The organism is Paractinoplanes aksuensis (assembly GCF_024137025.1).
Classification (GTDB): domain Bacteria; phylum Actinomycetota; class Actinomycetes; order Mycobacteriales; family Micromonosporaceae; genus Actinoplanes; species Actinoplanes aksuensis.
Map to the genome: position 1 here is coordinate 57,672 of NZ_JAMYJR010000018.1, position 57,039 is coordinate 114,710.

54 protein-coding genes and 1 tRNA gene (2 of these 55 running past the window's edge) are annotated in these 57,039 nt (G+C 70.1%); 9 read left to right on the top strand and 46 right to left on the bottom strand.

Going from position 1 to position 57,039, the window contains the following annotated elements; genetic code table 11:
• The 6 genes from M1L60_RS17725 to M1L60_RS17750 form a co-directional block, all read right to left on the bottom strand.
• On the bottom strand, window positions 1–846 hold the 5' portion of the coding sequence (locus tag M1L60_RS17725) for a protein kinase family protein (RefSeq protein WP_253238539.1). The gene continues 87 nt to the left of window position 1, outside the view; 846 of the gene's 933 nt are visible here — the first part of the coding sequence; it begins with the start codon at window positions 844–846; its stop codon lies beyond the left edge, outside the window.
• Between the two features lie 106 nt (window positions 847–952).
• Window positions 953–1,540, bottom strand: coding sequence for a GTP-binding protein (locus M1L60_RS17730; protein WP_250028343.1), 588 nt, complete (start codon window positions 1,538–1,540; stop codon window positions 953–955).
• A 1-nt stretch (window position 1,541) separates the two neighbouring features.
• Window positions 1,542–1,922 (bottom strand): DUF742 domain-containing protein, encoded by a 381-nt coding sequence (locus tag M1L60_RS17735; protein WP_127499324.1) that lies wholly within the window; start codon window positions 1,920–1,922, stop codon window positions 1,542–1,544.
• A 106-nt stretch (window positions 1,923–2,028) separates the two neighbouring features.
• Window positions 2,029–2,433, bottom strand: a complete 405-nt coding sequence (locus tag M1L60_RS17740; RefSeq protein ID WP_014447580.1) for a roadblock/LC7 domain-containing protein — start codon at window positions 2,431–2,433, stop codon at window positions 2,029–2,031.
• Window positions 2,430–6,014 carry a sensor histidine kinase gene (locus M1L60_RS17745; RefSeq protein WP_253238540.1) on the bottom strand — a complete coding sequence of 1,195 codons (3,585 nt, stop codon included), beginning with the start codon at window positions 6,012–6,014 and terminating at the stop codon, window positions 2,430–2,432. Before M1L60_RS17745 ends, M1L60_RS17740 begins: the two co-directional genes overlap by 4 nt.
• Before the next feature lie 433 nt (window positions 6,015–6,447).
• Window positions 6,448–7,533: an adenosine deaminase gene (locus M1L60_RS17750; RefSeq protein ID WP_253238541.1), complete on the bottom strand. Its 1,086-nt coding sequence runs from the start codon at window positions 7,531–7,533 to the stop codon at window positions 6,448–6,450.
• Window positions 7,534–7,559: 26 nt separating this feature from the next.
• Here M1L60_RS17750 and M1L60_RS17755 point away from each other — a divergent pair, with 26 nt between their 5' ends.
• Window positions 7,560–8,348: a putative RNA methyltransferase gene (locus M1L60_RS17755; RefSeq protein WP_253238542.1), complete on the top strand. Its 789-nt coding sequence runs from the start codon at window positions 7,560–7,562 to the stop codon at window positions 8,346–8,348.
• Between the two features lie 107 nt (window positions 8,349–8,455).
• Here M1L60_RS17755 and M1L60_RS17760 read toward each other — a convergent pair whose 3' ends face one another.
• From M1L60_RS17760 to M1L60_RS17800, 9 genes are all read right to left on the bottom strand, one after another.
• A complete protein-coding gene (locus M1L60_RS17760; protein ID WP_253238543.1) occupies window positions 8,456–9,136 on the bottom strand; it encodes a DUF4272 domain-containing protein in 681 nt (226 codons plus the stop codon).
• A gap of 6 nt (window positions 9,137–9,142) precedes the next feature.
• A complete protein-coding gene (locus tag M1L60_RS17765) occupies window positions 9,143–10,420 on the bottom strand; it encodes a thymidine phosphorylase (RefSeq protein WP_253238544.1) in 1,278 nt (425 codons plus the stop codon).
• Window positions 10,413–11,126 carry a cytidine deaminase gene (locus tag M1L60_RS17770; protein ID WP_253238545.1) on the bottom strand — a complete coding sequence of 238 codons (714 nt, stop codon included), beginning with the start codon at window positions 11,124–11,126 and terminating at the stop codon, window positions 10,413–10,415. Before M1L60_RS17770 ends, M1L60_RS17765 begins: the two co-directional genes overlap by 8 nt.
• A gap of 5 nt (window positions 11,127–11,131) precedes the next feature.
• Window positions 11,132–12,400 (bottom strand): ABC transporter permease, encoded by a 1,269-nt coding sequence (locus tag M1L60_RS17775; protein ID WP_253238546.1) that lies wholly within the window; start codon window positions 12,398–12,400, stop codon window positions 11,132–11,134.
• Window positions 12,401–12,405: 5 nt separating this feature from the next.
• The gene (locus tag M1L60_RS17780) at window positions 12,406–13,662 is read right to left on the bottom strand and encodes an ABC transporter permease (RefSeq protein ID WP_253238547.1); all 1,257 of its coding nucleotides are present in this window, start codon (window positions 13,660–13,662) and stop codon (window positions 12,406–12,408) included.
• Window positions 13,659–15,182, bottom strand: coding sequence for an ABC transporter ATP-binding protein (locus tag M1L60_RS17785; protein WP_308208503.1), 1,524 nt, complete (start codon window positions 15,180–15,182; stop codon window positions 13,659–13,661). Before M1L60_RS17785 ends, M1L60_RS17780 begins: the two co-directional genes overlap by 4 nt.
• Window positions 15,183–15,340: 158 nt before the next feature.
• Window positions 15,341–16,438, bottom strand: coding sequence for a BMP family lipoprotein (locus M1L60_RS17790; protein WP_253238548.1), 1,098 nt, complete (start codon window positions 16,436–16,438; stop codon window positions 15,341–15,343).
• 212 nt (window positions 16,439–16,650) lie between these two features.
• Window positions 16,651–16,872, bottom strand: a complete 222-nt coding sequence (locus tag M1L60_RS17795) for an SCO4848 family membrane protein (protein WP_253238549.1) — start codon at window positions 16,870–16,872, stop codon at window positions 16,651–16,653.
• 51 nt (window positions 16,873–16,923) lie between these two features.
• Window positions 16,924–17,904, bottom strand: a complete 981-nt coding sequence (locus M1L60_RS17800; RefSeq protein ID WP_253238550.1) for a hypothetical protein — start codon at window positions 17,902–17,904, stop codon at window positions 16,924–16,926.
• A gap of 98 nt (window positions 17,905–18,002) precedes the next feature.
• Here M1L60_RS17800 and M1L60_RS17805 point away from each other — a divergent pair, with 98 nt between their 5' ends.
• Window positions 18,003–18,596 carry a TetR/AcrR family transcriptional regulator gene (locus tag M1L60_RS17805; RefSeq protein ID WP_253238551.1) on the top strand — a complete coding sequence of 198 codons (594 nt, stop codon included), beginning with the start codon at window positions 18,003–18,005 and terminating at the stop codon, window positions 18,594–18,596.
• Between the two features lie 180 nt (window positions 18,597–18,776).
• Here M1L60_RS17805 and M1L60_RS17810 read toward each other — a convergent pair whose 3' ends face one another.
• Genes M1L60_RS17810 through trpS form a run of 4 tightly spaced genes read right to left on the bottom strand, consistent with a single transcriptional unit; the run spans window position 18,777 to window position 21,695 of the window.
• Window positions 18,777–19,163 carry a hypothetical protein gene (locus tag M1L60_RS17810; protein ID WP_253238552.1) on the bottom strand — a complete coding sequence of 129 codons (387 nt, stop codon included), beginning with the start codon at window positions 19,161–19,163 and terminating at the stop codon, window positions 18,777–18,779.
• A 7-nt stretch (window positions 19,164–19,170) separates the two neighbouring features.
• Window positions 19,171–20,082, bottom strand: a complete 912-nt coding sequence (locus tag M1L60_RS17815) for a YihY/virulence factor BrkB family protein (RefSeq protein WP_253238553.1) — start codon at window positions 20,080–20,082, stop codon at window positions 19,171–19,173.
• 19 nt (window positions 20,083–20,101) lie between these two features.
• Window positions 20,102–20,620, bottom strand: coding sequence for a 2'-5' RNA ligase family protein (locus M1L60_RS17820; RefSeq protein WP_253238554.1), 519 nt, complete (start codon window positions 20,618–20,620; stop codon window positions 20,102–20,104).
• A 52-nt stretch (window positions 20,621–20,672) separates the two neighbouring features.
• Entirely contained in the window at window positions 20,673–21,695 is a 1,023-nt protein-coding gene (trpS, locus tag M1L60_RS17825; protein WP_253238555.1) for a tryptophan--tRNA ligase, read from the bottom strand.
• A 131-nt stretch (window positions 21,696–21,826) separates the two neighbouring features.
• Here trpS and galE point away from each other — a divergent pair, with 131 nt between their 5' ends.
• From galE to M1L60_RS17840, 3 genes are read left to right on the top strand one after another with little or no spacing between them, the layout of a single operon-like run.
• Window positions 21,827–22,801 (top strand): UDP-glucose 4-epimerase GalE, encoded by a 975-nt coding sequence (galE, locus tag M1L60_RS17830; RefSeq protein ID WP_253238556.1) that lies wholly within the window; start codon window positions 21,827–21,829, stop codon window positions 22,799–22,801.
• Entirely contained in the window at window positions 22,798–23,937 is a 1,140-nt protein-coding gene (galK, locus tag M1L60_RS17835) for a galactokinase (RefSeq protein ID WP_253238557.1), read from the top strand. Before galE ends, galK begins: the two co-directional genes overlap by 4 nt.
• 28 nt (window positions 23,938–23,965) lie before the next feature.
• Window positions 23,966–24,154, top strand: a complete 189-nt coding sequence (locus tag M1L60_RS17840) for a hypothetical protein (protein WP_253238558.1) — start codon at window positions 23,966–23,968, stop codon at window positions 24,152–24,154.
• Here the strand turns inward: M1L60_RS17840 and M1L60_RS17845 are convergent.
• The 7 genes from M1L60_RS17845 to M1L60_RS17875 all read right to left on the bottom strand — a co-directional run bounded on the left by M1L60_RS17845 (window position 24,151) and on the right by M1L60_RS17875 (window position 32,520).
• A complete protein-coding gene (locus M1L60_RS17845; RefSeq protein WP_253238559.1) occupies window positions 24,151–25,182 on the bottom strand; it encodes a glycoside hydrolase family 43 protein in 1,032 nt (343 codons plus the stop codon). The genes M1L60_RS17840 and M1L60_RS17845 overlap by 4 nt on opposite strands.
• Entirely contained in the window at window positions 25,176–26,837 is a 1,662-nt protein-coding gene (locus tag M1L60_RS17850) for a glycoside hydrolase family 43 protein (protein ID WP_253238560.1), read from the bottom strand. The genes M1L60_RS17845 and M1L60_RS17850 overlap by 7 nt, the downstream gene beginning before the upstream one ends.
• Window positions 26,838–26,841: 4 nt before the next feature.
• A complete protein-coding gene (locus M1L60_RS17855; RefSeq protein ID WP_253238561.1) occupies window positions 26,842–27,666 on the bottom strand; it encodes a carbohydrate ABC transporter permease in 825 nt (274 codons plus the stop codon).
• Complete coding sequence (locus tag M1L60_RS17860; RefSeq protein ID WP_253238562.1) at window positions 27,663–28,616, bottom strand: carbohydrate ABC transporter permease; 954 nt, start codon at window positions 28,614–28,616, stop codon at window positions 27,663–27,665. The genes M1L60_RS17855 and M1L60_RS17860 overlap by 4 nt, the downstream gene beginning before the upstream one ends.
• Complete coding sequence (locus tag M1L60_RS17865) at window positions 28,606–29,979, bottom strand: ABC transporter substrate-binding protein (RefSeq protein ID WP_253238563.1); 1,374 nt, start codon at window positions 29,977–29,979, stop codon at window positions 28,606–28,608. The genes M1L60_RS17860 and M1L60_RS17865 overlap by 11 nt, the downstream gene beginning before the upstream one ends.
• Window positions 29,976–31,433, bottom strand: a complete 1,458-nt coding sequence (gene arfA / locus M1L60_RS17870) for an arabinosylfuranosidase ArfA (protein WP_253238564.1) — start codon at window positions 31,431–31,433, stop codon at window positions 29,976–29,978. The genes M1L60_RS17865 and arfA overlap by 4 nt, the downstream gene beginning before the upstream one ends.
• Window positions 31,434–31,509: 76 nt before the next feature.
• Window positions 31,510–32,520 carry a LacI family DNA-binding transcriptional regulator gene (locus M1L60_RS17875; protein ID WP_253238565.1) on the bottom strand — a complete coding sequence of 337 codons (1,011 nt, stop codon included), beginning with the start codon at window positions 32,518–32,520 and terminating at the stop codon, window positions 31,510–31,512.
• Between the two features lie 96 nt (window positions 32,521–32,616).
• On the opposite strand from M1L60_RS17875, the gene M1L60_RS17880 reads away from it, so the two are divergent.
• Window positions 32,617–33,477, top strand: coding sequence for an ATP-binding protein (locus M1L60_RS17880; RefSeq protein WP_253238566.1), 861 nt, complete (start codon window positions 32,617–32,619; stop codon window positions 33,475–33,477).
• Here M1L60_RS17880 and cysN read toward each other — a convergent pair.
• The 10 genes from cysN to M1L60_RS17930 all read right to left on the bottom strand — a co-directional run bounded on the left by cysN (window position 33,461) and on the right by M1L60_RS17930 (window position 43,575).
• Entirely contained in the window at window positions 33,461–34,762 is a 1,302-nt protein-coding gene (gene cysN, locus M1L60_RS17885; protein WP_253238567.1) for a sulfate adenylyltransferase subunit CysN, read from the bottom strand. The two genes, M1L60_RS17880 and cysN, sit on opposite strands and share 17 nt — an antisense overlap.
• Window positions 34,762–35,703 carry a sulfate adenylyltransferase subunit CysD gene (cysD, locus tag M1L60_RS17890; RefSeq protein WP_308208508.1) on the bottom strand — a complete coding sequence of 314 codons (942 nt, stop codon included), beginning with the start codon at window positions 35,701–35,703 and terminating at the stop codon, window positions 34,762–34,764. Before cysD ends, cysN begins: the two co-directional genes overlap by 1 nt.
• A 27-nt stretch (window positions 35,704–35,730) precedes the next feature.
• Window positions 35,731–36,618, bottom strand: coding sequence for a 3'(2'),5'-bisphosphate nucleotidase CysQ (locus tag M1L60_RS17895; RefSeq protein ID WP_253238569.1), 888 nt, complete (start codon window positions 36,616–36,618; stop codon window positions 35,731–35,733).
• Window positions 36,619–36,639: 21 nt separating this feature from the next.
• Window positions 36,640–38,343 (bottom strand): sugar transferase, encoded by a 1,704-nt coding sequence (locus M1L60_RS17900; RefSeq protein ID WP_253238679.1) that lies wholly within the window; start codon window positions 38,341–38,343, stop codon window positions 36,640–36,642.
• 282 nt (window positions 38,344–38,625) lie between these two features.
• Window positions 38,626–39,228 (bottom strand): aminoacyl-tRNA hydrolase, encoded by a 603-nt coding sequence (gene pth / locus M1L60_RS17905; RefSeq protein WP_253238570.1) that lies wholly within the window; start codon window positions 39,226–39,228, stop codon window positions 38,626–38,628.
• Between the two features lie 133 nt (window positions 39,229–39,361).
• Entirely contained in the window at window positions 39,362–39,994 is a 633-nt protein-coding gene (locus M1L60_RS17910) for a 50S ribosomal protein L25/general stress protein Ctc (protein ID WP_253238571.1), read from the bottom strand.
• Window positions 39,995–40,436: 442 nt separating this feature from the next.
• Window positions 40,437–41,417, bottom strand: a complete 981-nt coding sequence (locus M1L60_RS17915; RefSeq protein WP_253238572.1) for a ribose-phosphate diphosphokinase — start codon at window positions 41,415–41,417, stop codon at window positions 40,437–40,439.
• A gap of 181 nt (window positions 41,418–41,598) precedes the next feature.
• A complete protein-coding gene (gene glmU / locus M1L60_RS17920; protein WP_253238573.1) occupies window positions 41,599–43,056 on the bottom strand; it encodes a bifunctional UDP-N-acetylglucosamine diphosphorylase/glucosamine-1-phosphate N-acetyltransferase GlmU in 1,458 nt (485 codons plus the stop codon).
• Between the two features lie 67 nt (window positions 43,057–43,123).
• A tRNA-Gln gene (locus M1L60_RS17925) sits at window positions 43,124–43,194 on the bottom strand.
• A 147-nt stretch (window positions 43,195–43,341) separates the two neighbouring features.
• Window positions 43,342–43,575, bottom strand: coding sequence for a hypothetical protein (locus M1L60_RS17930; protein ID WP_253238574.1), 234 nt, complete (start codon window positions 43,573–43,575; stop codon window positions 43,342–43,344).
• A 328-nt stretch (window positions 43,576–43,903) separates the two neighbouring features.
• On the opposite strand from M1L60_RS17930, the gene M1L60_RS17935 reads away from it, so the two are divergent.
• On the top strand, window positions 43,904–44,608 hold the full coding sequence (locus M1L60_RS17935) for a TetR family transcriptional regulator (protein ID WP_438862124.1): 705 nt from the start codon (window positions 43,904–43,906) through the stop codon (window positions 44,606–44,608).
• Here the strand turns inward: M1L60_RS17935 and M1L60_RS17940 are convergent.
• The 7 genes from M1L60_RS17940 to M1L60_RS17970 form a co-directional block, all read right to left on the bottom strand.
• Window positions 44,605–44,823, bottom strand: a complete 219-nt coding sequence (locus tag M1L60_RS17940; protein ID WP_253238575.1) for a hypothetical protein — start codon at window positions 44,821–44,823, stop codon at window positions 44,605–44,607. The two genes, M1L60_RS17935 and M1L60_RS17940, sit on opposite strands and share 4 nt — an antisense overlap.
• 48 nt (window positions 44,824–44,871) lie before the next feature.
• Window positions 44,872–45,348, bottom strand: coding sequence for a DUF4383 domain-containing protein (locus tag M1L60_RS17945; RefSeq protein WP_253238576.1), 477 nt, complete (start codon window positions 45,346–45,348; stop codon window positions 44,872–44,874).
• A complete protein-coding gene (locus M1L60_RS17950; protein ID WP_438862125.1) occupies window positions 45,348–45,824 on the bottom strand; it encodes a DUF4383 domain-containing protein in 477 nt (158 codons plus the stop codon). Before M1L60_RS17950 ends, M1L60_RS17945 begins: the two co-directional genes overlap by 1 nt.
• A 64-nt stretch (window positions 45,825–45,888) precedes the next feature.
• Entirely contained in the window at window positions 45,889–47,685 is a 1,797-nt protein-coding gene (locus tag M1L60_RS17955; protein WP_253238577.1) for an ABC-F family ATP-binding cassette domain-containing protein, read from the bottom strand.
• Window positions 47,686–47,693: 8 nt separating this feature from the next.
• The gene (locus M1L60_RS17960; protein WP_253238578.1) at window positions 47,694–48,641 is read right to left on the bottom strand and encodes a 4-(cytidine 5'-diphospho)-2-C-methyl-D-erythritol kinase; all 948 of its coding nucleotides are present in this window, start codon (window positions 48,639–48,641) and stop codon (window positions 47,694–47,696) included.
• A gap of 70 nt (window positions 48,642–48,711) precedes the next feature.
• Window positions 48,712–49,599 (bottom strand): 16S rRNA (adenine(1518)-N(6)/adenine(1519)-N(6))-dimethyltransferase RsmA, encoded by an 888-nt coding sequence (rsmA, locus tag M1L60_RS17965; protein WP_253238579.1) that lies wholly within the window; start codon window positions 49,597–49,599, stop codon window positions 48,712–48,714.
• Between the two features lie 43 nt (window positions 49,600–49,642).
• On the bottom strand, window positions 49,643–50,542 hold the full coding sequence (locus M1L60_RS17970; RefSeq protein WP_253238580.1) for a TatD family hydrolase: 900 nt from the start codon (window positions 50,540–50,542) through the stop codon (window positions 49,643–49,645).
• Window positions 50,543–50,611: 69 nt separating this feature from the next.
• Here M1L60_RS17970 and M1L60_RS17975 point away from each other — a divergent pair, with 69 nt between their 5' ends.
• Window positions 50,612–51,646, top strand: coding sequence for a hypothetical protein (locus tag M1L60_RS17975; protein ID WP_253238581.1), 1,035 nt, complete (start codon window positions 50,612–50,614; stop codon window positions 51,644–51,646).
• A gap of 66 nt (window positions 51,647–51,712) precedes the next feature.
• Here the strand turns inward: M1L60_RS17975 and M1L60_RS17980 are convergent, their stop codons facing one another.
• Together M1L60_RS17980 and metG are read right to left on the bottom strand one after the other, a co-directional pair.
• Entirely contained in the window at window positions 51,713–52,990 is a 1,278-nt protein-coding gene (locus tag M1L60_RS17980) for a PKD domain-containing protein (RefSeq protein ID WP_253238582.1), read from the bottom strand.
• Between the two features lie 207 nt (window positions 52,991–53,197).
• Window positions 53,198–54,994, bottom strand: a complete 1,797-nt coding sequence (metG, locus tag M1L60_RS17985) for a methionine--tRNA ligase (protein WP_253238583.1) — start codon at window positions 54,992–54,994, stop codon at window positions 53,198–53,200.
• Window positions 54,995–55,126: 132 nt separating this feature from the next.
• Here metG and M1L60_RS17990 point away from each other — a divergent pair, with 132 nt between their 5' ends.
• Window positions 55,127–56,596 carry a hypothetical protein gene (locus M1L60_RS17990; protein WP_253238584.1) on the top strand — a complete coding sequence of 490 codons (1,470 nt, stop codon included), beginning with the start codon at window positions 55,127–55,129 and terminating at the stop codon, window positions 56,594–56,596.
• Here M1L60_RS17990 and rsmI read toward each other — a convergent pair.
• Window positions 56,590–57,039: the 3' portion of a 16S rRNA (cytidine(1402)-2'-O)-methyltransferase gene (rsmI, locus tag M1L60_RS17995; protein WP_253238585.1), read on the bottom strand. Its footprint extends 399 nt past the window's final position; only the last 450 of its 849 coding nucleotides appear in the window; its start codon lies off the right edge, out of view — the gene reads right to left on this strand; the stop codon is at window positions 56,590–56,592. The two genes, M1L60_RS17990 and rsmI, sit on opposite strands and share 7 nt — an antisense overlap.

The following is a 57,039-nucleotide window of genomic DNA, read 5'->3' on the forward strand; positions in this document are numbered from 1 at the left end:
CCGCAGCGGCCCCTCGATCAGGGCAATCACCTGAGCGACCCGGTAGAGCTCGAGCCGCGCCGGGTCAAGATCGACGGGCCCCAGTTCCGCGTACGCCTCCTGGAAGCGCAACTGCAGGAACGCGTGCTCCCACTCGACGTCGAAATACGTGACTCCCTCGATGTCGATCATCACCGGCTCCCCCGCGGCCGACATGAACACGTGGTCGGGCCCCAGCTCCCCGTGGACCAGCACGTACTCCCGGCGCGCCTCGACCCGACCGCGCAACCCGCGCAGGTGGTCCTCGATCCGCGGGCCGGCCGCCGCCATCCGCTCGTCCTGCCCGACCACGGCCCTCAGGTGGGCCAGGGCCCGGTCCAGAACAACCTCTTCCGGCGTACGGGCCTGCGGGTTCAACGAGGCCGGCCGCCCCCACTCGGGCCCGAGGGTGGTGTGCATCCGCCGCAGTGTCCGCCCGAGCTCGCGCAGCGGCGCGCGGTCGTACTCCATCCGCGCTTCCAGCGTCTCGCTGCCCACGTCCTCGACGAGCACCCGGTCGCCGTCGGCGAACAACACCTCGGGCACCCGCACCCCGGCCCCGGCCAGCAGCGCCTGGTTGGTGAGGAACAGGTGAGCCCCGGAGGCATCGGTGAACGGATCGTCGGGCACGGTCACCGAGGGCGGCCAGTAGTCCTCGGCCGCGGCCCACACGTAGAGGACCACCGAGCTGTCGTCGTCGAGCCGGATCCGGTAGACGCCCTTCTTGGTGCCGCCGGTGAGCCGCTCGAGATGCGTCACCCGCCGGCCCCGGCCCAGTTGCTCGGCCACCAGGCCCGTTACGTCGTCGACGGTCAGAAAGGCACGCATGGCGAGCGATCCTGCCCACCCCGGCCGGCCGTCCACAACCGAATAATCGGCTGGAGACACGACGAAACCCCGCTCCGGCCTAGCGGAGCGGGGTTTCGACGGACTGTCAGGCGGGCGCTACGGCGCGAGTACGACGCATCGTCAGCACATACTCGACCAGCGAGATGAGGACGTTCTTCGTCGACTCACGGTTACGCGCGTCGCAGCTCACCACGGGCACGTCGCTCGAGATCGCCAGAGCGTCCCGAACGTCCTGCGCGTTGTGATACTGCATCCCGTCGAAGCAGTTGATCGCGATCAGGTAGGGAAGGCGACGGTGCTCGAAGAAGTCGATCGCGGCGAAACAGTCGGCGAGACGCCGAGTGTCCACCATCACGACGGCACCGATCGCGCCCCGCACCAGCTCGTCCCACATGAACCAGAAACGCGTCTGGCCCGGTGTTCCGAACAGATACAGGATCAGGTCGCGATCGATACTGATCCGGCCGAAGTCCATGGCGACGGTGGTCGTCATCTTCCCCGGAACCTGCCGGTTGTCGTCGACACCCACACCCGCCGAGGTCATGATGGCCTCGGTGGTCAGCGGGGTGATCTCCGAGACCGACCCGACCAGCGTCGTCTTACCGACGCCGAACCCGCCGGCGATAACAATCTTCGCCGACGTCACGCGCCCCGCAGAGGGACGGTGCGACATGTCAGAGCCTGCGAAGTCCACTCAGCACCCTTTCCAGCAGTTCCGTGCCTACCGCGTCGGTCTCGTCGTCCAGCGAGGTGGGCTCGTACACCGCGACAAGGCCATCAGAGGCCATGTCGGCGACGATCACTCGAGCCACACCGAGCGGCAGTTGCATGCGTGCGGCGATTTCCGCCAGCGACTGAACTCGGCCGCCGTCGCACATCTCCGCGATGTACTGATGCTCGCTTCCACCCTGTCCGCCGCGCATCATGCCAGATCGGCCGCGAACGGTTGTCTCGACCAGCGCTTCCAGCGCTATCTCAAGTTTTGGTCGGGTCCGACCACGGGTCACGGCGTACGGCCTGACCAGCGCGCCGGTCGGCTCATCGCGTTCGGGCATCGTCACCGCTCACCCCTTCCTCGGACCCTAGAAGTGTCTCTTGTTGTCAACTTTTTGAACAGCGGCCGAAGTAACCAGCCGGCTGCCCGTTCAGCCGAGGACTCACTCAGCCGAGAACGCCGGCCGCGGAACGCGGAGCCGGAGTGAGCGCCTCGCCGACCCGGTCGACCAGGAGGGCCATTTCGTAGCCGACCTGTCCGACGTCGCAGCTGCGCGCAGCCAGAACCGCGAAGGACGAACCGTCCGAGATGGACATCAGGAAGAGGAACCCGTTGTCCATCTCGACCACCGTCTGCAGCACGGCGCCACCCTCGAAGCACCGCGCGGCGCCCTGAGTAAGGCTCACCAGGCCGGAAGCGATGGCCGCCAGCTGATCGGCGCGGTCCCGGGGGAGGTCTCGCGACGCCGCCAGGAGCAGACCGTCAGCGGAGACCGCGATCGCATGTGCGACGCCGGGAACGCGGTCGGCGAAGTTGGCCAGCAGCCAACCGAGATCCTGCGTAGATGTCATGCCTCATGCTCCTTGCCAGCCTGCGAGGACTGCTGCCCTCCCGGAGTCTCCTCCGGGTTGGTCGATTCTTTGGTGCGACCGCGCTGCACACCCCGGTGGTAGGCGGACAGCAGACCGCGGACACCTTCGGGGGTACGACGCTGAACGGACGTGTCGTTCCGGTCAACACCACCGGGGACGAGCTGCGCCATCGGAGTGCGCTTGGGCAGACCCGCCGTGGTCGTGGATTCGACCGCCACCTCGGACGCCGCCTGAGCGGCCTGCCAGCCCGTGTCGGCCGCGGTCTGCCACGGGTTCGTGGCCACGCTGCCGTTCGCGCTGGAGCCGTTCGCAACGGCGCCGTTGGAGGCACCGACACCAACAGTAGCCGGGTCTCGGTCACGCGACTCGGGCGAGACGGCCTGCTGCGGCACACCGACCGTTCGCGACGGCTCCCCGGTGGGGATCCGCTGCGAGCTGACCGGCTCGTCGAGTCCGTTGGTCGACGGCTTGGTCTCAGCCGGACGGCCGGTGGTGAACCAGGCCGACTCGAGCTCCCGGAAGATCGGCAGCTCCATCGTCTCGTCGGCGAACTGGCCCTGGCCGTTGTCCCGCTGGCGGGCCGCGGCCTGCGCGGCGGCGATCTGCGCGGCCGCCGTGGCCTGAGCCTCGGCTGCCTGCGCGGTCGCGGCCTCGTGAGCCGCCTTGGCCGCCGCGGCCGCCCGCTGCGACTCCGACGGCAGGCCCGAGGTGGGTGCCGCGGAGACCGGCGAGGCCGGCGGGGCGGAGGACGGGATCGGCGCGGTCTGCGGGTTGGTCGGACGCTCGACCTGCGGGCGCTGGTCACCCCGCTGCTCCGGCCGGTAACGCGGGAGCTCGGCGGTCATGTCGAGCGCGGCCGCGAGGCTTTCCGGCACGTGCGGAGCGGGGTTCTCGCGCTCGGGGGCGACCGGCGGCCAGGCCGGCGGTGCGGCGGCCGTGGGCGGCGCCGAGACCGGCGGTTCCGACCCGGGCGGCGACGAGATGGGGCGACCACCGTACGGCGGGGCCGAGGGCACCGGCGGAGCGGAGACCGGCGGCAGCGGCGGAGCCGAGACGGGCGGGACGAACGGGGTGCGGCCCTGGGTCTCGGGGTTGGCCGGGAGCTGACGCGGGATCGTGGCGCCGAAGCCGGAGGTGTCACCGTCGGGGCGGAACGAATCGCCGTTGCGGCGGGGCAACCCGTCGGGACCGGCGAAGCCCTGGGGCGACGACGGCTGACCGGTGGGGCCGGAGGGCAGCGGCGGGATGGCCTCGTTGCTGCGCGGGCCGTAGAAGCCGTTGCTGCCGTTTCCGTTGCCGTTCCCGTTGGTGCCGTTGAGCGAGCCGTTGGAGCCGAAGCCGTTGCTCGGGGCGCCGGTGAGGTCGGACCATGCCGGCACCGAGTGCCCGTTGGTGCCCAGCATGCCGCCGGTGTTCATCGGCGGGTTGGGGTCGAACGGGCGACCGGTCGGGTAGCCACCACGGCCGCTGCCGCTTTCGAGCGCGAGCGGCTCGGGCATGCCCGGGCGGCCCTGCTCGTCGTAGCCGGCGCCGACCTGGGGACGGCCACCGGCCACCGCGTTCTGGCCCTGGCCCGCGGTGAGCACCGAGAGCGGCAGGCCGACCTCGGCCACCGTGCCCCGCTCGGTGTCGGCCGGGCGGAGCTCGACCTTGACGGCGTGCCGGTTGGCCAGCCGGGCGACCACGACCAGGCCCATCATGCGGGAGACGGCCACGTCCACCATCGGCGGGTTGGCGAGCCGCTCGTTCAGCTCGCGCAACTGCTCGCGGCTGATACCGATGCCGCGGTCTTCCACCGAGAGGAGCGCACCGTCGCCCAGCCGCCGGGCCTCGACGATGACCGTCGAGTTGGGCGGGGAGAAGGCGGTGGCGTTGTCGAACAGCTCGGCGACCAGGTGGACCATGTCGTTGACGGCGTGCGCCGCCACCTCGATGTCCCGGTCGATCATGCCGAACTCGATGCGCGTGTAGTGCTCGACCTCGGACTGCGCGGCGCGAAGCACGTCGATCAGGGCGGCCGGCTCGCGCTGGACGCGGGTCGAGTCGGCACCGGCGAGAACCAGGAGGTTTTCGTCGTTACGGCGCATTCGGGTCGCCAGGTGGTCGAGCTGGAACAGCTCGGCCAGACGGTCCGGGTCTTCCTCGCCGCGTTCCAGCCGGTCGAGGTGACCGATGAGCCGGTCGACCAGGATCTGGGAACGGCGGGCCAGGTTGACGAACATCGTCGCGACGGAGGCCCGCAGGGCGGCCTGCTCGGCCGCGGTGCGCACCGCCTCGAGGTGAACCGCGTTGAACGCCTCGGTCACCTGACCGAATTCGTCGCGGCTGCGCACCGGAAGGGGCTCGGCGATCTGGTCGGCCAGCTGGGCCGGGGTGAGCGATGAGGCCAGCTGCGGGTCACGCAGCCGGCTGACCGCGTGGGGCAGGCCGAACTGGGCCACCGAGAGGGCACCCTGGCGCAGCTCACGCAGCGAGCGGGCCATCGACCGGGCGACCAGCCAGGCGAAGAGGATGGCGAGCAGGAGCATGCCGAGCAGGATGCTGGTCTCGAGGAAGACCCGCCGGTTCACGTCGTTACGGAGGTCGGTCGCCTCCGCCACGATGTCGGCGTCCATCTTGACCTCGACCTTGCGGAACTCCGCCCCGTACTCCGTCATCGCCTTTTCCCAGTTGGCGGTGTTGAACGGGATGTTGCGGGTGTTCGCGCCCTGCAGGCTCAGCAGCGGCCCGGTGTAGTTGGTGGCGGCCGTGCCGGCCGTCGATTTGTTGATCTCATCGAAAGCGGCCACGTCGGCGGGTGAACCGACCGACCGGACCGTCGTGCCGGCCAGCTCGAAGCCGGTGTCGGCGACCAGCAGTTCACGCCGGAGCGACTCGGTCAGCTGGTTGGCCGCGATGACCTCGTGGCCGACGTCGCGCTGCTGGGCGATGAACTCCTTGGCCTGGGCCACGGCGGCGACCGACCGCAGGTGGTCGCTCAGCTCGGTGTCGCTGGCCAGCTGGGCCGCCGCGTCACGCACGCCGACCAGGTCGTCGATGAGCTTGGTGTAGCTCTCTTCCACCTCGTCGGCGCCGGGGCGGTTGTTGGCGACCTGACTGCGCTGAGCCGGCAGGTCTTCCAGGTTGCGGTCGAGACGCAGGAGCAGGGTGCTGACGTTCTCGGGGATCTCGTCGAGCGCAGCCTTCTGCTGGGAGTACGGAACCTTCGCCTTGTCGACCTCGGCCGTCTCGGCGGTGTAGGACTCCCTCGCCTTGATGAACTCAGGACTCTTCTTGTCCCGGATCGTCGTGACCATCATGCCGTAGGCGCGTTCGTTCTGGAGGTGGTCGACCAGACCACCCGCTGCCTCCGACAGCACCGAAAGGGTGCGCGCACGCTCCGCGTTGTTGGCTTCCTCGATGTGGTCGACCAGGCCGCTGACGCCGACGATGATCGTCGCCAGGGTAGGCACCAACATGATCAAGCCAAGCTTCGACCAGATCGGCAGGTCTCGCAGCCGATCAGCCGGGCGACGGAGACGCGACATGACGCCGGTCGCCGTCTTGGGGCGCTTGCTCACGTCACCGTCCTCCTGTTTCGGGCCCCGGCACTCGGCTTGCCGGGCGCCGCACACGGCCGACTGCCGCGTCGGGCCCCCGAGATTCCATCACGACGAGTGTCAAAGAGAAAGGGCCGCCGGACACGGACCGGTTGTGTGACGCAATGTTGGTCCGCCGGAGCGGGGACGTCGCCGGTCAATATCACGGGATGTATGGGGTCACTCTCTCAGCGTTACTCAGAGCGATCGATCGGCGTGGGGGTTACACCGAACGAACGCGCCCGATCGTAGAGGATCGCAGCAGGAGAGACGATGGCGCGGTCGCGAACGATCGGCAAGGTGAGATGCCCGATTTTGCAATGTTTGTAGGGACCATTCTGACCGAACGGACGATCAGAGCCGCCGAACCGGCAGAGTCGGCGGCCTCCGGGCGTTCTGTACCAACTTGATACCGCTAGCCGAGCAGCTTCGCGTAGCCCGGCTTGATCACGTCATTGATGATCGCCAACCGCTCGTCGTACGGGATGAAGGCCGACTTCATCGCGTTGATGGTCAGCCACTGCAGCTCGGCCCAGCCCCAGCCGAAGGCCTCGGACAGCAGCGCCATCTCACGGGACATCGATGTCCCGCTCATCAGGCGGTTGTCGGTGTTGACGGTCACCCGGAACCGCAGATCGTGCAGCAGGCCGATCGGGTGCTCGGCGATCGACGGGGCGGCGCCGGTCTGGATGTTGGACGACGGGCACAGTTCGAGCGGGATGCGCTTGTCGCGGACGTACGCAGCCAGCCGGCCCAGCACGACGTCGCCGCCGGCCACCGTTCCGGTGATGTCGTCGACCAGTCGCACACCGTGACCGAGCCGATCGGCGCCGCACCATTGGATGGCCTGCCAGATCGACGGCAGCCCGAAGGCCTCACCCGCGTGGATGGTGAAGTGGAAATTCTCACGCTGCAGATATTCGAAGGCGTCCAGATGGCGGGTGGGCGGAAAGCCGGCCTCGGCCCCGGCGATGTCGAAGCCGACCACGCCGGCGTCGCGGTAGCGCACGGACAGCTCGGCGATCTCTTGCGAGCGAGCCGCGTGACGCATCGCGGTCAGCAGCACGCCGACCCGGATCGGGGTGCCCTGAGCAGCGGCCTCGGCGGCGCCCGCGGCGAAGCCGGCGTTGACCGCGTCAACCACCTCGTCGAGTGTCAGGCCGCGTTCCAGGTGCTGCTCGGGCGCGTAGCGGACCTCGGCGTAGACGACGCCGTCGGCGGCCAGGTCGAGCGCGCACTCCTTGGCCACCCGGTGCAGCCCCTCGACCGTCTGCATGACCGCGACGGTGTGGGCGAACGTCTCCAGGTAGCGTTCGAGCGAGCCGGAGTCGGCGGCCGCGACGAACCACTCGCCCAGGGCGGCCGGGTCGGTCGTGGGCAGCTCGTGCCCCACGGCGGCGGCGAGTTCCACGATGGTGGCGGGGCGCAGCCCGCCGTCGAGGTGGTCGTGCAGCAGCGCCTTGGGCGCCGGAACGATGTCGGTGAGAGCGATGGCGGCCATCAGCCGAGCCTAGAGGCAGGGGACCAATGATCGACGGAGCATTGCCGTACCTGCGATGCCCGGTCTGCCGGCAGCCGCTCGAGCGGGTGGACCGGGCCTTGCGCTGCCCGCTGCGGCACAGCTTCGACATGGCCAAGCAGGGTTACGCCGACCTCACGGCGGGGCGGATGCCGCACGTCGGCGACACCGCCGAGATGATCGCCGACCGGGACGCCTTCCTGACCGCCGGCCACTACGACTTCATCGCCGACGCGCTCGCCGCCGCGGCGAATTCGGGCTTCGTCGTCGACGCCGGCGTCGGAACAGGGCACTACCTGGCTCGGGTGCTGGATGACGACTCGATCGGCCTGGGACTCGATGTCTCCAAGCCGGCGCTGCGCCGGGCCGCCCGCGCCCACCCCCGCGCGGCGGCGGTGCTGACCGACCTGTGGCGTCCGCTGCCCCTCGCCGACGGCGTCGCCGACGTCATCCTCAACGTCTTCGCCCCGCGCAACGGCCCCGAGTTCCACCGCATCCTGAGCCCGGGCGGCCGGCTGCTGGTCGTGACGCCCGAGCCGGACCACCTGCGGGAACTGGTGGGCGCCCACGACATGATCCAGGTCGACCCGGACAAGGCGGCCCGCGTCCAGGAGTCGCTGGGTGAGCACTTCGAGCCGGTGGAGGCCCGGCCCCTGCGCCGGGATCTGACTCTGGGCGCGGCCGAGACGCGCACCCTGATCGGCATGACCCCCAGCGCCCACCACGCTCGGGACATCGACGCCGCACCGGCCGTGGTGACTGCTTCCGTGCTGCTGACGGCCTATCGAAGGGTTTGAGCGCAACCGCTCACGCACGTGGAGCGAAGCGACCCTCGGCGGGAGCTGCGGTCTGCAACCCACCACCCCGCTACGACATAGAACTTGATCTTGCCTTTTTTGACGTCTCAGACCGAAAGATCGACTTCCTCCCATTCGGGGGGTTTGTCGTGATACGGCCCATGAAAGACGATTGCCCATTCCAGGGCCCACCGGCGCTGGCCGATCGCGTTGGCGTCGATCTCGCCCGGCAGCGGCCGGCCCATCTCTTGCGCCTGCTGGAACGCCCAATCCAGGCAGTAGTGCAGATCGAGCAGCACGGCCGCCTCGACGGGATCGCGGGGGGACATCAGCGACCGGGACCGCCACTGCCCGAATGTCTCGCCGGCCGGCAGATCAGGCATCTGGGACATCATCCGGTCCTCGGGCGGCGACGTCGGGTCGAGGTGCCGGCTCAGCCCCAGCAGCCAGGCCAGCGCGAACACCGCGTCGTGGTGCAGCACGAACGACCGGTGATCACCCTTGGCGCCGATCACGAACTGCCATTCCGGCGGGGTGACCAGGTCGACCAGGCGCGACCCGAGCAGCCAGCTCATGGCCGCCTCGGTCGGCATGCCGAAACAGCGGGCCACCACCACGTGCAGCACCGCCGCGCGCGCCTCCAGATCGGCCGTGGGGCGCAGCTCGACCGTGTCGCCCGGCTCCCACACCAGGGGGAAGCCGGGCGGCGGCTGCGGCAGCCCGAGCCGGGCCACCTCGTCGAGGCTGGCCTCCCGGACGGCGCGCGGGTCGGGTACTGCCTTCTGCATGGTGCGTCAGGCTATGCGGTCGAGCACCAGATTGGTAAGAGTGGGCGGTTCCGTACCGATGACAACCGCTTCGGCGGCCGTGTCGCGGGCCACCGGGATGCGGGCCGGGTCGTCGGCCCGCAGCTCGAGCAGAACGTCGCCGGTGGTCACCCGGTCGCCCGGCTTGACCTTGAGGAGCACCCCGGCGCCGAAGCTGACCGGATCCTCCTTGCGGGCCCGGCCCGCGCCCAGGCGCCAGGCGGCCAGGCCGATGCCGTACGCATCCACGCTGCTCACCACGCCGTCCGCGCTCGCCCGCAGCACCTCGGTCTCGCGCGCGACCGGCAGCGGCGCCTCGGGGTCGCCGCCCTGGGCCCGGATCATCGCGCGCCACGTGTCCATGGCCGCGCCCGATTCGAGCACCCGGGCCGGGTCGGCCGTGCTCCCGGCCGCGGCCAGCATCTCGCGGGCCAGGGCCAGGGTCAGCTCGACCACGTCGGCCGGTCCCCCGCCGGCCAGCACCTCGACCGACTCGGTGACCTCGATCGCGTTGCCGACGGCCCGGCCGAGCGGGGTGCTCATGTCGGTCAGCAGGGCGATCGTGGTGACCCCGCTGTCCTGACCGAGCCGCACCATCGTGCGGGCCAGCTCGCGGGCGTTCTCGAGATCCTTCATGAAGGCGCCCGAGCCGACCTTGACGTCGAGCACCAGCGCGCCCGTACCCTCGGCGATCTTCTTGCTCATGATCGAGCTGGCGATCAGCGGGATGGCCTCGACCGTGCCGGTGACGTCGCGCAGCGCGTAGAGCTTGCGGTCGGCCGGGGCCAGGCCGTCGCCGGCCGCGCAGATGACCGCGCCGACCTCTTCCAGCTGACGCTTGAACTCGTCGTTGCTGAGTGAGGCGCGCCAGCCCGGGATCGACTCGAGCTTGTCCAGCGTGCCGCCGGTGTGCCCGAGGCCGCGGCCGGAGAGCTGGGGCACGGCGACCCCGCAGGCGGCGACGAGCGGGGTCAGGGGCAGCGTGATCTTGTCGCCGACACCGCCGGTGGAGTGCTTGTCGGCGGTGGGCCGGGTGATCGCGGAGAGGTCGAGCCGCTCCCCGCTGGCGATCATGGCGGCGGTCCAGCGGGCGATCTCGGCCGGCGTCATGCCGCGCAGCAGGATGGCCATGGCCAGGGCCGACATCTGCTCGTCGGCCACCACACCCCGGGTGTACGCGTCGACCACCCAGTCGATCTGGGCGTCGCTCAGCGGATGCCCGTCCCGCTTGGCCCGGATGACGTCGACCGCGGCGAACTCAGTCATTGCTGTCCTCTTCCCATACGGCCGGGATGCCCTCGGGCGGGGCCCCGTCACCGGCCCAGGCCAGCCCGCCCTCGGCGTCCACGACGACGATGCGCGGGGTGCGTACGCGGCCCCAGGTCACCGCCTCGGCCGCCGTACCGAAGTTCGGGCCCTCCTCGAGCACGCCCTTCTCGTCGTCCGCACTGCCGCCGGACCGCTCCCAGTAGCCCGTCCAGATGGTCTCACCGCCGGCCAGGTCAGGATGCACGAAAACGGTGCCGCGCCCGCGCCATTTGGCCAGCTCGGTCGGCACCTCGGGGGCGGTGGAAGCCGCGTTGACCCGTTCCAGGTCTTCCAGGCCGAACGCGTGCGGCAGCAGCTCGGCCATGCGCAGGGGCCCGGTGTGCCACTCGACCAGCAGCTCGGGGCCGCCGTTCTCCCACAACAGCTGGCGGCAGCGGCCGCACGGCATCAGCGGGTTGCCGGTGGCGTCGACGCACGAGAACGCGACCAGGCGCCCGCCGCCGGTCATGTGCAGCTGGCTGACCAGTCCGCACTCCGCGCACAGGCCGACGCCGTAGGACGCGTTCTCGACGTTGCACCCGACGACCACCCGGCCGTCGTCCACCAGGGCCGCCGCACCGACCGGGAAGTCGGAGTAAGGGGCGTACGCGTGCCGCATCGCTTCGGTGGCCGCGGCGCGCAGCCCGGCCCAGTCGATCTCCATGGTTTCTAGCTTTTCACGTAGGGCACACCGTCGGCCGCGGGCGCCCGCACCCGGCCGACCAGACCGGCCACCGCGATGATGGTGGCGATGTACGGCAGCATGTTGAGGAACTGGTTGGGCACCGGGCTGCCGACCGCGCTGAGGTAGTTGGCCAGCTTCTGGGCGAAACCGAAGAACAGCGCCGCGCCCAGCGCCCCGTACGGCGTCCAGCGCCCGAAGATCAGGGCCGCCAGCGCGATGAAGCCGGCGCCGGCCGTCATGTTCTTGTTGAACGCCCCGGTCGAGACCAGCGTGAAGTACGCCCCACCGGCCCCGGCGACAACGCCGCCGAGCAGCACGTTCATGTAGCGCAGGCCGCGCACCCGGATGCCGACCGTGTCGGCCGCCGTCGGGTGCTCGCCGACCGCGCGGGTCCGCAGGCCCCAGCGGGTGCGGGTGAGGCCAAGGTGGATGACCACGACCAGCGCCAGCGCGAGCCAGACGAGCAGGTTGCTCTCGAACAGCACGGGTCCGATGACCGGGATGTCGGCCAGGCCGGGGATGCGCCACTCGGGCAGCCGCGGCGGCGAGTTGTACTTCAGCGCGTCGGGCTGCATCAGCCGCTCGTACAGGAAGCCGGTGACACCGAGCGCCAGCAGGTTGAGCACGATGCCGACGACCACCTGGTCGACCAGGAAGCGGATGGCCAGCACGGCCAGCAGCGAGGCGATGATGACACCGCCCACGACCGCGCTGATCAGGCCGGCCCACACGCTGGTAGCCAGCGTGCCGACCAGGGCGGCGCCGAACGCGCCCATCAGGAACTGGCCCTCGATGGCCACGTTGACCACGCCCGAGCGCTCACAGAGCACGCCGGCCAGGGCGCCCAGGATCAGCGGCAGCGCGAGTTCGAGCGAGCCGCTGATCGTGTCGACCAGGGGCAGGAATTTGCCCGCCACCTGCCAGCACAGGAACGACAGGACGAAGGCCACGATGCCCAGGCAGAGCAGCAGCGTCTGCCAGCGCTTGGCCACGCCGGCCAGCAGCGCGCCACCGGCGGCGACGGCCACGATGCCGAACAGGATCGCGCCGAACTGGCCGTTGATCGAGAGCGCGGCGCCCTCGGCGTCCTCGCTGATGGTGAAGCGGGCCGTCGCCGACTCGGCCAGCGAGCCGAAGATCACGGCGGCGATCAGGCCGATGAGGACCAGCGCGACACCGAGCCGGCGCTGGCGGTTCCAGAACCGGTCGGGCGCGGTCGCCTCGGTCAGGTCTTCCACGGTTGCCGTCGACACGCGGCTCACCAACCCTTCGCCATGGACGCGCCGAGCCGCGCGGTGCGCGCATCGCGGAGCTGGAAGATCGTTTTGACCAGGGCCGGGGCCGCGATGAAGATCACGATGAGGGCCTGGAGCACGGTGACGAGCTCGAGCGAGACGCCCACGTCGACCTGCATCAGGTTGCCGCCCGCGCGCAGCCCGCCGTAGAGGATCGCCGCGAACAGCGTGCCCCACGGCTTGTTCCGGCCGAGCAGGGCCACCAGCAGGCCGTCGAAACCGATGTTGCCGGCCACCTGACCGGTCAGCCGGTCGGCCGTGCCGAGCACCTGGACCGCGCCGCCGAGACCGGCCAGACCACCGGCCACGACCATCAATTTGATGTACGTGCCGCCGACGCTCATACCGGCCGTCTTGGCCGCCGGCGGGTTGGCGCCGACCGCCCGCAGCTCGAAGCCGAACGACGAGCGGTTGACCAGCCAGGCCACCCCGGCCGTGACGATCACCGCGAGCACGATGCCGAGGTGCACGCGCAACGGCTGGGGCAGGGCCGGCAGCCCGGCCGTGGACTCGATCGTCTTGCTGACCGCGTCCGTGCGGTCGGGGTCCTGCACGCCGCTCTGCAGGATCAGCCAGCCCAGGAAGAGCGTGGCCGTGTAGTTGAGCATGATCGTGGTGATCACCTCGTGGGCGCCGGTGCGGGCCTTGAGCAGACCCGGCACGAAGCCCCACAGGGCGCCGCCGATCAGACCCGCGGCCAGCGCGACGACCAGGTGCAGCCCGGCCGGCAGACCGATCGCGAACCCGGCCACCCCGGCCGTGAGGCAGCCGATTACCGCCTGGCCCTGACCGCCGATGTTGAACAGGCCGCCGCGGAACGCGAGCGCCACCGACAGACCGGTGAAGACCAGCGGAGCGGCGTAGGTGAGCGTCTCGGACAGCGGGTTGAGCGCCGTCTTCCAGTCGCCGGTGCCGTTGAACCAGGCCTGCACGGCGGCCGGGTCGAAGATCGCGCCCTTGAACAGGTCGGCGTAGGCCCGGCTGATCAGGTCCCAGCTGGCGTTCAACGCGTCGCTGGGCCGCGCGGTGAAGTACGAGAACGTCGAGAGCACCGCGGAGTCGGAGACGACGATCAGGATCGCGCCGATGAGCAGCGCCAGGAAGATCGACAGGATCGTCACCGTGACGGTGTTGGCCGACCAGAGGTTGTGCACGAAGAGGCCGAGGAACGACTCCTCTTTCTTCTGCTCCTCTTTCTTTTCGGGGGCTTCCGTGGTCACTCCGTGTCCTCTGCTTCTTGCGTGACGACGCCGGCCATCAGCAGTCCGATCTCCTCGCGGGGCATGTCCGGGGAGACGATGGCCAGGATCCGGCCGCGATACATCACCGCGATGCGGTCGGCCAGGCCGACCACCTCGTCCAGCTCGCTCGAGACGACCAGCACGGCGGTGCCGACGTCCCGCTCGTGGATGATCTGGTTGTGGATGAACTCGATCGACCCGACGTCCACCCCGCGGGTCGGCTGGGCGGCGATCAGCAGCTTGAGCGGGCGCGACATCTCCCGGGCGACGACGACCTTCTGCTGGTTGCCACCGGAGAGCGTGCCGACCGTCGACTGCGATGACGGCGTACGGATGTCGAACTGACTCACCCGCTCCCGCGCCGACTCGGCGATCGCCTTGGGGTTGAGCGCGAAGCTGTTGCCGAACGGCGCCCGGTCGTACAGGTCGAGCACCAGGTTCTCGGCCACGGTGAAGTCCTTGACCACGCCGTCCAGGCTGCGGTCCTCGGGGACGTAGCCGACACCCGCCCGCAGCACCTGCTTGGTGGTGCGGCCGGTCAGGCTCTTCTCCTCGAGCTCGATCGCGCCCGCGCGGGCCTCGCGCAGCCCCATGATCGCCTCGACCAGCTCGGTCTGGCCGTTGCCCTGCACGCCCGCGATGCCCAGCACCTCACCGGAGCGGACGACCAGGTCGACGTGGTCGACGGCCCGCACCCCGCGGTCGTCGTCGACGATCAGGCCGGAGACCTTGAGCACCTCGCGTCCGGGCTCGGCCGGGGTCTTCTCGACCTCGAGGCTGACGTCGCGGCCGACCATCAGCGCGGCCAGTTCGTCGGTCGGGGTGTCGGGCGAAACAGAGCCTTTAGTCCGGTTAGGGGCGGCGGCGGGGTGGTTGGATGGGACCACGGTGCGCCCGCGGCGGATCACCGTGATGCGGTCGGCGATGGCCTTGACCTCGCGCAACTTGTGAGTGATGAAGACGATCGACTTGCCGGTGTCGGCCAGCGACCGCATGACCGCGAGCAACTCGTCTGTCTCTTGCGGGGTCAGCACGGCCGTCGGCTCGTCGAGGATTAGCAGGTCGACGTCGCGGGTCAGGGCCTTGACGATCTCGACCCGCTGCTGGGCGCCGACCGGCAGGTTCTCGACCAGGGCGTCGGGGTCGACCGGCAGGCCGTAGCGCTGCGACGTCTCGAGCACGTCGCGCTTGTTGCGGCGGCGGTCGAGCCAGCCGAGCGGGCCGCCGCGCACCTCCTCGGCCCCGAGCGCGATGTTCTCGGCCACGGTGAACACCGGGACCAGCATGAAGTGCTGGTGGACCATGCCGATGCCGGCCGCGATGGCGTCCCGGGGACTGCGGAAGACCTTGGGCTCCCCGTCGACCAGGATCTCGCCCTCGTCCGGCTGCAGCAGGCCGTAGAGCTGGTTCATGAGCGTCGACTTGCCGGCGCCGTTCTCGCCCAGCAGGGCGTGCACCTCACCGGGCTCGACCGTGATGTCGATGTGGTCGTTGGCCACCAGGTCGCCGAAGCGCTTGGTGATGCCGCGCAGTTCGAGTCTCAGCGGAATCTCCCGACTTCGGCGCCTATGTGAAGTTCACCCGACAACTGGAACCGCCGCACGACCGCGAGGGATTCTCGCGGCCGGGCGGCGGCCGAATCTTACTTAGTGAATCCTCAGGCCGGAGCGCTGGGCGATTCAACCTTGATCGTGCCGGCGATGATGTCGGCCTTCAGCTTCTCGACCTCGTCCTTGAGGGTCTGGTCGACCTTGCTGTCGAACTGGTTGTACGGCGCCAGCGAGACACCGTTGTTCTCGAGCGTGCCCAGGTAGCCCGGGCTGGCGGCCAGCGGCTGACCGGTGGCGCCGGCGACGACCGCCTTCTCGACCGCGTCGGTGATGTTCTTGACCACGGTGGTCAGGAAGACGTCGCAGTCCTGCGCGGCGCTCTTGCAACCATCCTGGTCGACCCAGACGATCGAGACCTTGCCGCTGGAACCCTTGGCCACCTCGGCCGCACCGAGGCCGGTACCGCCGGCCACCGGCATGATCACGTCGGCCCCCTGGGCGACGAACGTGCTGGCCAGCGCCTTGCCCTTGGCCGGGCTGGCGAAGTCCTCGGCGAAGCTGCCGTTCTGCGCGGCCTTGTCCCAGCCGAGGACCTTGATGTCCTTGCCCTTGGCCTTGTTGTACTGCGCCACGCCGTCGGCGAAGCCGTCCATGAAGATGGTCACCGGCGGGATCTTGAGGCCGCCGAAGGTGGCCACCTTGCCGCTCTTGGAGTAGCCCGCGGCCAGGTAGCCGGCCAGGAAGGCGGCCTCCTGCGTGGCGAACTGCATCGGGTAGACGTTCGTGGCGCCCTGGATCGAGCTGTCGACGATGCCGAACTGCTGGCTCGTGTTCTGCGCCGCGACGGCCTTGGTCGAGTCGCCCATGAGGCCACCGACGGACAGGATGAAGTTGCACTTCTGGGTGACGAAGCCGCGCAGGTTGGGCTCGTAGTCGGCCTCGGCGGTCGACGCGACGTACTTCGGGTCGACCCCGGGCGCCTCGGTCTTGGCGGCCTGGAGCCCGGCCCACGCGGACGCGTTGAAGGACTTGTCGTCGATGCCGCCGGTGTCGGTCACCATGCAGGCTTTGTAGGCAGCTGCGGCAGCGCTCGAGCTGCTGCCGCCAGGGGTCTCGTCCGGCGCGTCGCTACAGGCCGCGGCGGCGAGCGTCAGCCCACCTGCCGCGAGAAGCGCAACGAGCCGGTTCCCACGTACTGGGCGCAAGACGCCCTCCTTCCAACGCACACCGACACTTGTCGGTGAGTCTTCACCGCGGGAGCGTAGCCGCAGGCCAGAGCGGGAGTGGCACTTTGGACCGTACTGTTGGCGCACCGTTATCTGCCCGCAACCGCGGAGCGCATGAGGCGTCGCATCCGTCCGTTAGTGCGGCAAATCATCGGCCTGCGTGGTAACCGGCCTGAAACCTTGCGGCCGGATCAGGATCTACGCCAGGCTTTTACGCCCAGAACGCCGACCACGGTGCCGATCGCCAGGGAGGTGACGATCAGCACCGCGTGGATGAGCAGGAAGGCGGTCGGCCGCCCGTCGGCGAAAGAGCGGTCGTCCTTCCAGATGGCCAGGCCGAACCGGGGCCAGATGACCCACGTCCAGACCCCGACCGCCGTCAGGAAGACCGCCCATCGTCTCGAGATGACCATGCCGGCAACTATCCCACCGGCTTGCTCGACCGTGCCGAGCCGGGACGCAGCTCAGACGGCCGCGACCAGGTCCGGCTCAGCCTCCTCGCGCTGCGGGCCCGTCACACCGTCCGACGCGAGCCCGCGGCGGCCGATCAGGGTCAGGAGCAGACCCCCGATTGCGTACGCCGAGAGCACCGTCACCGCGAAGGCCGAGCCCCCGCCGTCGAAGTAGGCGACCGACCGCAGCAGCGAAGCGCCCGCCCCGATGGGCAGCCACTGACCGAGCTCACCCCACGGCTGCGGCAGCAGTTCCGGGGCGGCCGCGATGCCGGCCAGCGCGTTGCCGACCAGGAAGACGACCAGCGCCCCCAGAGCCAGGCCGCCCTTGTCGAGCACCGCGGCCAGACCGGTCATGGTGGCCGCGACGGCCAGCGCGAACAGGCCCAGCGCCGCAGCCACCGCGAAGTAGCCGCCGGGCAGGATGTCGAGCCAGCCCTGCTGCACCGCGGCCGTGCCGAGACCGGCCAGGACGGCGTAGCTCACCAGCGCGACGAACCGGGCCGCCCGCTGCCGCACGAGCAGGAAGACCAGCACCCCGGCGAGCAGGCTGGTGATCGCCAGCGGCAGGAACCCGCCGGCGAAGCCGGCGCCCCGCGGGTCACCGGCGTCGAGCGGCACGACGTCGCGCACCGGCACCTGGGGGCCGAGCTGGGCCGCGGCCTGGGTCAGCAGCGCGGCCACGGTGGGCGAGGCGGCCGAGGCGATGTGCACCTCGGGCCCGGCCGGGGAGACGAGGATCGCCCCGTACACCTCACGGTCCTTGATCGCGGCGTCGGCGGCCGCGGCATCGGCCACCGGGTGCACGTCGAAGGCGCCCGGGTGCCCGGCCTCGAGCTGGGCGGCCACGGCGGGCGGACCGGCCACCGCGACGGGCAGGTCACGCGGCGCGAGGTTGGCCGCCGGACCGGCGAAGAGAGGGACGAGAAGCGCCTGGACGGCCACCACGATCACCGCGATGAACACGCCGAGGGCGAGGGGCTTGCGCTGCATGATTTCTCCTAAAACGAATGCTCGTTCTTTTATGTTCACAGCGTGCTCCTCGCCACGAGATCGTGTCAAGAGCGAGCGTTCGTTTTATGATGTGGGGCGTGCCACGTGTCTCCGAAGACCACCTGACCGCCCGCCGCGAGCAGATCCTCGTCGCGGCCCGCGCTTGCTTCCTGCGCAAAGGCCTGCACCACACCTCGATGCAAGACCTGATCAAAGAGGCCGGCCTCTCGGTCGGCGCCGTCTACCGCTACTTCAAGTCGAAAGACGAGATCATCGCCGCCATCGCCGAGGGCGTGGTGGGCGGCATCAGCCAGCAGATCGGCGAGTCGGCCGAACGGCGACTACCCCTGATGGATTCGCTCGCCCTGCTCCTCGACGTGATCGACCGGCAGTTGGAGCCGGACGGCGCCCTGCCGATCGCATTACAGATCTGGGCCGAGTCGACGATCGACCCGGCGATCAGGGCGATCGTCCACGAGCGCTACTCGGCGCTGCGGGCCAGCGTGCGGGTGCTCGTGTCCCACGCCGTCGAGAGCGGGGAACTGCCGGCCGACGCGGACATCGATGAGATGACCGGGGCGTTCTATGCCCTTGTGCCGGGCTACGCCCTGCAACGGCTGCTGATCGGCAACCCGGAGCGCGACGCTTTCCTGCGCGGCGCGAGCGCCCTGTTCGCCCGCCCAACCAGTTGATCGAACGCAGAGCCCACCCACCCTGGGGGGACCCCCGCCTCGCATCAGTGTGACGAGTTCTGCGGATCTTCGAGCCGGACGACGCCGCGCCCTGTGGACAGACGGCGAATGTGGACAACTCCCGGTGCGGGGTCGCGCAGTAGAGGTCGTCCAGGACCAGCCGCCGCAACCAGCGATTTGCTAGACGGTGGTGAGGCGGGCGGCTATGCGGGTCCAGCCCTCGCGTACTTCGGCCTCGGTGGGTGGGCGGCCGGGGCGTACGCGCCGGGTTTCGTACTCGTCCTCGAAGTCTTCGTCGTCGGGGGTTTCGACGGCGGCGCGGGCCAGGTCGATCTCGTCACGGATCGCTTCGGCGTCGGGGCGGGGCAGCAGGGGCTCGACGACGGCCATCAGCTGCTCGTCGGCCACGACCGCCTGGGCCAGGGCCAATGCGTGCGCTCGCTCGTAGGGGCCGCAGACCACGGGCTCCCAGTCCTCCTCGTCGCCGAGGGATCCGATCGTGATGACCCAGGGAAGCTCGGCCACCGGCGAGCCGGCCGGCAGATCCAACGTCACGAGTGTGCCCACGCGCCCATCATTCCGGGCCGGTGTGCCGAATCCAGGTATTTTGCCCCACGGGGGCAGTTTTATCGTCAGCTGACAGGTCTACGACCCGGCCGTGTGGACTGGTAGCGGCCCAGGCCGCGCCGAACAGCAGCAACTGGTTGAAGACGTACAGGTAGACCAGCACGCCCACGGCCGAACCGACCAGGCCGTAGGCGGGATTGCGTTGCACCAGACCCACGAACGACTTGCCGACGGTGTTCAGCAACGTGATGCCGATGCCGACTTGAAGCACCGGCGGCGCCATCCGGCGCACGGTCATGCGCAGCCGAGGTACTGCGGCCAGCAGCGCCGCGGCCAGCAGCATGTTCACGGCCACGGTGAGCAGCAGGCCGGCCGTGGAGCGGATGATCCCGTGCGTGATCCAGTCGATCAGCAGGTTCAGGCCGTACACGGCGAGCTGGGACATCGCCAGCAGCAGCAGGATGCCGAGCAGCACCAGCAGGTCGAGCGCCTGCCGGACGCCGATGTAGCCGGGCTGCTCGTTGAGCCGCCAGATCAGCCGCTGCGACGAGCGGATGGCCTCGACCCAGGCGATACCGGTGAAGGTCAGGCCCACGATGCCGACGATCCCGACCGTACGGCCGCTGTCGAGGATCGCTCCGATGTCGAGGAAGGGCAGATTGACCCGCAGGAAGTCGCGGACGATGTCGAACAGGTCGTCGTTGTTGTTGAGCAGGATGCCGAAGATCGAGTAGCCGATGAGCAGCAGCGCGAACACCGCGAAGAAGCCGTAGTAGGCGATCGCGGCGGCCAGCCGCCCGCCCTGCACGTCGATGTAGCGCACGACGGCCCGGCTCAGATGATCAAAATGCTTCGACCGGTGGCGCAGCCACATGACTCGGGTCTCGGCCGCCGCGTAGGCCCGGTCGATCGGATTCACGCGCCGACCGTAACCGAAGTCACGTCCGGCCGAGTGGATAGTCGCGCCGACGCCGCCAGGGCCCCTCGCCACCGTGCGAGAACAGCGTGAACGCGGGCACCGGGAACTTGGCCGAGAAGGCGGCCAGGTCGTCGAACGCCGCGTCGAGGGCCGCGGCCGGCACGTCCTGGGCGATGGTGACGTGCGGGTGGTACGGGAACCGGGACCCGCGATTGATGTCGGCCGAGCTCACGATCGCCTCGGCCAGCAGTTCGCACTCGCTGATGCCGACCGCGAGCGTCACGAAGACCACCTCGGTGATCGGCCGGAACGTGCCCGTGCCGCGCAGGTGGATGGTGAACGGCTCCTGCGCGGCGGCCACGGCCTCGAGATGCTTCTCGATGCGCGGCAGCGCCTCGGTCGGCACCTCGGTCGGGCCGAGCAAGGTGACATGGGCGGGCGTGTACGCCGCCTGCGGGTCACCGGCATCGGCCCGGCGCTGGGTGAGCTGCTCGCCCCAGGGCTCCGGGATGTCGATCGCGACGCCGATGCGCGTCATGGGTAGGCCTTCAGTCATGTTCAGGGGCGGCGGCTGGGGTGGTTGGACGGGGTCAGGCACCGCGGGCCGGGCTGAGGAACCCGATGTTCTGGTAGGCCTGGGCCAGCGTCACCGAGGCCACTGCGCGGGCTTTCTCGGCGCCGATCGCGAGCACCTTGTCGAGGTGTTCCGGGTCCTCCAGGTAGGCGCGGGTGCGCTCCTGGATCGGCTTGACGAAGTCGACCACGATCTCGGCCAGGTCTTTCTTGAGGTCGCCGTAGCCGCGGCCCTCGTACTGCTCGAGCAGTTCGTCTATGGTCCGCATGGTCAGCGCCGCATAGATGGTGAGCAGGTTGCTCACGCCGGGCTTGTTCTCCTCGTCGTAGAGGATCTCGCGACCGGTGTCGGTGACCGCCGACTTGATCTTCTTGGCCGAGCGTGCGGAGTCTTCCAGCAGCTCGATGATGCCGTTGGGCGAGGAGGCTGACTTCGACATCTTCGAGGTCGGGTCCTGCAGGTCGGTGATCTTGGCCGTGTCCTTGACGATGTAGGGCGAGGGCACCGTGAACGTCCGGCCGAAGCGCGTGTTGTAGCGCTGGGCCAGGTCGCGCGTGAGCTCGAGGTGCTGCCGCTGGTCTTCCCCCACCGGCACCTGGTCGGCCTGGTAGAGCAGGATGTCGGCCGCCTGCAGGATCGGGTAGGTGAACAGGCCCACCGTCGTCGTGTCGGCCGCCTTGGCCGACTTGTCCTTGAACTGCACCATGCGGCCGGCCTCGCCGAAGCCGGTGATGCAGCTCAGCACCCAGCCCAGCTGTGCGTGCTCGGGCACGTGGGACTGGACGAACAGCGTGCAGCGCTCGGGGTCGAGCCCGAGGGCCAGCAGCTGGGCGGCCGAGACGCGGGTGCGCTGGCGCAGGGCGGCCGGGTCGTGGCCCATGGTGATCGCGTGCAGGTCGACGACGCAGTAGTAGGCGTCGTGCGTCTCCTGCATCGCCACCCAGTTGCGAACGGCGCCGAGGTAGTTGCCGAGGTGGAACGAGTCGGCGGTCGGCTGAATGCCGGAGAGCACGCGAGGGCGGCGGGCGACATCGGACATGACGACCATTGTGTCAGCCTCGCGCAGCGCTCAACGACCCACCCGCGTCCCGGCGTTGCGTGTTCGAAGATGTTGACTTTTGAGCGAAGTTGGTGGAACTATGAAGTCCTAATCTGCGGAAGGGTACTGCCGTGAAACTGCTCGTCACGGGGGGCGCCGGCTATGTCGGCAGCGTCACCAGCCGGCTCCTGCTGGATGCCGGTCATGAGGTCACCGTCCTCGACAGCCTGGTCACCGGCTTCCGCGAGGCGGTCGCGCCCGACGCCACCTTCGTCGAGGCCGACATCCGCGACGCGGCCCAGGTGCTGACGCCCGGTTCCGGGTTCGACGCCGTGCTGCACTTCGCGGGCCTGATCGCGGCGGGCGAGTCGATGGTCAAGCCCGAGCTGTACTGGCACGACAACGTGGTGAAGTCGCTGGCCTTGCTCGACGCGGTGCGCGCCGCCGGGGTGCCGCGGTTCATCTTCTCCTCCACCGCCGCCGTCTACGGCAACCCGGTCGAGCTGCCGATCACCGAGTCCGCGGTCAAGGCCCCCACCAACACGTACGGGGCCACCAAGCTCACCTTCGACCACGCGCTCACCTCCGAGGCGTTCGCGCACAACCTGGCCGCGGTCTCGCTGCGCTACTTCAACGTCGCGGGAGCCTACATCCGCGACGGCCACGAGATCGGCGAGCGGCACGACCCCGAGACCCACCTCATCCCGATCGCCCTGCAGGTGGCCGCGGGCAAGCGCGAGAAACTGCAGCTCTTCGGCGACGACTACCCCACGGTCGACGGCACGTGCGTGCGCGACTACATCCACGTCCAGGATCTGGCCCGGGCCCACCTGCTGGCGCTCGACGCGGCCACGGCCGGCGAGCACCGCATCTACAACCTGGGCAACGGCAACGGCTTCTCCAACAAGCAGGTCGTCGAGGTGGCCCGCGAGGTCACCGGGGCCGCCCTGCCGGTCGAGATCGCGCCTCGCCGCGAGGGCGACCCGGCCACGCTGGTCGCGTCGTCCGAGCGGGCCCGCGAAGAGCTGGGCTGGGTGCCGCAGAAGAACACGCTGCAGGCGATGATCGGCGACGCCTGGACCTTCTACCGCTCGCACGTCGCATGATCGCCGACGACGCCGCGGCGGTCTTCCGCAAGCAGTTCGGCGCCGAGCCGGCCGGGCTGTGGGCCGCGCCGGGCCGGGTCAACCTGATCGGCGAGCACACCGACTACAACGAGGGCTTCGTGCTGCCCTTCGCCCTGCCCCAGCGCACGATCGCGGCGGTCGGGCCGGCCCCGGCCGGCGAGTGGACCGTCACGTCGACGTTCGAGGCCGAGCCGGTCAGCTTCGGGGTGACACAGCCGGGTGAGGTCAGCGGCTGGGCCGCGTACGTGGCCGGGGTGGTCTGGGCCTTGCAGGACGCCGGCTACGAGGTGCCGGGCGCGCAGATCGCCATCGCCTCCGAGGTGCCGCTGGGCTCGGGCCTGTCGTCCTCGGCCGCCCTCGAGTCGTCGGTGCTGACCGCGCTGATCGACCTCGGTGGCCTCGACGTGCCGCTCGAGAAGCGGCCGTCGATCGCCCAGCGGGCCGAGAACGTCTACGTCGGCGCGCCGACCGGCATCCTCGACCAGTCCGCGTCCATCCGCTGTGAGGAGGGCAAGGCGCTGTTCCTGGACTGCCGGTCGTACGAGGTCGAGCAGATCCCGTTCGACCTGGCCGCCGAGGGCTTGGCCATCCTGGTCATCAACAGCAATGCCCCGCACCAGCACGTCGACGGGGAGTACGGCGCCCGCCGCAAGTCGTGCGAGGACGCGGCCCGCCTGCTCGGGGTGCCGGCGCTGCGCGACATCACCGGCGACCAGCTCGACGACGCCCTGGCCCGGCTGGACGACGAGGTCATGCGCCGCCGGGTGCGGCACATCGTGACCGAGGACGACCGGGTGCTGGCCACGGTGAAGCTGTTGCACGCGGGGCAGGTGCGCGAGATCGGCCCGTTGCTGACCGCGTCGCACGCCTCGATGCGCGACGACTTCGAGATCACGGTGGCCCAGGTCGACATCGCTGTCGAAACCGCCCTCGCGGTCGGCGCGTACGGGGCCCGGATGACCGGGGGCGGCTTCGGCGGTTGCGTGCTCGCCCTGGTCGACGCGGACAAGGCGGCCGAGGTCACCGCCGCGGTCGAGGAGGCGTACGCCAAGCAGGGTTTCACCCCGCCGACTGCATGGACCGTCACAGCGGGCCCGGGCGCCGGACGGCTTTAACGTCATGCCCACCGGGTATCCGGTGGGCATGACCTCAGCAAAAGAGCAGGAACAGGACGAGCCCAACGAGTTCGGCTTCGCCGGCGGCGCCACCGCACCAGAGCCGGTCAAGGAACCGGCCGAGGGCTACGGCGAGAACATCGCGGTGCCGGCCGGTGACCTCACCGGCGCGATCACGGAAGCCATCGAAGAGGCCACCGAGCGCGACAAGACCTAATTCGGCGCGGGCTGCGCCTCGATGGTCGGCCCCTTCACCACGGGGCGGCCGTCGACCCAGTCGACCCGGTCGAGCCAGAGCTGTCGGCCGGGTGAGACGCTGCCGACCGCGCTCGGCGGCCAGGCGTGGTAGAGCAGCCACGACTCGCCGGCCGGCGTGGTGACCAGGAAGCCGTGCCCGGGTCCGGCCGCAGCCGGCGACGTGTGCAGGATCGGGTTCTCCTCGGCCTTGACACACGGTCCGAGCGGGCTCTCGCAAGTGGCGTAACCGAGCGCGTACTCCTCCTTGTCGAAGGCGTTGGCCGAGTAGAAGAGATACAGCTTGCCGTCGTGGCGCACCATCTGCGGCGCCTCGATGACGTGGGCCTCCCAGCCGGCGTCGTTGACCAGCAGTTGCTTCGGCTCCCCGTCGATCTCGAGGCCGTCCGCGCTGAGTCGCGCGCCGTACAGGTACGTCGGTTGCCCGATCGCGTTGCCGTCGTTCTTCCAGTACAGCCAGCGCTCCCCCGACTCGTCGGTGAACGGGCTGGCGTCGATCGAGCCACCCTCGTCGGCCTGACAGATCAGCGGTTGCGCCGAGTCATCGACGAATGGCCCGCGCGGCGAGGAAGCCACGGCCACACCGATGCACTGGCGGTTGGTTGCCGTCGAGCGAGCCGTGTAATAGAGCAGGTACTTGCCGCCCGGAGCGGTGATGACCTCGGGCGCCCACGTATTGCCCCGCTCCGCCCAGGGGCCCACCTGCGGCAGGACGTCACCGGCGGGCGTCCATTCGACCAGGTCGGGCGAGGTCAACAGCGGCACGTTCTCGGTGGAGTTGTTGGTTCCGTACGCGTACCAGGTCGCATCGACGAGCAGTGCTCCCGGATCGGGGAAGTTGTCCGAGTACACCGGATTGGTGAAGGTCACACCCTGCCTCGCTTCCGACGCGTCCGATTTGTCAGCTGAAGGGGTGGCGGGCGAGTCGCCGGCCGAGCAGCCGCCCACCAGCAGCGCCGCGACCAGCAGCACCCGCCACCGCCTCACCACTTGTAGAACCGCAGGTAGTCGAACGACGCCGTGACCGCCGGCTCCGCGCCGCCGTGGGCGACGAGCCCGACCCGCGGGGTGCTGTCGGCGGGCAGCGTCCACACTCCACCCCAGGTCCAGCGCTTGCCGTCGCGGCTGACGCCGGCACGGTACTCGTGCTCGCCGTTGCGCGGGTCGACCCGGTGCGCGAGCCGCAACCACGTGGTCGTGAGCCCCGGCGTGCCGGCAATGGTTCCGCCGTACGAAAGAGCATTCGCGTACGGCATCTCCTTGCCGAACTCCACCTGCCGGGTGTTCCAGATCGCGACCGCGCTGAGCCGCGCGAACAGGTCGTCACCGGCATAGGCGATGAGCCCGGCCTGCTGATAGTTCCGGACGACGTCCTCACCCAGCGGCAAGGTCAACTTCGTCTCCGCGATCCAACTGCCTGTCGGGGGCGTGCGCAGGAAGATGCCCGCGTCGTTGCCGGTGCCCGTGAGGTCGGCCCCCTGCACCGGCCACCGCAGTTCTCCCCCGCTCACAGTGGCCGCCGGATCTTGGCGCACCCAGCTCCAGCCCGTCTTCGCCGCGGTGAACTCGTCACCGAAGATCAACCGGCCGGGCGCTGGGGTACGGGCCGGTTGCGCGTCGCGTTTGTCGGAGGCCCAGGCGCCGCTGTTCACCGTCGGCCAGCCACCGGGCCAGTCGAGCCGGTCGACCAGCATGGGCCGCTCGTTGATGCCGAACGGCTCGTCGAGGTACGGGTCGTTGCGGTCGATGGCGTGATAGACGAACCAGTCCTGGCCACGCCGGTCGGTGATCAGTCCGTTGTGGCCGGTGCCGACCCAGCGGTTGCCGTTGGGCGCGATCACCGGGGTGCCGCCGGCCCGCGAGGTGTTGAGGCTGAGGCCGTCGCGGTCAGTGAACGGGCCGAGCGGGCTACGGGAGCGGCCGACCGAGACCGAGTAGCCGGTGGTCGGGCCCGCGCAGCAGTTGGCCGACGACGCGAACAGGTAGTAGTAGCCGTTGCGGCGTACGACGTACGCGCCCTCGAACTTGTTGTCGATCGCGACCTGGGTCGGCGTACCGGTGATCTTCAGGCCGTCGGCGGTGAGTTCACTGACCCAGATGCCGCCGAAGTAGCTGCCGTAATACAGATACTTCTTGCCGTCGGCCGCGGTGAGCTGGGACGGGTCGAAGGTCCACCACCAGCCGCCACCAGGAGCCGCGCGCGGCGGCACGGCCGGTTCGGCCGCCCAGGTCCACGGCCCGGTCGGCTTGGGCGCGGTGGCCACCCCGATCGACGAGGCCCCGGGCGTGCCGGCCGTCTCGGTCACGGTCGCGTACAGCACCCAGCGGTTGCCGATCTTGCGGACGTCGGGCGCCCACAGCGAGGCGTTCGCGGCCGCGAAGGGCGGCAGGTCGCCGAACGCGTCACCGACGTACTTCCAGTTCTTGAGGTCGGTGGAGCGCGCGATCGGAATGCGGTGGGCGACCTTCTCGCCCTCACGCAGCGGGTCGGACGTGCCGAACCCGTAGTAGAACCCGTCGTCGCCGCGGACGATCACCGGATCGGCAAAAGTGTCGGCAAAACTCGCCGAGGCCGGGTTCCGCGCGCCGGCGGTGAGCGCGACCAGGGTGATGACCGCGGCCAGCACGGCTGTCAGACGTCGCATCGGTTCATCCCTTCAGACCGGAACGGGAGACACCCTCGATCACGTAGCGCTGCGCCACCACGAACAGCAGCAGCACCGGAATGCTGGCGACGAGCGCGCCCGCCATGATCACCGGGTAGTTGATCGTGTAGGCGCCCTGGAGGATCGCCAGGCCCGGCGGCAGCGTGAACTGCTCGGGGCTGAACAGCACGTAGATCGGCCAGATGAAGTCGTTCCAATTGGTCAGGAAGCTGATCACCGCCAGCGTGGCCAGGGCCGGTTTGGACAGCGGCAGCACGACGCGGGTGAAGATCTGCCACGAGTTGGCCCCCTCGAGCACGGCCGCCTCCTCCAGTTCCCTGGGCAGGCTCAGGAAGAACTGCCGCAGGAAGAAGACGCCGAACGCGCCGGCCGCCCCGGGGATGATCAGCGCCCACAGCGAGTCGAGCATGCCGAGCCGGTCGACCAGCAGGAAGTTCGGGATGATCAGCACGAAACCCGGGACGAACAGGGTCGCGATGATCATTCCGAAGATCAGCTTCTTGCCGCGGAACTCGAGCCGGGCCAGGGCGTACGCGGCCATCGACGCGATCGCCAGCACCAGCACGGCCTGACCGGTGGCGGCCAGCACGCTGTTGAGGAACCAGCGCAGCACCGGCGTCTGGTCGTTGCCCATGAGCGTGCTGAAAGCCCCCGTCGTGGGCTCGGAGGGAAAGACCGTGGGCGGCACCCGGGTCGCCTCGCTCGAGGTCTTGAACGTGGTCAGGGCCATCCACACCAGCGGCGCGACGAAGACCAGACTGAGTCCGATCAGGACGGTGTACCAGGCGATCGGCTTGACACGGCTCATGAGTCCTTCTCCCGGAACAGGCGGAACACGAGCAGGCTGATCACCAGCAGGCAGGCGGTGAGCAGGTAGCTCATCGCCGCGGCGCTGCCCATCTTGTAGTCGCTCAGGCCGACCTGGGCGATGTACATGATCGCCGTACGGGTCTCGGTGCCGGGCGCGCCCTGGGTGATCAGGTAGGACTGACCGAACATGTTGGCCGATACCAGCACCGTGTTGACCGTGACGAACAGCAGCACCGGCCGCAGCCCGGGCAGGGTCACGTGCCGGAACTCGGCCCACTTGCCGCCGCCGTCGATCCGCGCCGCCTCGTACAGCTCGCGCGGGATGTCCTGCAGGCCGGCCAGGTAGATGACCGCGTTGAAGCCGAGCGTCCACCAGACGGTCACGCCCACGAGCGTGACCCAGGCCCAGGGCAGACCCGTGGTCCACGGCGTGTCCCCGGGCAGCCCGATCGCGCCGAGCACGGAGTTGACCACGCCCAGGTTGGGGTCGAGCAGGAACCGCCAGAGCACACCGATCACGGCCACGCCGAGCACGTACGGCGCGAAATAGATCGCCCGGAACACCGTACGACCCCTGAAGTTGCGGTTGAGCAGCAGCGCGAGCATCAGCGGGATGACCAGCAGGAGCGGCACGCTGAAGGCCGTGAAGATGGCCGTCGCGGACAGGCTCTCCCACCAGAAGCTGTAGACGGCCGAGTTCGAGTCGAACAGCGCCTTGTAGTTGTCCAGCCCCACGAACGGCTTGCCGGGCAGCAGGTAGTCCCAGTCGTGCAGGCTGATCCACAGGCCGTACACCGCGGGCGCCAGCACAAAAGTGCAGAAGACCACGGCGTACGGAAGCAGGAACAGGTACGGCGTAAGCAGTGCGGTACGCCGCACCCGGCCGCCGGCGCCGGCCTCCTCGGCCTGCACCGGCGGCGTACGGGTCAGTGCGGTCTCAGCTGCCATACTTCTTGGCGTTCTGCTCCAGGAGCTGGTTGGCCTTGGCGGCGCCGTCGGCGAGCGCCTTGGCCGGCTCCTTGCGGCCGAGAACAGCCTCGTTGATCGCCGTGACCATGGTCGCCATGACGTCGGCGATGCCCGGCTTCGGCGGCAGGAAGTGCAGGTAGTCGATCTGGGTGCCGATGGCCGCCTGCTCGGGCAGGGCCTTGAACTCGGCGCCGTCGCGGATCTCGGCGCGGGCCGGCACCTGACCGCCGCGGGCCCACTCGATCGAGTGCTGGCTGATCCAGTTGATGAAGACCTTGCCCGCGGTCAGCTTGTTGTCGTCCTTGGCCTTCTGCTTGAACTGCACGAACTGGTGCGAGCCGGCCCACGCCGCCTTCTCTGTGCCGATCTGCGGCAGCGGCGCCACCCCCCACTCGAGGTTCTTGTCCTCCTTGAGCGTGTTGATGGTCCAGATGCCGTTCCAGTTGAACGCGTTCTTGCCGTTGCGCAGCGCGATGATGTCGGCGTCCTGGGCCACGTTCTTGGGGCTGAACCCGTTCTTGACGTGATCGGTCATCCAGGTCAGCGCCTTGACCCCCGGGTCCTCGGCGAACTGCGCCTTGGTCGCCTGGTCGTCGAACAGGCTGCCGCCGAACTGCCAGAGCAGCGACTGGAACTGCATGCTGCCGGTGAACTCGAACGGGGTCACCCAGTCGCCCTGGATCCCCTTGGCCTTCATCGACTCGAGGGCGGCCTGGTATTCGTCGTTGTTGGTCGGCGGCTTCTCCGGGTCGAGGCCGCCCTTCTCCATCACGGCCTTGTTGTAGAAGAAGCCGAGCGGGTGCACGTCGAGCGGGATCGCGTACCGGGTGTTGTTGTAGACGCCCGCGTTCCAGACCGGCGGCGAGAAGTCCTCGGCCTTGAAGTTGAGCGCCTTGGCCAGGTCTTCCAGCGGCAGGATGACGCCGCGGGCGGCATTGGTGGACACGTGGTCGACGTGCATGACCCCGACGTCCGGGCCGTTGCCGGTGGCGACGGCGGCCGGCGTCTTCTGGTAGTAGTCGGCCCACTGGTACGTGTTCATCGTGACCTTGATGTTCGGGTGCTCGGTGTTGAACTGGTCGACCAGCTTCTTCATGAACGGACCGTCACCGCCGGTGAAGCCGTTCCAGAAGGCCAGCGTCACGTTCGGGCCGGTGTACTCGGTCGGGGCGGCCGCGGCGTTCTGCCCGCCGCCGGTCACCTTCTCGTTGGGGCCACCGTCGCTGCACGCGCCGAGGAACACGGCGCCACCGGCGCCGGCGCCCAGAGCCATCAAATTACGGCGCGTGATACGGCCTTTAGTCGTTTTCAGGGTGGCGGGCGGGGCGGTCGGAGAGGTCATTTGGACTCCTCGGGAGTGAGGCACAGGGCGTGCCAGGAGACGGGAGGAAGGAGGATGTCTTCGTGCGGGGAAACAGTGGTCAGCTCGGGCCGGCCGGCGCTGAGCGTGAGGTGCTCGCGGAGCCGGTGGTGCGGGAACGCACGCAGATCGAGTGACAGCGGCACCGGCTCGGTGCCCCGGTTGACCAGGAAGACGGTGAGCGCGCCGGACTCCTCGTCGTGGGTGGCCACGGCGTCGACGGCCGGCACCTCACCGAAGCGGCCGGTGGTCATGTCCGGCGCGGTCAGGGCGGGGCGCAGCACGGTTCCCCGGGCCAGGCGCGCGGTATGCGCGAACGGGTGGAAAATCGTCTGCCGCCAGGCCCGGCCACCGGCCTCGGTGCGGATCGGCGCGATCACGTTGACCAGCTGGGCCTGGGCGCCGACGGTGACCCGGTCGGCGTGCCGCAGCATGCTGATCAGCAGGTTGCCGACCACCACGGCGTCCGTGCCGTTGTAGTCGTCCTCGATCAGGTGCGGCAGCTCCTCGATCGCCCGGTCCTCGGGCTCGGTGAACCGGGACTGGTACCAGACGTTCCACTCGTCGAGCGAGAGCTTGATCCGCTTCTGGCGGCGCAGCTTCGCGCGTACGTGGTCGGCCGTGGCCACGATGTTGTCGATGAATCCGTCGAGATCGACTGCCGACGCCCGGAAACTGGCCTCGTCGTACTTCTCGGGGTCGTAGTAGGTGTGCAGCGAGATGTAGTCGACCTGGTCGTAGGCGTGCTCGAGGACGGTCGACTCCCAGGCCGCGAACGTCGGCATGTCCGAGTTGGAGCTGCCGCAGGCGACCAGCTCGATGGTCGGGTCGACGCGGCGCATGGCGTGCCCGGCCCGGGCCGCGAGCCGGCCGTACTCGTCGGCGGTGAGGCTGCCGATCTGCCACGGCCCGTCCATCTCGTTGCCGAGACACCACAGCCGTACGTCATGGGGTTGCGCGACACCGTGCTTGCGGCGCAGGTCGGAAGCGGCCGTGCCCTCGGCCAGATTGCAGTACTCGACCAGCTCGGCCGCGGCCTCGACACCCCGGGTGCCCAGGTTGACGGCCATCATCGGCTCGACGCCGGCCAGTGACGACCAGCGCATGAACTCGTTGAGCCCGAACGCGTTGCTCTCGAGCGCCCGCCAGGCCAGGTCGAGCCGGCGGGGGCGGTCGCCGCGCGGGCCGACGCCGTCCTCCCAGCGGTAGTTGGAGACGAAGTTGCCGCCCGGGTAGCGAACGGTGGTCACACCGAGCTCGCGCACGAGGTCGAGCACGTCGGTGCGGAGCCCGTCGGCGTCGGCTGCCGGGTGACCTGGTTCGAAGATGCCCGTGTAGACACACCGCCCCATGTGTTCGACGAACGAGCCGAAGAGCCGCCGGTCGACGGGGGCGACCGTGAAGGCCGGATCAAGGGTGAGCTGCGCCACTACCATGCCAAGTTTTTACAACGTTGGATTCAACGTTGTAAAGAGACGACGGCCAAGATCCCGAAACAAATGCGAAACAGCGTCAGCCGGCGGTGCTCTCCCGCACCACGAGCCGGTGGTCCACACGCAGCTCCCGGGGCGCCCCGGCAGCGGCCGCCCCCTCCCCCAGCCGCTCGGCCAGCAGCTCGACCGCGAGCTGGGCGATGCGTGGCGCATCGGGCGCGACCGTGCTCAGCGTCGGCGTGGAGAACCGCCCGTCCTCGATGTCGTCGAAGCCGATCACCGCGACGTCGCCCGGCACCGACAGCCCCTGCGACAGCAACGTCCGCATCGCACCCAGCGCCAGCAGATCGTTGAAGCAGAACACCGCGTCCGGCCGCGAGTCCAGGTCGAGCAGCCGAGCCATCGCTGCCGCCCCGTCGGCCCGGTGGAAGCTCTCGGCCGGGATCTCGAGCGCCGGATCGACCGGCAGACCCGCCTCGGCCAGGGCCGCCCGATACCCGGCCAGGCGCTGGTGCGCGGTCACCGCCGACGGCCGGTTCTGCACGCCGATCGCGGCGATCCGCCGCCGGCCGAGGGCGGTCAGATGGCGCGTCGCGTCGGCCGCGGCCGCGGTGTTGTCGATCGCCACGTGGTCGGCCGGGCCGTGCCAGACCCGCTCGCCGAGCAGCACCATCGGGGTGCCGTCGCGCAGGGCCAGCTCCTCGCCGGCCAGCGCCAGCGGGCTGAAGATCAGCCCGTCGATGGCGTGCCGTCGCAGCCCCTCGACCAGGTCACGTTCGCGTTCGGCCTGGCCGTCGGTCTGGTCGATCAGCACCGTCCATGATCGACGTTCGGCGGCCTGCACGATGAGCCCGGCGATCTCGGCGAAATAGGGCGACTGGAGCTCGGGCACGGCCAGCGCGATCACGCCTGAGCGGCCGCTGCGCAGTTGCCGGGCGGCGATGTTGGGCACGTAGCCGAGCGCGTCGATCGCCGCCTGCACCCGGGCCCGGGTAGCCGGGGCGACGTGCACGTAGCCATTGACGACGTTGGAAACCGTCTTGATCGATACACCGGCCCGCGCGGCGACGTCCTTGAGCCCAGGTGGCACGGAGAAGGACTATACAACGTTGCAGGACTTAAGTCCGATCACCCGGCAGAGCTAAGGGGAGGCTAAAGGATCAGCGATCGAGATTACTGTGGCCGCATGTCCTTGAGCGCAGCGTGTCTGCCCGTGAAGGAGCCCGCCGTGCACCTCGAATCAGATGTCGACGCGTCAGTGGTCCTGCTGACAGTCGACGGCCGGTGGGACCGCGTGCTGTGGAAACTGACCACCGATCGGCTGCACAAATGCCTGGCCGAGCACCCCGAGGCGCTCATCGTGGACCTGTCCGACCTCGACGACCCGGGCGCCGAGAGCGCTACCACCTGGATGGCCGCCCAGCAGAAGGCGGCTGCGATGAACCCGTCGGTGCAGTTGGCCCTTTGCATCCCGCCCGAACTGCCGCTGGCCGACCGCATGCAGCGCCTGGGCGCCCGCCGCTACCTGCCCGTCTATGCCCGGGTGCGGCAGGCCCGGGTCGCCATCGCGGGCCGGTTGCCGCTCACCGAGCGGCTGGCGATCACCCTGCGGCCCGAACCCGACGCGCCCAGCATCGCCCGCAACCTGGTCGGCGACGCCTGCCTGTCCTGGGACAGGCACGAACTGCTGCACCCGAGCCGCGCGGTGATGTCCGAGCTGGTGAACAACGCCATCGAGCACGCCCGCACCGAGATGACGGTGGTGGTCAGCCTGCGTGGCGCCGGCATCCACCTCAGCGTGGCCGACGGTGTCGCCGCGCCGCCCCAGCTGCTCCGGATGAGCCGGGTGCTGCGGGGCCGGCCGCTCGACGAGCACGGCCGCGGTCTGCACCTGGTCAGCGTGCTCGCGACGGCCTGGGGCAGCCTGCCCACCCGCACCGGCAAGGTGGTGTGGGCGACACTTCAACCGCCCTTGCGGCAGCCGCGGAACTCCTCACCGCGGCTGCCGTCGAGCATCCAGAACGACGGGCCTACTGGGCCTCGATGATCATGCCGGCGGCCACCGTGCGGTTGGTGCTCTCGTCGATCAGGATGAAGCCGCCGGTGGTGCGGTTGCGCCGGTATTCGTCGGCCAGCAACGGCACCGTGGTGCGCAGCCGCACCCGGCCGATCTCGTTGAGCTGCAGCTGACCGGCCTGCTCGTCGCGGTGCAGCGTATTGACGTCGAGCCGGTACTGCAGACCGCGGACGACCGTGCGGGCCGTGCGGGTGGTGTGCTTGATGGCGTACTTGCCGCCGACCCGCAGCGGGGCCGTCTCGTCCATCCAGCAGACCATCGCCTCGATGTCCTGGGCGACCGCGGGCGCGTTGTGCGGGCGGCAGATCAGGTCGCCCCGCGAGATGTCGATCTCGTCGTTGAGCCGCACGGTGACCGACATGGGCGGGAACGCCTCGTCGACCGGGCCGTCGGCGGTGTCGATGGCGGCGATCGTGCTGGTCATGCCGGACGGGAGCACCAGGACCTCGTCGCCCGGCTTGAGCACGCCCGAGGCGACCTGGCCCGCGTAGCCGCGGTAGTCGGTCACGGTCGTCGACTGGGGGCGGATCACGTACTGCACCGGGAACCGAACGTCGACCAGGTTGCGGTCGCTGGCGATGTGCACGTGCTCGAGGTGGTGCAGCAGCGACGGGCCGTCGTACCACGGGCTGTTCTCGCTGCGCGAAGCGATGTTGTCGCCGTTCAGCGCGGACACCGGAATGATCGTCAGGTCGGTGATCTCGAGCTTGGCCGCGAACGAGGTGAACTCGTCGGCGATCTTGTCGTAGACCGCCTTGTCCCAGTCGACCAGGTCCATCTTGTTGATGCAGAGCACCAGGTGGGGCACCCGCAGCAGCGACGTCAGGAACGCGTGCCGGCGCGACTGCTCGACCAGGCCCTTGCGCGCGTCGACCAGGATCAGCGCCAGGTCGGCGGTCGAGGCCCCGGTGACCATGTTCCGGGTGTACTGGATGTGCCCCGGGGTGTCGGCGATGATGAACTTGCGCCGCGGGGTCGCGAAGTAGCGGTACGCCACGTCGATCGTGATGCCCTGCTCGCGCTCGGCCCGCAGGCCGTCGGTGAGCAGCGCCAGGTTGGTGTATTCGTCACCACGCGACGCGCTGGCCGCCTCGACCGCCTCGAGCTGGTCGGCGAAGATCGTCTTGGTGTCGTACAGCAGCCGGCCGATCAGCGTCGACTTGCCGTCGTCGACGCTGCCGGCGGTGGCGAACCGCAGCAGGTCCATGCGCGCTCCAGGCGCGGTCTCGGTGTCCGCAAGGACGGCCTGACTCATCAGAAGTAACCCTCTCGCTTGCGGTCTTCCATCGCGGCCTCGCTGACCTTGTCGTCCCCGCGGGTCGCGCCCCGCTCGGTGATCCGGGTCGCCGCGACCTCGTCGATCACCTTGTCCACCGTGTCGGCCTCGGAGAGCACCGCGGCGGTCTGCGACGCGTCACCGACCGTGCGGTAGCGGACCTTGCGCACCTCGGAGGTCTCGCCGTCGCGGAGCTTGATGAACTCGTTGACCGCGTAGAACATCCCGTTGCGCTCGACCACCTCGCGGTCGTGGGCGTAGTAGATGCTCGGCAGCGGCACCTGCTCCTTGGCGATGTAGTGCCAGATGTCGAGCTCGGTCCAGTTGGACAGCGGGAACACCCGGATCGACTCGCCCGGGTGGTGCTTGCCGTTGTAGAGGCCCCACAGCTCGGGCCGCTGGTTCTTCGGGTCCCACTGGCCGAACTCGTCACGGAAGCTGAACATGCGTTCCTTGGCGCGGGCCTTCTCCTCGTCGCGCCGGGCGCCGCCGAAGAGCGCGTCGAAGCGGTACTTCTCGACGGCCGCCAGCAGCACCGGGGTCTGGATCCGGTTGCGGGTGCCGTCGGGCAGCTCGCGCACGAGGCCGGTGTCGATCGCCTCCTGCACGCTGGCCACGACCAGGTTGAGCCCGAGGGTGGCGACCCGGGAGTCGCGGTATTCGAGCACCTCGGCGAAGTTGTGGCCGGTGTCGACGTGCATGACCGGGAACGGGATGCGGGCGGGGGCGAACGCCTTCTCGGCGAGCCGCAGCATCACGATCGAGTCCTTGCCGCCCGAGAAGAGCAGCACGGGACGCTCGAACTCGGCCATGACCTCGCGCATGACGAAGATGCTCTCGGCTTCGAGGGCATCCAGATGCGAGACGCGGTACGGCTTCGTCTGGCTCATCTGATGGGCTCCAGACCTCTCAAGGGGGATTGCGGCTACGTTGCCCTTAGACAACCGTCATTCTGACGGAAGGTGACGCTGCAGCGCTGCAAGCAACCGAGGAGCGAGATCCTTACGGCACACCACCAGGTCCGGCAACTTAGGGTCGGCCTCGTTGTATTTCAGCTCAGATCCGTCGATTCGGCTAGCGTGCAGCCCGGTGGCCAATGCCACAGCGACCGGCGCGGCCGAGTCCCACTCGTACTGGCCACCGGCGTGCACGTACGCGTCGGCCTCGCCGCTGATCACCGCGGCGATCTTCACGCCGGCCGATCCCATCGGCACCAGCTCGGCCCCGATGTCCTCGGCCAGGGCGGTGACGAAGGCCGGGGGCCGGGTGCGGCTGGCGGCGATCCGGATCGGGCCGGCCGTGGCGTCCAGCGGCATCGGCGGGTACGCCGGTGAGTGGTCGGTGGCGATCGTGCGGTGCTGGGCCGGCATGGCGACCGCGCCCGCGGCCAGGCAGGACGGGCTCGCGCAGTCGGCTGTCCAGAGCGCCACGTGCACAGCCCAGTCGGTGCGGCCCTCCTCGGAGAACTCGCGGGTGCCGTCGAGCGGGTCGATGATCCAGACCCGCGAGGCGCCGAGCCGTTCCGGGCGCACGGTGGCCTGCTCGCCCTCGCGCCAGGCGTCGCGGGCGTGGTCGTCCTCCTCGGAGAGCACCGCGTCGGCCGGGCGCCAGCGGGCCAGTTCGGCCCGCATCAGGTGGTGCGCGGCCTTGTCGCCGGCCGCCTTGAGAGCTTTGCCGTCGGCGTAGCCCATCTCTTCGCGTACCTGGAGCAGGGTCTGCCCCGCCCGGTCGGCCAGCCACCGGGCGAAGGCCGCGTCGATCACCGGCGGAGTGCCGCCGTCACTGCTCTCCCGCTGGGAGTTCACACGGGCCGACGTCTCTGTCCGCTCGCCCATCTGTTTGCAGCTCCTTACGAATCAGTACGCCCCGGACGAGCGCACCACTGCGGTCATGGTGCGCAAGAGGATGACCAGATCCAAACTCAGCGTCCAGTTCTCCACATAGCGCAGGTCCAACCGGACCGCTTCCTCCCACGGCAGGTCCGAACGTCCGGAAACCTGCCACAGGCCCGTCATGCCCGGCTTGACGGCGAGCCGGCGCCGCACGTCGTCCGCGTACGCCGCCACCTCAGAGGGCAGCGGCGGCCGCGGTCCGACCAGCGACATCTGCCCCAGTGCCACGTTCAGCAGCTGCGGCAGCTCGTCGAGCGAAAAGCGACGCAGATAGCGCCCGACCCGGGTCACCCGCGGATCGTCGCGCATCTTGAAGAGCACGCCGTCGTGCTCGTTGAGATGCCGCAGCTCGGCCAGCCGCGCCTCGGCATCGACATACATGCTCCGGAACTTGAAGATGCGGAACAACCGGCCGTCGCGACCCACCCGCACCTGTCGAAAGAGTACCGGCCCGCGGGAAGTGCACCGCACACAGAGTGCGAGGCCCAGCAGGAGCGGACCGAAGATCATCAATAGCGCGAGCGCGCCGATCCGGTCGAACACCTCTTTGACCAGCCTCGATCCGCCGTGCAGACGCGGGTGCTCGACGTGCAGCATGGGCAGCCCGTCGAACGGCCGGATCGTCGTCCGGGCCCCGGCCACATCGACCAGCGCGCTCGCCACGACCAGGTCGACCTCGTCGCGTTCGAGCCGCCAGGCCAGCCGCCGCAGCGCCGCGCCGTCGAGCTCGGGGCAGCTCAGCACCACCACCGTGTCCGCGTCGGCCTGCTCGACCGCGCCCGCCACGTCCTCGAACGTGCCGTAGACGGCCAGCCCCTGCGGCCCGCCCACTCCCACGCCGTCGTGCCCCGGCGGCAGGCACGCGCCCACCACCTCGAGCCCGTGGTAGCGCTCGCGCCGCAGCTGGCGGGACATGCCGATGACCGAGAGCTCGTGCCCGACCAGAATCACCCGGCGCAGGCTCTCGCCCCGGGCCCGCGACAGGTGCAGCCGTTTGCGCAGCGCGAACCGCAGGACGATGGCGGCGCCGATCGCCGTGGGCAGGGCGGCCAGGACGTAACTGCGGGCCAGATCAAGGTCCAGCGCGTACGACACCAGGGCCACCCCGGCGATCAGGCCGACCCCACCGCGCAGCACCCGCTGGTACTCGTCCGTGCCGACGAACAGATACCGCCGCTCGTAGGCCCGCGACACCGCGAGCACGGCCAGCAACAGCGCCGGCAGCAGGAGCGAAAGCACTACGTACGCCCGGTTGTAGCTGGTCACCTCGTCGCCGAAGCGCAGCCCGAAGGTGACCGCCCCGGCGGCCGTGCCCGCCATCAGGTCGCACAGCACCAGCGACCACACGTACTGGCGTTCCCAGCGCTGCCGGCGCGACATCGCGGCATGCCGGCCCCGCACCCGCACGAAGGGCCGTGCGGCCGGCCGGGTCGCCGCCGACTTGCTCGGACGATCCGACCAGTGCCGGTCGATGGCCTGGTTGCGGGCGACGTCGGTCTTGCCGCCGGCCGACAGCGGCGCCGCGTTGTCGGGCTTGCCGGGCGGCGGGTCGAGCCGGTTGGGCGAGGTCACCCGGCTCGGAGCCGGCCGGGTCGGCGTCAGGTGCATCGTCGTTCCGGCCGGCGGCGGGCTCATCGGCACGATCGGGGCCGGGATCCTCGTACGCATGGGCCCGGCATTGGCCGGTGGATGGTTGGCCCATCCGTAGTTCTCCGGCGCGTGCACCGGAGGTTTCACCGGGCGGATCGCCGGTAGCAGCACGGTCGGCTGGGACAGCACCGCCTCATGCGCGGACAGCTTCTGCTGCACCCCGAACCTCCCCCAAACGCCGGTCGCTTTTGCACCGAACCGGTGCATACGTCTGACCAACGGTCGGACAGTCGAGAGCGTCACGGGATCGCAGGACGGACAAATCCGCCCAAACGATCTAAACGTTTCGACTCCGCGGCATCAACCGCCGTGGTATTTGTTCTGCGCCCACTCCACGCCCTCGAGCACGATCGCCTCGACGACGTCGGCCGCCCGGTCGACCAGGAAGTCCAGTTCCTTGCGCTCGGCGCCGGCGAAATCGGAGAGCACGTAGTCGGCCGGATCCTGCCGGCCGGGCGGGCGGCCGATGCCGAACCGCACCCGCGCGTACTCCTTGTCGGCCAACGATTTCGACATGGAGCGCAGCCCGTTGTGGCCGCCCTCACCGCCGCCACGCTTGGCCCGAATCTGTCCGAACGGCACATCAAGCTCATCGTGCACGGCAATCACGTTCGACACAGGGACTTTGAAGAACTGAGAGAGCGAGACCACAGGCGCGCCCGACAAGTTCATGTAGGTCAGCGGCTTGAGCAGCACCAGTTTCGGGCCACCACTGTGTTGACCAGAGCTCACCAGTCGCCCCTCGGCCACCTCGCCCTGGACGCGCTTGGCCCGGCCGAACTTCGCGCCGACCCGGGACGCCAGCAGGTCGGCCACCATGAAGCCCACGTTGTGCCGGTTGCCGGCGTACTCCTTGCCCGGGTTACCCAGACCGACCACCAGCCACGGCGACTCGTCGCTCACAGCCCACTCCTCCAGACACCCATCCGACCGCCCCGCCCGCCACCCGAACCCGACTGAAGGCTGAACACACGACGGGGAAAGTGCCCACAAGGCACTTTCCCCGGTCTTCGTTCGTACGCCGACTAGGCGGGTCCTACTCCTCGGTCGCGGCCTCGGCGGTCTCGCCCTCGGCGGCAGCCTCGCCGCCCTCGGCGGTCTCGCCCTCGAGCTGCTCAGCGGTCTGCGCCTGCGAGACGATCGCGAGCACGAAGTCGGGCTCGACGGCCAGCTCGGTGCCGCTCGGCAGCGTCACGTCGGCCGCGGTGATCTGCGAACCCGCCTCGAGGCCCTCGATGGACACCTCGAAACCGGACGGCAGGTGCATGGCCTCGGCGACCACGGCCAGCGTGTTCGACTCGTTGACGACCAGGGTGTTGCGGGCGGCCTCGCCGACCAGCGTCACCGGGACGTCGACCTGGACCTTCTCGCCACGCTTGACGATGATCAGGTCGACGTGCTCGTAGGTGTCCTTGATCGGGTCGCGCTGGATGGCCTTGGGCAGGGCCAGCGTGGCGCCGGAGGCGCCGGCGATGTCGATCGTGAACACGGTGTTGAGGCCGCCGTGCCGGATGGCGGCGGCGAACTCACGGGCCGGCAGCGCGATGTGCTGCGGCTTCTCGCCGTGGCCGTAAAGCACGGCGGGCACCAAACCGGCCCGGCGCGTGCGGCGGGCACCACCCTTGCCGAACTCGGTGCGGGGCTCGGCGCTGATCTTTACCTCGGACACGGGGAAACTCCTGAAACTCTTGGATCGGGCTGCGACTCAGTCGGCGTGCTTGCGGTGCGGCAGTTATGTGGCTGGCGGCCGCCGTCGGTGCTGGAGGCCGTCGTCGGCGCTGCCGGGCAAGGGGCGCGCGGGGCACAGGCCCGGAGCACCGCGTCGATCACGGTGCCCCCGAAATGGCTGCGAACCTCAGCAGACCGCGGGGCACCCTCGCCGTGGCAACCGCACTATCTTACCTACTGCGCGCGCGTACGAATCAGCGGGTCCGGCGCGGTCCGGCACTGTGCGCGAACTTCACCCGCTCGATGCCCCCGGCAGCCCCACAAATCCGGCAAACGGCCACGCCGGCGCGATGTGCGAATCACAAAACCGCGAAAAGCGAGATTGCCGGCCCGGCCGCCTCACCCGAACCGGGGCAACTCCGCTCCGCCCGAACCCGAGCAGCTCAGCTCAGTCCCCCGAACAGGGTTGTCACCGAGCCGTCGTCGAACACCTCGCGGATGGCCCGGGCCAGCAGCGGCGCGATCGACAAGACGGTGATCTTGTCGAGGCGCTTCTCGGCCGGCAGCGGCAGCGTGTTGGTCACGACCAGCTCACTGATCTTGCTGTTCTTGAGCCGCTCGGTCGCCGGGTCGGACAGCAGCGCGTGCGTCGACGCCACGATCACGTCGGCCGCGCCCTCTTCCCACAGGATGTCGGACGCCTTGGTGATCGTGCCGCCGGTGTCGATCATGTCGTCGACGATCAGGCAGACCCGGCCCTCGACCTCACCGACGACGCGGTTGGCCACCACCTGGTTGGGCTTGAGCGGGTCGCGGGTCTTGTGGATGAAGGCCAGCGGGCAGCCGCCCAGCCGGTCGGTCCAGCGCTCGGCCACCCGCACGCGGCCCGAGTCGGGCGCGACCACGGTCAGCGGACGGCCCGCGTACTTCTTCTCGACGTGCTCGGCCAGGATGTCCATCGCGAACAGGTGGTCGACCGGGCCGTCGAAGAAGCCCTGGATCTGCGCGGTGTGCAGGTCGACCGTGAGGATCCGGTTGGCGCCGGCGGTCTTGAGCAGGTCGGCGACCAGGCGCGCCGAGATCGGCTCGCGGCCGCGGTGCTTCTTGTCCTGCCGCGCGTACGGATAGAACGGCAACACGACTGTGATCCGCTTGGCCGACCCGCGCTTGAGCGCGTCGATCATGATCAGGGTCTCCATGACCCAACGGTTGACACCTTCGGTCATCGACTGCACGACGAACGCGTCCGAGCCGCGCACTGAGTCCTTGAAGCGGACGAAAATCTCACCGTTGGCGAACTCGTACGAGTCGGCGGGGGTCGGCGCGACGCCGAGCACCTGGCCGATCTCTTCCGCCAGCTCCGGGAAACCCCGACCGGAGAAAAGCATCAGAGACTTGCGGTTCTCCGCGACGATGCTGCCCATCGGCTCGCTACTCCCGTTGGATCGAGGGGGTGGGGATGTGATTCGAGTGAAGTATCCCCCGCGGCCACCTTCGCGCCACGTTCCGCGCCCGCCGGGTGGGATGCCTCACCCTCGCGGGATCATTCCAGCTCAGAGTGGGTCGTTCACGCGGCCGGTGCGCGTCGGATTCCCGTCAGTTGACTCAGACGGCCGTGCTGACCTCGCCGCCCTCGTCCTTCCGGGCGATCGCCCGCTCGGCCGCCTCGGCCGACACCGTGCCGGCCCGGCGCCGGGTCACCCAGTTCTCGACGTTGCGCTGCGGCGCCCGGGTCACGCCCAGGCTGCCGGCGGGCACATCCTTCTGGATCGCGCTGCCCGCGGCCACGTACGCCCCCGGCTCGATCTCGACCGGCGCGATGAGCACGGTGTCGGAACCGACGAACGCGGCCTCACCCACCGTGGTGTGACTCTTGGTGACGCCGTCGTAGTTGGCGAAGATCGTGCCCGCGCCGATGTTGGCCTTGGCCCCGATCGTGGCGTCACCCACGTACGACAGGTGGGGAACCTTGGCCCCGTCGCCCAGCTCGGCGTTCTTGGTCTCGACGAAGCCGCCGACCTTGGCCTTGCGCCCCAGCCTGGTGCCCGGCCGCAGGAACGAGAACGGCCCCACTGTCGCCTCGGCCCCGATCTCGGCCCCGATCGAGTGGGTCCGCAGCACCACCGCGCCCGCGCCCACCGTGCTGTCGATAAGGGTCGTGTCCGGCCCGACGATCGCGCCCGCGGCCACCGTGGTCTCGCCCAGCAGCTGCGAGTTCTGGTCGATCTCGGCGTCCGGCTCGAGCCGCGCGGTCACGTCGATCCAGGTGGTCGACGGGTCGAGGATCGACACGCCCGCACGCATCCAGGCCTCGTTGACCCGGTCGCGCATCAGCGCCCGCAGGCTCGCCAGCTCGGCCCGGTCGTTGCAGCCCAGCGTCTCGTCGGCGTCCGGCGCCACGAAGACCCCGACCGGGTGACCCACCGAGGCCAGGATCCCGAACACGTCGGTGAGGTATTCCTCGCCCTGGTCGTTGTCGGTCGACAGCTTGGACAGCGCCTCGCGCAGGGAGGCCGCGTCGAACGCGTAGATGCCGGCGTTGATCTCGCGGATCGCGCGCACCTCGGCCGACGCGTCCCGCTCCTCGACGATCCGCTCCAGGTTGCCCGCGGCGTCACGCACGATGCGGCCCAGCCCCGACGGGTTGCCCACCTCGGCGGCCAGCACGGTCGCGCCCCGCGCGCCGGACTCGTGCGCCTCGATCAGGCTGCTCACCGTCTCGGCCCGCAGCAGCGGCACGTCGCCGTTCAGCACCACGACGGTGCCGGTCACCTCGGGCGCGGCCTCGAGGGCCAGGCGTACGGCGTGACCGGTGCCGTTCTGCTGGGCCTGGAGCACGGGGGTGGCGGCCGGGGCGACCTCGGCCAGGTGGGCCTCGACCTGCTCGGCCTTGTGCCCGACGACCACGATCGTCCGGTCCGCCCCGGCCGGCGCCGCCGCGCTCAGCACGTGCCCGACCAGGGTGCGCCCGAGCAGCGGGTGCAGCACCTTGGGGGTCGCGGACTTCATCCGCTTGCCTTCACCGGCAGCGAGGACGACGACGGTACGAGGGGCCTGACTCACGCGGTACTCCTGTGCTCGCAGTAGTCACTGAAGAAGGGGCGGCGACGACTCAGCCACAGACGCATTGCTCCCGGAAGAGGATTCGAACCCCTATAAACGGCACCAAAAGCCGCGGTCCTACCATTAGACGATCCGGGACCAATCAGACATTCGCCCATCGGGCCATGTCCACCGGTCATATCTTAGCGGCACCCCGGCGCCGCCCACCCGCCCGGCGGCGAGAGGCCGGCGCCACACTCGTCACCCCAGGGCAACTTCACGGCGCCGGCCCCTCGCCGGTCGGCCTCAGGCCGCGTTCGGCAGCGGCACGGAACGCTCCCGCGCCGCCTCTTGCTCATGGCGGACCGCCGCCTGCTCGTCACCACCCTCACGGGCGATCGCCGCCATGTGCTCGTGGAACTGGGCGGCTGTCTCCTGCGATCGCCGCGCCTGCTCGTGCAACTCAGCTCGTGCCTGTTTCAGCTCCTGCCGGTTCCGATCCTCGACCCACGTGCGCAGCTCGTCGTAACTAAGCGCCATGACTACCCCCTAGTCGCTCGTCTAGTTCGCCCAGCGTACGCGCATCCGCCAGCATCCGATCGATGTAGAACCACTCGTTCGATCGATACGTCGCGATCCCTGTCCATCTGCGCGACAACCTCGATTCGAGCAAACTCGAACTTTGCGCGCTCTTCCGAATTCAACTGACCACTCCTTCCTGACCGAGTACATCCTGATGTACCTACATAATTACGCTGAGACGAAGAGGTGTAAGCCCCAAGGTGTGCCAAGTGCCGCTGGCTCGAGGTCAGGCTGCTCGGCGCATGCTGGATGCATGGTTGGCTGCACCCTCCGGCGCCACGGGGCAATGGCTTCACAAGGGACCTGGCAGGATGGCTGGGTGACGGATCCTGGCGAGGGCGACGGCAAACAGCGGCGGGTCCGACCGGCGACGGCCCCGCGGGTGCGCATGTCGGCGGCCCAGCGGCGGGAGCAGTTGATCGCGATCGGCCGTCAGCTCTTCGCCGAGCGGGGATACGACGCCACCAGCGTGGAAGAGGTCGCCTCGCGGGCCAAGGTCTCGAAGCCGGTGGTCTACGAGCACTTCGGCGGCAAAGAGGGGCTGTACGCGGTCGTCGTCGACCGTGAGGTGCGGGCGCTGCTCGACCGGATCACCACCGCGCTGACCGCCGGCCACCCCCGGGAACTGCTCGAACAGGCCGCTCTGGCCCTGCTCGACTACATCGAGGACGAGCCGCACGGGTTCCGGGTGCTGGCCCGCGAGTCGCCCGTGTTGTCGCCGGCGGGCACCTTTTCGAGCGTGATGAACGACGTGGCCCACCAGGTCGAGCACATTCTGGGGGCCGAGTTCAAGTCCCGGGGGCTCGATCCGAAGTTCGCCGAGCTCTATTCACAGGCCCTGGTCGGCATGGTCGCGCTGGTCGGGCAGTGGTGGCGCGAGGCCCGCAAGCCCAAGAAAGAGATGGTGGCAGCCCACCTGGTCAACCTGGCTTGGAACGGCCTGTCCAACCTCGAAGCGAAACCAACCCTGATCACCCGCAAAACCCGCTAGGCAGGGCCGAGCCGGGTTGGGCTGGGCTTCTCGAACAGCGCGGCTGCCGTGACGACCCGCGCGCCAGTGCGGGGTATGGGGCTGGAGAAGCTGTCGGCCCGGGCCGGCGTGTGCCGGCCGGTGCCGGACCCGACGACCAGGCGGCCCTGGTCGAGGCGTCGCGGATCGCCGAACTGCAGCACGCCGAAACCGCTGGCCCCGCCCCGGCCGGACACGCCGGGCCGAGGTTCTGGTGAGACCGCGCAGCTAAGGCCGGGCGGTCGTCAGGAAGTGGGGGCGGAGGCGCGGGACCCGTGCGCGGCCCGCGACTCGCCCTGCGCCGCCTCGGGGGTGCCGATCTTGCCGTAGAGGCCGGCCGTAAGCACGACCAGGCCGAGGGCGGCCAGCACGATCACGTTGACCATCGAGACGTTGAGGACGTTCGCGTCGGTCTGGATCAGGGCCATTGTGATCATGGCGTAGCCCGCCAGCACCCACCCCAGCACCAGCGTGACCCGGTAATACACGTTGCGGCCGAGCACCACCGCGGCCAGCAGCACCACGCCCAGCAGCAGCGTGAGCCACGCCGCGGCCGGGTTGGTGCGCAGGCCGAGCACCCAGTCGGAGCCGCGGTGGAAGAACGGGTCGCCGGCCGTCACGCCGAGGCCGATGGCCCCGACCAGCGTCAGGTAGACCCCGGTCAGGAAGGCCAGAGCGCGGAAGACGGGACGCAGGGGGTGGTTGAGGGGGTAGTGCGCCATCAGGCCGGGCGGCCCTCGCGCACCTGCCGCGGGGCGCCGACCTGGGACTGCGGGGCGACCTTGAGGTAGAGCCCGGCGGTGATCAGCGCGAGACCCACGAGGTAGGTCGCCACGACCGTCGCGATGGTGAAGCCGAAGAAGTTGGCGTCGGTGCGGCTGGTGGCCAGCTCGTAGCTGCCGATGACCAGGACGGCCCAGCCCAGGTATTTGTTGGCCTCGACGTCCAGGTTGCGGCCGAGCGCGGCGGTGGCCAGCACGATCGCGCCGACGGCGAGCGCGATGATCGACCACAGCATGTTCGAGCCCTGGCCGAGCACGCGGACGTCGCTGGCGCCGGTGAAGCTCTCGCCGGACGTCTGGATCAGCCCGATGACGCCGAACGCGACCAGGTAGGCGCCGACGAGGAAGCTCAGCGCCCGGTACAGAGGCCGCAGCGGGTGGTTGACCGGGGTGTGCGCCATGGTGTCCGTCTCCAAGTCAGGTGTTGTACCCGCCGATTCTCGCGTATTGCCCCCAAGCGGCGCAGGCACACCCCCCGGATCAGCTTCCGGGCACCTGCTCGGCCAGCTCGAGCCAGGCCTCCTCGACCTCGCCGCGTTCCTGCTGAACGGCCTTGAGCTGGGCGTCGAGCTCCATGATCTTGTCGTAGTCGCTGCCGTGCTCGGCCAGCTTCTCGTTGATCTTGACCACGCGCTCGTCGAGCTTGGCCAGCTGCCGCTCGAGCCGGGACAGGTCTTTGCGAGCCTGCCGCAGGTCGGCCGCCGAGAGGCCGCTCGCGGCCTCTTTCGGTACGCCCGGAGCCACCGGCCCGCCGCCGTCAGTGCGCTCGGCCGCGCGGGCCAGGTATTCGTCGATGCCGCCGGGCAGGTGCACCAGCCGCCCGTCGCCGAACATGCCGTACGCCGTGTCGGTGACCCGCTCGACCAGATAGCGGTCGTGGCTGGCCACGATCATCGTGCCCGGCCAGGAGTCGAGCAGGTCTTCCAGCGCGGCCAGGGTGTCGGTGTCGAGGTCGTTGGTGGGCTCGTCGAGCAGCAGCACATTGGGCTCGGTGGCGAGCAGGCGCAACAGCTGCAACCGGCGCCGCTCGCCGCCCGACAGGTCGCTGACCGGCGTCCAGATGCGCTTGTCGGTGAAGCCGAACACCTCGGCCAGCTGACCGGCCGACAGCTCACGGTCGCCCAGCTTGACCCGGCGGGCCACCTCTTCGACCGCCTCGAGCAGGCGCAGGTCGCCCGGCAGCTCCTTGAGCTCTTGGGACAGGAACGCCGCGCGCACCGTCGAGCCGGTGACCAGCCGGCCGCCGTCGGGCGTGGTGACGCCGGCCAGCAGCCGCAGCAGGGTGGTCTTGCCGGCGCCGTTGGCGCCCAGGATGGCGAACCGGTCGCCCGGCCCGACCTGCCAGGTCAGCCCCTCGAGAATCCGCTTGGGCCCGGCGTCGAGCGTCACGTCCTCGAGGTCGTAGACCTGTTTGCCGAGCCGCGTGGTGGCCAGCCGCTGCAGGCTCACCTTGTCGCGCACGGGCGGAACGTCGGCGATCAGCGCGTTGGCGGCGTCGATGCGGAACTGGGGCTTCGACGTCCGGGCCGGCGGGCCCCGCCGCAGCCAGGCGATCTCTTTGCGCAGCAAATTCTGCCGGCGAGCCTCGATGACGGCCTCGACCCGCTGGCGCTCGACCCGGGCCAGCGTCCAGGCCGCGTAGCCGCCCTCGTACGTGAGCACCTGCTGGTCGGCGACCTCCCAGGTCGCCGTGCAGACCGCGTCGAGGAACCAGCGGTCGTGGGTGACGACCACCAGCGCGCCCCGGCGGGTCAGCAGGTAGCGCGCGAGCCAGTCGACACCGGCCACGTCGAGGTGGTTGGTGGGCTCGTCGAGGATCAGCAGGTCGCTCTCGCGGACGAGCAGCGCGGCCAGCGCGACCCGGCGGCGCTCGCCACCCGACATCGGGCCGACCGGGGTGTCGAGGCCCAGGTAGCCCATGCCGAGGCCGTCGAGGATGGCCCGCACACCGGCGTCACCGGCCCACTCGTGCTCGGCCCCCATGCCCTCGGACAGCCAGGCCGTGCCCAGCACGACGTCGCGCACGGTCGCCTCGGCGGCCAGCGAGAACGTCTGGGGCAGGGTGGCCACGCGCAGGTCGCGCCGGTGGGTGACCCGGCCGGAGTCGGGATCCTCACTCTTGGCCAGCATGCGCAGCAGCGTCGACTTGCCGGCGCCGTTGAGGCCGACGATGCCGATGCGGGCGTCGTCGTCGAGTCCGAGAGAAACGTCGGTGAGCAGCTGGCCGGCGGCGCCGTAACCCTTGCTCACCCGGTCCAGGTTGATGATGTTCGCCACGATGCTTCCTAGGTTACCCGCGCCCCCGGCATCGGCCCCCGCGCGGTGACCGCCTCGCGGCACACCCCCGCGGCGTTGAGACCGGCGGCGACCTGGCCCGCGTGGGCGGCGTCGGTGGCGAGGAACACGCAGGTCGGCCCCGAGCCGGAGACCAGGCCGGTGACCGCCCCGGCCTCGCTGCCCGCCTTGAGCACGTCGGCCAGCTCGGGCCGCAGCGCGAGCGCGGCCGGCTGCAGGTCGTTGCCGAGCGCGGCGCCGAGCACCTCGGGGTCGCGCTGGCGCAGGGCCGACATCAGCTCGTCGGCGTCGCCCAGGGGCTTCGGCGGCCAAGAGCCGGCGCGCAGCTCGTCGAGCTTGCGGTAGACCTCGGGGGTGGAGAGCCCGCCCTCGGCCACCGCGACCACCCAGTGCCAGGTGGTGGGCCGGGCCAGGATCGGGCTGATCGCCTCGCCGTGCCCGGTGCCGAGCGCGGTGCCGCCGTGCAGCAGGAACGGGATGTCGGAGCCCAGCGTGGCCCCGATCTCGGCCAGCTCTTCGCGGGCCATGCCGGTGCCCCACAACAGGTCGCAGGCGATCAGCGCGGCCGCGGCGTCGGCGCTGCCCCCGGCCAGCCCACCGGCCAGCGGAATGGTCTTGCGCAGGTGCAACCGCGCGTAGGCCGGCACCCGGGTGCGGGCGGCCAGAGCCTTGGCGGCCCGGATGATCAGGTTGGTCTCGTCGAGCGCGAGCGTGCCCGTGCCCTCGCCCTCCATGGTCAGCGTGAGCGTGTCGCCGGCCCGGGCCGTCAGCTCGTCGAACAGGCTGATCGCGTGATAGACGGTGTTGAGCTCGTGAAACCCGTCGGCCCGGAGCGGACCCACACCCAGGTGCAGATTGATCTTGGCCGGCACCCGCACGCGGACCGGCCCGTGATGCCGCCGCGGCTCGTCGTCATCCGGTCCCCACGCCTCGGTCACGGAGTGACGTCCCCGATCTGCAGCTCGAACGGCTCGCTCAGCACCGGAACCGACCCGGCTGGCGCTGTGGTCATGAGTCCACCTCCTCGGGCTGCCTTTCGGACGGGCTGAGCTTACCGCCGGAGGGCGACAGTTTTGCTGCCCCGGCGATCGCGGCGAATTGCCCCACGGTCAGCGCCTCGCCGCGGGCCTGGGGGCTGATCCCGGCCGCGACCAGCACCTTCTCGGCCTGGGCGGCGCCACCGGCCCACCCCGCGAGCGCGGCCCGCAGGGTCTTGCGGCGCTGGGCGAAAGCGGCGTCGACCACGGCGAAGACATCCCTTCGGTCGACACCGGGCGGAGGGTCGTGACGGGCGAAGGCGACCAGGCCCGAGTCCACATTGGGCACCGGCCAGAAGACGGCCGGGGGCACCTTGCCGGCCGCCCGGGCCTCGGCATACCAGGCCAATTTGACCGAGGGCACCCCGTACACCTTGGAACCCGGACCCGCGACCAGGCGGTCGGCGACCTCTTTCTGCACCATCACCAGGCCGCCGCGCAGGGTCGGCAGTTCGGCCAGCAGGTGCAGCACCACCGGCACGGCCACGTTGTAGGGCAGGTTGGCCACCAGCATCGTGGGCGCGGGGTCGAAGTCGGCCCCCTTCACGTGCAGGGCGTCGGCGTGGTGCACGGTCAGGTGGGGCGCGGTCACCGTCTCGGGCAGGGCCGCGGCCAGCCGGGGGTCGATCTCGACCGCGTGCACGTGCCGCACCGCCCCGGCCAGGCCCAGCGTCAGCGAGCCGAGCCCGGGGCCGACCTCGAGCGCCACGTCGCCGGGGGTCAGACCGGCGGCCGCGACGATGCGCCGGATCGTGTTGGGGTCGTGCAGGAAGTTCTGGCCGAGCTTCTTCGTGGGGGCCACGCCGAGCCGGGTCGCCAGTTCCCGGATCTCCGCCGGGCCGAGAAGAGCGTCAGCCATGGCTGTTGAGCCTAGTCGGGGTACCCGTGAGGGCGTGACGCAGTCAGCTCCAGGGTCCGAAGACGCGCTCGCCGTTGGCCGAGATCGCGGCGCACAACTCGTCGAGGTCGCTGCCGCGGGTCTCGGCCAGCGCCCGCACGGTCAGCGGGATCAGGTACGACGCGTTGGGCCGCCCCCGGTGCGGCATGGGGGTCAGGTAGGGCGCGTCGGTCTCGACCATGAGCTGCCCGGCCGGTGTGAGCGCGGCCGCCTCGCGCAGGTTGCCGGCGTTGGCGAAGGTGACCGTCCCGGCAAAACTCAGATAGAACCCCCGGCGTACGCACTCGGTGGCGAACGCCGCGTCGCCGGAGAAGCAGTGCATGACGACCGTCTCGGGCGCGCCCTCCTCGTCGAGCACCCGCAGCACGTCCTCGTGGGCGTCCCGGTCGTGGATGATCAGCGCCTTGCCGTACCGCTTGGCGATGGCGATGTGCCCCCGGAAGCCGGCTTCCTGGGCCGCGCGGCCCTCTTCTCCCGTACGGAAGGTGTCGAGACCCGTCTCCCCGATGCCCCGCACCCGCGGCTGCTGCGCGAGCGCCTCGATCACCCGCAGCGACTCGTCCAGATCGGACAACAGCGGCGCCTCGTTCGGGTGCAGCGCGACCGCGGCCAGCACCGACGGGTGGCGCGCGGCCAGCTCGGCGCCCCACCGCGAGGACGACTCGTCCACGCCGACCTGCACGATCCGGTCCACCCCCGCTTTGGCGGCCGCGGTGATCAGGGACTCGACCGGGTCAGCCGACCCGCCGCCGGGCACGCCGGCCTCCTGCACGGTCAGGTCGAGGTGGGTGTGGCTGTCGAACACGGGCACGGCGAGCGGCTCGGGCGGCGCCGGGAACTCGCCGGCGCGGCGGCGGGCCTTCTCGCGGCGGGACTCCGAAGGTGACGATGACATGTGAGACATTCTGCACTTCGACCTCGTGGACACCGGTTGTTCACCTGACATCCACTGCTCTTGGCTAAGTTCCGCCGGGTGACTGTGACCGGCGAGGACAGCATGATCGACACAGATCCGCTCGAGCCTCCGCTCTCCGCCCCGCTGCGGCGCGACCTCGGCTGGGCCCAGGTGCAGTCGATGAGCCAGTCGGCCAACTACCGCGACGATCCCGTCCTGCGCCAGATCCGGGCCACGGCAGCGGTCCGCCGGGGCACCCGCATGGTCAAGATTCTCTCGCCGGCCCAGGTCTCCGGCCATCTGGGCGGCTGGCTTCCGTACGGCTTCTGCTATCGAGCCTACGACGTCGCGCACCTGAGCGACCCCCGCGACCTGGCCCTGCTCGGCACCGACGGGGTCACCGACTCCGAGGTGGCGTTCGCCCTGCGCTGGCGGGCCGTCGACCCGCTCGACTACGAGGTGCCGGGCGGCCCGGCCCAGCCCGGTCTGGCCATGCTGCAGGCCCACAACCGGATCGGCGCGATGATCCTGGGCACCGGCTTCACGCCCAGCACCGGCGAGCTGATCCCGGAATACGTCACGGCCGGGTTCGCCGACCTGCCGATCCCGGCCAACTCGCAGATCATCGCCCATGTGCCGGGGGGCGAAGAGGTCATCCTGTACACGTACCAGCCGGAACAGAACGGCTGGCTGCGGCTGGCCGGTCCGCGCTGGCGCGGTCTGCTCGACAACCTGCCCGGGGTCAGCCCCGACCGCGAGTACGTGCCCTGCACGACCACCGGTTCGGCCCGCCTGGTCGGTCAGATCAAGGGCAAGGAGTACGAGGCGGTGGCCGACCCGCCCGAGGAGTTCCGGGTGCGGGCCCTGACCCGGGCCGCCCGCTATCCGGTGTCGACGCTGAGCCGCCGGGCCGAGCAGACCCTGTGGCGGGGCACGCCGTGCTGGGTGCTGCAACGCGACGAGGCCTGGGCCCGGCTGCGGCTGGTGCGACCGGACAACGATTCGCTGCAGCACACGGGCGCCCGCTGCTACGAGCGCGGCGTCTATGAATCGTGGGCCCCGGTGGGCGAGCTGATCGACCACCACATCGCCGATATCCCGTACGCCCTTTAGCCGTCAACGCCGAAGCCGGCGTCACCCCTCGCGGGGTGACGCCGGCTTCGCGCTGTTGTTACCGGCTCAGCTGATACGCCGCGTGTAGACGAACGGGTACGAGGACTCGGGGATCGAGTTCAGGTTCCCGGCCCAGTCCCCGGCGATCGCGATGATGCCGAGCTGCCCCTTGGGGGTGTTCTTCAGGGAGGTCGAGAACTTGCCCTTCGACGGCTTCACCATGACGACACACGCGTCAGGCGTGTCGTAGGTCGCGTCGAGCCACTTCTTCTTGGAGGGCGCGTAGCAGGAGGCCGAGTTGCTCTTGATCACCAGGGTGACCATGGCCATTTCCTTGATGCCGGAGCCGGTGTCGGTCGCGGTGCCCTTGACCGACTTCCACGACGAGGCCTTGCTCGGCTTCGAGGGCGCGGTGACCTTGACGACCGGGCGGGCGGTGTCGTTCTTCAGCGCGACCTTGCCCGCGACCTGCGGGGTGGCAGCGCCGTACTTGTTGTAGACCGTCACCTTGATGGTCTTCGTGCCCGGCGTGACGATGTACTTGCCGTCCGGGGTCGAGTAGTAGTGCCGCGTGATCTTCTGCTTCTTGGGCTTGGAGATCACCGTGGCCCGCCCGTCGCCCCAGGCCACCGTGATCTTGGTGGCGCCGGCCGGCACGCTCTGCAGGTCCCAGATGAACTTCTGACCGTGGAAGACCGAAGTCCGGTTCAGCTTGTACTTGACCGACTGCGGCACGACCGTCGGGCCGACCGACTTGACGACCCGCTTGTTGCCCGCGGCGTCGGTCAGCGTCAGCGTGATCGGCTTCTTGCCCGACGACTTGTACGTGTGGGCGACCGTCTTGGCGGTCGGGTTCACGGTCGAGCTCGTGCCGTCACCCCAGGTGACCACGCGCTTGATCTGCGCGGGGGTGCTGACGTTGTCCTTGATGCCGCTCAGGGTCAGCGTGATCGACTGGCCGGGGTAGACGCTCCACCGGTTCACCCCGATCGCGCCCGTGGGCGCGGTCTTGTCCACCGGCGGCGGCGGGGTGGTCGTGGTGGGCGGCGGCGTCGTCACCGGCGGCGTGGTCGCGGGCGGCGTGGTGACCGGCGGCTCCGTGGTGGCCGGCGGCTCGGTGGTGGCCGGCGGCGTGGTGGCCGGCGGCTCCTCCGTCGCCGGCGGCGGCGTGACCGGCGGCTCGGTGGCCGTCGGCGTGGTGGTGGGTGGCTCCGTGGTCGGCGCCGTCGTGGTCGGCTCCGAGGACGGGTCAGCGAACGCCGGCGCGGCGAAACCGCCGCCGCCGATCAGGAACGCACCGCTGACGACGACCGCGAGCAGCGGGCGCGAGAGGCGAGACTTCAAGAGAAAGCTCCTTCGAGGGGATATAACCGCACGAAGGGGACGCATAGACACGAGCGCGATAGAACGACGCCGTATCGATGAAACGCTGGTGTTCCCCCGTGGAGCGCGAACGCTACCGGATCACTGTTACGTGAATCAATCCCATAAATGAACACAAGACCCGTCCACACCGGAGGGTATGAACGGGTCTTGGCCGATCGGCTGATGTCACTCCGCCAGGCGGGCCAGCTCTTCCTCGACGACCGAGGGCTCGAGCTTGCGGAAGACCGGCTTGGGCGCGGCCAGCGGCGTGCCGGCCACCAGCGGCACCGATTCCCAGCGCGCGCCGACCGTGTAGTCGCCGGTGAGCACGGGATAGGACGGGCCGCCGTCGAGGTCGTCGACCTGCTCGATGCTCGGCATCGGCGCATGCACGCCCTGACCGCCGAGCAGCTCGAACACCTTCTGCGCGGAGTGGGGCAGGAACGGCGTCAGCAGCGTGTTGGCGTCGCTGACGACCTGGAGCGCGACCGCGAGAACGGTGCCCTGGCGGGGCTTCTCGTCCTCGGCCTTGAGCTTCCACGGGGCCTGCTCGGAGAGGTATTTGTTGGCCTCGGCGACCACCTTCATGGCCTCGCCGATCGCCGCCTTCTGCCGGTGCTTGCCGATCAGCTCACCGACCGTGGCGAAGCCGGCCCGGGCCACAGCCAACAGGGCTTCGTCGTCAGGTGTGAGTTCGGCCACGGCCGGGATGGCGCCGAAGTTCTTGGCGGCCATCGAGATCGACCGGTTGACCAGGTTGCCCCAGCCCGCGACCAGTTCGTCGTTGTTGCGGCGGACGAACTCGGCCCAGGTGAAGTCGGTGTCGTTGGACTCGGGACCGGCGACCGCGATGAAATAGCGCAGCGCGTCGGCGTCGTAGCGCTCGAGGAAGTCGCGCACATAGATGACGACCCGGCGCGACGACGAGAACTTCTTGCCCTCCATCGTCAGGAACTCGCTCGAGACCACCTCGGTCGGCAGATTGAGCCGGCCCAGCTCGCCCGGCTCGCCACCCTTGTCGCCCTCGCCGGAGTAGCCCAGCAGCAGCGCCGGCCAGATCACCGAGTGGAAGACGATGTTGTCCTTGCCCATGAAGTAGTAGCCCAGGGCGTCCTTGCCCTCGCCGTCGGCCGACCACCACTTGCGCCAGGCCTCGGGGTCGCCGGAGCGGCGGGCCCACTCGATCGAGGCCGACAGGTAGCCGATGACCGCGTCGAACCAGACGTAGATGCGCTTGTCGTTGCGGTCGCGCCAGCCGTCGAGCGGGATCGGCACGCCCCATTCGAGGTCGCGCGTGATGGCCCGGGGCTGCAGGTCGTCGAGCAGGTTGCGGCTGAACTTGAGGACGTTGGGCCGCCAGTTCTCCCGCTGGTCGAGCCAGTTGCCGATGGCCTCGGCGAAGGCCGGCAGGTCGAGGAAGAAGTGCTCGGTCTCGACGAACTCCGGGGTCTCACCGTTGATCTTGGAGCGCGGGTTGATGAGCTGCTCGGGGTCGAGCTGGTTGCCGCAGTTGTCGCACTGGTCGCCGCGGGCCGCGTCGTAGCCGCAGATCGGGCAGGTGCCCTCGATGTAGCGGTCGGGCAGGGTGCGCCCGGTCGACGGGGAGCGCGCGCCCAGCGTCGTGCGGGCCACGATGTAGCCGTTGCGCTCGAGCGCGGTGAACAGCTCTTGCACCACGGCGTAGTGGTTGCGTGTGGTGGTGCGGGTGAACAGGTCGTAGCTCAGGCCCAGACCGTGCAGGTCTTCGACGATCACTCGGTTGTAGCGGTCGGCCAGCTCGCGCGCGGTCACCCCCTCGGCGTCGGCCTGCACCTGGATCGGCGTGCCGTGCTCGTCGGTGCCCGAGACCATGAGCACGTCGTGGCCGGCCATCCGCATGTACCGGCTGAAAACGTCGGAGGGCACCCCGAAGCCGGAGACATGACCGATGTGGCGCGGGCCGTTGGCGTAGGGCCAGGCGACCGCGGCGAGAACGTGACTCATGAGGACTAAGAGTAGTGAGCGGCCGGGCCCGCCAGCGAACGGATTGGTTCAGCCCTCGGCGAGATACTCATTTATCACGACACGCCCGATTCAAAACGCTCCGGTCGCGCGCCCGCGTAGTCCAATGGAGCCGTGTCCGGAGATACGCCACAACCTGGGGAAACACCTCGCAGCGAGGGCGACCCGTGGTCGTTCGCCGATCCCGACGCGGCCTGGTGGCGCGGCGAGACCGACCGCTCGGCCGGGGATCCGATGCCCGCCCCCGCCCGCCACCCGCGCCGACGGCCCGCCCAGGCCGCCGAACAGGCCGCGGGCGGCACCGGGGTGCTGCTCCCGCCCGAGTCCGTGCCGCGGACGGGAGTCGCAGCTGAGGCTCACGCGGCCGGCGCCCAGGACGTGGCGGCCGAACTCGCCGTCGACCCACTGGTGGCGGACCCGCCGGCGGTCGAGCGCGACCACGACCGCCCCGACCCGCACCGGTACGACCCCTTGCGCCCCGCGGCCGGCCATGTCGCCCGCGCATCACCCGAAACGGTGACCGCCGACGCCCCGGCCACGCCCGCCCCCGTGGCACCGTCGCCCGTCGCCGCGGCCGCGCCCACGCCTGTCGCGGTGCCGCCCAGCGCCGTGACCGCACCCCCGCAGCCTCCCGTCGCGAGCAAGCCGGCCGCGCCGCGCCCCGATGCGGATGCCCGGACCAAGCCCTGGCCCCCGATGAACGCGGGGGCCGTGCCACCGCCCGCTGCGAAGGCTGCGGCCATGCCACCGCCTCCGCTGAAACCGCCGGTCGCGGCGCCGAAGGCCACGGTCACCCCGCCGCCGGACGACGTGATGGTGCTGCCCGAGCCCAACCTGCACCACCGCCCGACCGTCCCGCTGGACCGGCCGATGCCCGCGCGGCCCCGCCAGGGCGGCGCCCGACCGACCGAGCCGTTGCCCCCGCCGACCGGATCACCGTCCACCGACGCCCGCCTCGAGCGCCTGGAGAACTCCTCGTTCTGGCGCGACCCGGCCGACGACACGATCGAGGTGCCGCCGGGCCAGGAACCCCCGCCCGTGCTCACCCGCCCCCGGCACCGGGGCACCGGGCGGGCCACCCGCAAACCGACCGGCCGTCCCGTCTCGGCCCAGGTCTCGCTGGTCGCGCTGGGCCTGGTGGCGGCGTTCTTCGCCTGGGTCAGCGCCGAGCCGTTCTGGCTCGCGGTCGGCCACGGCGACCAGGGGTACGCGACCACGACCCGCTGCACCGGCGACGGCGTCACCCAGCGTTGCGCGGGCCGGTTCGCCGACGCCGACGGCCGCTACACGATCACGCAGGTGCGCCTGCTCGGCGTGGAGGGACAGGCCCGCCAGCCGGGCGCGGTGACCCCGGCCCGCATGGTCAGTCCGGACAGCCTGCAGGCGTACGTCGGGGGAACCGGCGCCCTGCTGCAGCTGCGCTGGATGCTCGGCTTCGCACTGGTGCTGCTCTGCGGTTATGCCATCGCGGGCGTGACAAAAGCGCGCCGGCTCGACACCGCCCGGGCCCGCCGGGCCGCCGTGCTGCTGAGCCTGGCCGGCCCGCTGGCCCTGCTGGCCGGCTTTCTGGCCGCCGCTTACTGACCGTGGACCAGGGCATAGACCTCACGTTTGCGGATGCCGTGCTCGTCGGCCACGGCCTGAATGGCGTCCCGGCGCGATGACCCGGCCGCCTCACGCTCCGCCACCGCGGCCCGCAGGTCCTCGTCGGCCGGGCGCTCGGCCGGGCGCGGTGGGGCGCCCCCGACGACGACGGTGATCTCGCCGCGGGGCTCCTCGCGACCGGCCCAGGCGGCCAGCTCGGCCAGCGTGTCGCGCCGGATCTCCTCGTACGTCTTGGTCAGCTCGCGGCAGACCGCGGCCGGGCGCTCGTCGCCGAAGGTGGCCGCGGCGTCGGCCAGCATGCCCGTGATGCGGTGCGGCGCCTCGAAGAAGACCAGCGTGCGGGGTTCGGCCGCCAGCTCCCGCAGACGCGAGCGGCGGTGGGAGCCCGTACGCGGAAGAAAGCCCTCGAAGACGAAGCGGTC

Coding starts and splice junctions, on each gene's coding strand:
- M1L60_RS17865 (WP_253238563.1), bottom strand. CDS start 29,979: ATGACCTCTCCGACCGCCCCGCCCGCCACCCTGAAAACGACTAAAGGC.
- M1L60_RS17895 (WP_253238569.1), bottom strand. CDS start 36,618: ATGGGCGAGCGGACAGAGACGTCGGCCCGTGTGAACTCCCAGCGGGAG.
- M1L60_RS17840 (WP_253238558.1), top strand. CDS start 23,966: ATGACCTCAGCAAAAGAGCAGGAACAGGACGAGCCCAACGAGTTCGGC.
- M1L60_RS17770 (WP_253238545.1), bottom strand. CDS start 11,126: ATGGAGATCGACTGGGCCGGGCTGCGCGCCGCGGCCACCGAAGCGATG.
- rsmA (WP_253238579.1), bottom strand. CDS start 49,599: ATGGCTGACGCTCTTCTCGGCCCGGCGGAGATCCGGGAACTGGCGACC.
- M1L60_RS17935 (WP_438862124.1), top strand. CDS start 43,904: ATGGCTTCACAAGGGACCTGGCAGGATGGCTGGGTGACGGATCCTGGC.
- metG (WP_253238583.1), bottom strand. CDS start 54,994: ATGAGTCACGTTCTCGCCGCGGTCGCCTGGCCCTACGCCAACGGCCCG.
- M1L60_RS17945 (WP_253238576.1), bottom strand. CDS start 45,348: ATGGCGCACTACCCCCTCAACCACCCCCTGCGTCCCGTCTTCCGCGCT.
- arfA (WP_253238564.1), bottom strand. CDS start 31,433: ATGGTAGTGGCGCAGCTCACCCTTGATCCGGCCTTCACGGTCGCCCCC.
- galK (WP_253238557.1), top strand. CDS start 22,798: ATGATCGCCGACGACGCCGCGGCGGTCTTCCGCAAGCAGTTCGGCGCC.
- M1L60_RS17855 (WP_253238561.1), bottom strand. CDS start 27,666: ATGAGCCGTGTCAAGCCGATCGCCTGGTACACCGTCCTGATCGGACTC.
- M1L60_RS17930 (WP_253238574.1), bottom strand. CDS start 43,575: ATGGCGCTTAGTTACGACGAGCTGCGCACGTGGGTCGAGGATCGGAAC.
- M1L60_RS17820 (WP_253238554.1), bottom strand. CDS start 20,620: ATGACGCGCATCGGCGTCGCGATCGACATCCCGGAGCCCTGGGGCGAG.
- M1L60_RS17740 (WP_014447580.1), bottom strand. CDS start 2,433: ATGACATCTACGCAGGATCTCGGTTGGCTGCTGGCCAACTTCGCCGAC.
- M1L60_RS17915 (WP_253238572.1), bottom strand. CDS start 41,417: ATGGGCAGCATCGTCGCGGAGAACCGCAAGTCTCTGATGCTTTTCTCC.
- M1L60_RS17850 (WP_253238560.1), bottom strand. CDS start 26,837: ATGCGACGTCTGACAGCCGTGCTGGCCGCGGTCATCACCCTGGTCGCG.
- trpS (WP_253238555.1), bottom strand. CDS start 21,695: ATGTCCGATGTCGCCCGCCGCCCTCGCGTGCTCTCCGGCATTCAGCCG.
- M1L60_RS17795 (WP_253238549.1), bottom strand. CDS start 16,872: ATGGTCATCTCGAGACGATGGGCGGTCTTCCTGACGGCGGTCGGGGTC.
- M1L60_RS17755 (WP_253238542.1), top strand. CDS start 7,560: ATGATCGACGGAGCATTGCCGTACCTGCGATGCCCGGTCTGCCGGCAG.
- M1L60_RS17765 (WP_253238544.1), bottom strand. CDS start 10,420: ATGACTGAGTTCGCCGCGGTCGACGTCATCCGGGCCAAGCGGGACGGG.
- M1L60_RS17735 (WP_127499324.1), bottom strand. CDS start 1,922: ATGCCCGAACGCGATGAGCCGACCGGCGCGCTGGTCAGGCCGTACGCC.
- M1L60_RS17900 (WP_253238679.1), bottom strand. CDS start 38,343: ATGCGTACGAGGATCCCGGCCCCGATCGTGCCGATGAGCCCGCCGCCG.
- M1L60_RS17860 (WP_253238562.1), bottom strand. CDS start 28,616: ATGGCAGCTGAGACCGCACTGACCCGTACGCCGCCGGTGCAGGCCGAG.
- M1L60_RS17760 (WP_253238543.1), bottom strand. CDS start 9,136: ATGCAGAAGGCAGTACCCGACCCGCGCGCCGTCCGGGAGGCCAGCCTC.
- M1L60_RS17880 (WP_253238566.1), top strand. CDS start 32,617: ATGTCCTTGAGCGCAGCGTGTCTGCCCGTGAAGGAGCCCGCCGTGCAC.
- M1L60_RS17730 (WP_250028343.1), bottom strand. CDS start 1,540: ATGTCGCACCGTCCCTCTGCGGGGCGCGTGACGTCGGCGAAGATTGTT.
- M1L60_RS17800 (WP_253238550.1), bottom strand. CDS start 17,904: ATGCAGCGCAAGCCCCTCGCCCTCGGCGTGTTCATCGCGGTGATCGTG.
- M1L60_RS17970 (WP_253238580.1), bottom strand. CDS start 50,542: ATGTCTCACATGTCATCGTCACCTTCGGAGTCCCGCCGCGAGAAGGCC.
- cysN (WP_253238567.1), bottom strand. CDS start 34,762: ATGAGTCAGGCCGTCCTTGCGGACACCGAGACCGCGCCTGGAGCGCGC.
- M1L60_RS17750 (WP_253238541.1), bottom strand. CDS start 7,533: ATGGCCGCCATCGCTCTCACCGACATCGTTCCGGCGCCCAAGGCGCTG.